The sequence below is a fragment of the Vibrio jasicida CAIM 1864 = LMG 25398 genome (genome assembly GCF_000400365.1).
GTDB classification, from domain to species: Bacteria; Pseudomonadota; Gammaproteobacteria; order Enterobacterales; family Vibrionaceae; genus Vibrio; species Vibrio jasicida.
Genome location: NZ_BAOG01000056.1, coordinates 57,672 through 98,084 on the forward strand (window position 1 = coordinate 57,672; position 40,413 = coordinate 98,084).

Here is a 40,413-nt window from a genome sequence, read left to right on the forward strand (position 1 = left end):
ACACAAGATATGTTCAATACTTTCACGCGTACGCTTACGCGTCATCTCTACTAACCCTAGCTGAGTAAAGCCATTGATGTTAGTTTTCACACGGTCTTTTGACAGAGCACCTTCTAAAGAGGTAAGTACACGCTTACGGTGTTCATCCGATGCCATATCGATAAAGTCGATAATGATGATACCACCAAGATTGCGCAGACGAAGTTGACGTGCGATTGCTTGTGTCGCTTCAACGTTCGTATTGAAGATGGTTTCTTCTAGATTGCGACGACCAACAAACGCGCCAGTATTGATGTCGACAGTAGTCATAGCTTCGGTTTGATCGATGATCAGGTAGCCGCCAGATTTAAGCTCAACTTTGCGTTCCAGAGAGCGTTGGATTTCGTTCTCTGTGTCGTACATATCGAAGATTGGCTTATCACCTTCATACAGCTCAAGCTTATCAGTCAACTCTGGCACATATTCAGACGTAAACTCTTTCAAGTTCTCGTATTCAAGGCGAGAGTCGACCATGATTTTGTCAAGCTCGGTGCCAACAAAATCACGCAAGATGCGTTGCGCTAAACCTAGCTCACCGTACAAGGTAGAACGGGTTTTGTACTTAGAACGACGCTCCATGACTTTCTGCCATAAACGCTTCAAAAATGCCGCATCTTGAGAAAGCTCTTTTTCGTCTGCACCTTCTGCGGCAGTACGAATGATGAAGCCACCATGCTCATCACAGTAGTGATTAACCACTTTCTTCAAACGCTCACGCTCTATTTCACTTTCAATACGCTGAGACACACCAACGTGGCTCGCTCCCGGCATAAAGACAAGGTAACGAGAAGGAAGAGTGATGTCTGTTGTCAGACGTGCGCCTTTGGTACCAAGTGGATCTTTCACCACTTGCACAACAATATCCTGGCCTTGGCGAACCAACTCAGAAATATCACGTACTTGGAATTGTTGTTTTTCGTTCTCTGCGACACATTCCGTGTGAGGAACGATGTCTGACGCGTGCAAAAATGCCGCTTTATCCAGACCAATATCGACAAACGCCGCTTGCATGCCTGGCAATACACGGCTTACTTTGCCTTTGTAAATATTGCCAACAATGCCACGGCGTGATTCTCGTTCTATATGAACTTCTTGTAGTACTCCACCTTCAATCATGGCCACGCGAGTTTCACTCGGGGTCACGTTTAGCAGCAATTCTGCACTCATGTGCACACCTCAAAACAATTATAAAAATTCTTGAATTAGCTGATCGGTTTCGAACAAAGGTAAGCCTACTACGGCGTGATAACTGCCTTCGATTCGGGTGACGAAACGCCCTCCGAGTCCTTGAATACCATAACTTCCAGCTTTATCGCATGGTTCACTTGACTGCCAGTATCGTTCTATTTCTTCATGAGTCAGTGGTTTGAACCACACGTCAGTGATAACGACCACTGAGTGTTGTTGTTCTGATGATACGACGCTCACAGCGGTCATCACTTGATGCTGACGACCCGATAAATTACTGAGCATACGTTTTGAATCTTCAAAACTTTTTGGTTTTTCTAGTACTTGGTTATCGCATACCACTACGGTATCAGAGCCCAATATAACGGAATCAGGCTTAGCCATCGCTAAGCCTGCTTGAGCTTTTTCCAGAGAGAGTCGCAAAACGTAGTCTTGTGCTTGCTCGTGATCTTGTTTGGCTTCCTCTATATCAGGAAGCACAATATCAAAATCATAACCTAACTGAGCAAGCAGCTCTTTTCTTCTCGGAGAACCCGATGCGAGAACGAGGGATAAGCCCTTTTTCACAACGTTACCTTACGTGCCATGCGCGACGGACGCGTCGCATCAGTAAAAACATCCATGGCCAAAGTATACAGTTTATTGCCGCAGTCCACAGAGATAATGGATTAAATACTACGTCCTGGTTCAAATATTCCCCACAGAAGATGAGAAGTTCCAGTAGCACGGTAAAAAAGGCAATCAAAATAGATTGTTGCCACAATGCCATGTTACGGATTACCAAGAAATTGAGCGCCACTAGGTAGATAATGATCGACATCATCATCCCTCGGATCCCAAGCGTCGAACCAATCAAAATATCCCAAAGCAAACCTAAAACCAGAGCGGTACCAACATTGACACGGTGTGGCAATGCCAGCACCCAGTAACAGGTAACGAGGAACAGCCATGATGGACGCAGTAGATCCAAAACACCTGGCCACGGAATGGTTTGCAGGACTAGCGCGACGAAGAAGCTAACGCCGATGACCATTCGGCTTCTAAATACACTATTGGCCATCGGTTACCTCTTGTTCTGAACCTTCTTCTACATTCGACTGCAGTACTTTGTGTTGGCGGTCTTCATTCGGCCAAATCAATAGCAAGTAGCGCAGACGATCAAACTCAACCACAGGTTCCGCTTTGATTGATGCGAACTCTTGGCGAGTATCGTGATCGACATTCGTAACAGTTGCGACAGGGTAGCCTTCTGGATAAATACCACCAAGACCCGATGTCACCAGCAGATCACCCACTTGAATATCGGTACTGGTTGGGATGTGCTCCAATTGGATCTCATCAACCTCACCATTACCTGATGCAATGACTCGAATATCGTTACGAATCACTTGGACTGGAATTGCGTTTTTCGCATCGGTGAGGAGAAGAACACGTGCGTTGTGCGCTGCAACAAACGTCACCTGACCAACAATACCTTTCTCATTGATAACAGGCTGACCGACGTAAACACCATCAATACGACCTTTATCGATCACCACTTGGTGGCGGTATGGCGATGTATCAACAGCCATGACCTCTGTTACAACTTTCTTCTCGTCACGGACGAATGAAGAGCCAAGCAGTTTACGTAAGCGTTGGTTTTCTTCTTTGTATTGATCGAGCAAGATAAGCTCGCTCTTCAGGCGAAGCACTTCTCGCTTCAAATTGCGATTGCCTTCAATCAATGCCTGACGGGTATTAAAACGCTCGAACATTCCATCAAACATGCTACGAGGCATATTGGCCGCGTACTGAATAGGCGCAACCATACTGTTCAATAGGTATCGGACGTTGGAAAACGTATCTAGACGGTTATCAGCCAGCATTAAGCTCGCCGACACGATGACAGCAAAAAACAGACGCAATTGCAGAGATGGTCCTCTGCCAAAAATCGGTTTCATCTTGTTTTTAACCTGATTGCTACCATGAATATAGAGCCTTACTTGGCAACCTGAGAATTCGACTTGAGACGATTCTAGGTATGGAGCAGATTGAAATTACAGAGAGCAGAAATGAAGGTGAAGCTCATGTTGAGCTTCACCACACACTTTATTCTTCAGAGAAGAGATCGCCACCATGCATGTCGATCATTTCTAGTGCTTTACCACCGCCACGAGCCACACACGTTAGTGGGTCTTCAGCGATAACAACTGGAATACCAGTTTCTTCCATTAGTAGACGATCTAGATCTTTCAGTAGTGCACCACCACCTGTCAGAACCATACCGTTCTCAGAGATATCAGACGCCAGTTCAGGTGGGCACTGTTCTAGTGCAACCATCACTGCTGATACGATGCCTGATAGCGGCTCTTGAAGCGCTTCTAGGATCTCGTTTGAGTTCAGGCTAAAGCTGCGTGGCACACCTTCTGCAAGGTTGCGACCACGAACTTCGATCTCTTGAACTTCATCACCTGGGTAAGCCGAACCGATTTCGTGCTTGATCTTTTCAGCCGTTGCTTCACCGATCAAACTACCGTAGTTACGACGCACATAGTTGATCACAGCTTCATCAAAGCGGTCACCACCGATACGTACAGAAGAAGAGTAAACCACACCGTTTAGTGAGATAACGGCAACTTCTGTTGTACCACCACCAATATCGACCACCATTGAGCCTGTTGGCTCAGAAACACGTAGGCCAGCACCAATTGCCGCCGCCATTGGCTCGTCAATTAGGTAAACTTCACGCGCGCCAGCACCGAGTGCAGATTCACGAATCGCACGGCGCTCAACTTGAGTCGAACCACAAGGCACACATACGAGTACACGTGGGCTTGGTTTTAGAATGCTGTTGTCATGCACTTGCTTGATGAAGTGCTGAAGCATTTTTTCTGTTACGTAGAAGTCAGCGATAACGCCGTCTTTCATTGGACGAATAGCTGAGATGTTACCTGGCGTACGACCAAGCATCTGTTTTGCCGCATGGCCTACAGCAGCAACGCTTTTTGCAGAACCTACACGATCTTGACGAATAGCAACTACAGAAGGTTCATCTAGAACGATGCCCTGTCCTTTTACGTAAATTAGAGTGTTGGCAGTACCTAAATCGATAGATAGGTCGTTAGAAAACATGCCACGAAGTTTTTTAAACATATTCTTCGCTCATCCTGCAAAAATTTTAGAAGACAAAAATTGTCCTAAATGTACCAATGCCTCGCTGTCACAGCAAGGCATTGGTACACAAACATGAGCAGAAAGCCTCAATTTCTTGCAGTTTCCTTACTTAACGCAAGAAACCTAACTTGTTACTGTCCGGTTAAGCCCGGTTCTCCACGGTAAATCACGCGATCATTACCACGGTGAATACCAAACGTGACGACCGATGATGGGTTTTCTTCACCAGCTTGACTGTTGTCCCAATTATATTTGAGCCAAGGTAAACCATTTGCAGAGGCATCAAGATCTAACCAGACGCGCGTCTGCTGACGATATGACTCCGCTTCTTTAGCCGTTACCGTTCGAGAGTAACCATCAGAAACTTTACCACCAGCTCCCAATGTAACCGCTTTAGGAGCTGCATCATTACCTGTTGGCCAAATATGCGTTTCAGCAGCAGTGATACCTTTCACATCAGTTTGGCTATCATCAGGGTTGGCGATAAAGCGGCTACCATTCCAGTATTCAACTCGCAAAGGCACTCGGAGTATCGTTCCTTGGTTACCACCAACATCATCTAGGTCTACACGGCCAAAGCGGATGTCTGGTTGAGTCGGCAATACTCCCTCACTCCCATCGATAGATACTGGGTCCGTATTCTCCGCGGCTTTGATTGATATCACCGTATCTTTAACATTCTCTTTAAAGTTAAGCGGACCATCTGGATAACTTGTGCCAGAACCTTTTAATAGCTCTAACCCATCCGTCGTTGAACCAGTAAACCTACCTAAACTTCTTGAAGAGACATAAGCTGCACCATTATTTACCCAAATCCCCGTATAGGTTTTGTTCAAAATAAAACGAGACTGATAAGAGCTAGTATCTTTCAAACCAAACTTTGCTTGTAAGCCACTAGAGAAGAAAGCATAGTTTGTTAAAGCGCCTTTACCCGCATTTAATGCCTCAACATAAAACTCCTCGACTCCAAAGCCTTGTCCCATATAAGCAAAATTTTCTTTATGTGAGTAAGCCCATTGATTTCCTTTCGCTTCATCAACTCGGAAATACTTAGGGTAGAAACGACCAATATTTTCTTCTGCTGGCGTAATGGTGAAAGCTTTACTGCCGAGATACGTTTCAGGTGGTGTAATCGTAAAATCAAAAGCACCAACTTCGGACACAGTTTGCGTCACTGACCCCATACCATTAGTTAGCTTGATATGATCGTATGTAGTCGTCCCTAAAGTGCCAGCAATCGCACTATCAAACTTCGGGTAAGACACTTTATGACTAATCGTCAGACCTGATTGTTGATAGTTTTGTGCAGGCTTCTTGTCATCACCAAATTGATAAGCCGTCACTTTCATCGTGAACTCTTCTCCAGCAGCAACAAGTTTCTGGCTACAAGAGCCTGAACCACACAGACCACCATCAACCGTCAATTTGAGATATGCTGGAAAACTCACAAAGCTATTCTGTCCTAACGAATCCTTTTCATCTTTTATTTTCGCCTTCAGCGCGACTTTACCTGCCTCTGGATACTTCAAATTGAAATAAGCTTTGCCTTGCTTGTTAAAGTAGACATCGGCAACCTCAACAGTATTTGTCCCAACTGTAACCTCGTTACTAAAAGTGCCATCTCGCTTTTTGAAAGCGACATAAGCGGGAACTGATACTGCATTGCTTGTAGGTTCGATTCTTTCAATGGATAGCTGAACATCTCGATTTTCGCCGTCACCGCCCTGTTGGCTTGGTGAGCTACAAAACTCCAAATAAGGCGAACTTTGGTTGCTATATTGTGCCTGTCCTTTGGTATTGAAGAATGGCTTACCAGCAACCTTATCTGGAACCGTTACACCCAATGCCGCAGAGTTAAATACGATATTACAGTTTTGCTCAGATAGTGGACCACCTGCGATACGACACTTCGCACCGTCAAAACCAAACTGCGGAACCGAGCTACTTGCAATACCAAGCTTTGCTGAACCTGATTGGAATGCTTGTAGCTTCAATGAAACAGAATCAGAGAACGTAACACGATCGTCCCCTTCCCATGCGACAAGGGAATCTGATTGCGGTAATAAGGAAACCGTCACAGGATCAACCGTTGCTCCTGGGTTAGAGCTCAGTACTGAAGATGGGTACGTTTTCGAACAAGAAGCATCCATACACGCTCGTAGTGTTACCTCGGACGCCTGACAAATACTGCCAGTACCAGCGTAATCAAATTCGAAGTGGTGAATGCCTTCCGTTATTTTCTGGTATTTGTCAGCACAAACTTGGAAGTTATCCATTTCGTGTGTGTTTGTAAGTGCCCCCGTGGAAGCAGTAACTGAAATACGGAAGTTTTCAGGTGTGTAATTAAAGTTCCCTTCAGTTAATACATCAAAATCACTAATTACTGTATGCCATTGCCCATTAACTCCAACCTTTCGCTGTACGGATAGAGTAATCACTCCCGAATTACGAGAGTTCAAAATAACCTTGTAACGATGAGGAGTGCTCGAACGATTATCTAACGGTTGGTTAAACTGCTTTCCTTTGATGTACTTGTAACCTTTTAGCCATTTACCGTTGTTGTCTTTAATGCCTGCACCACGCACGCCAACACTGTTTGCAGAGCCATGACTAGCAAGGTTTTCCCCACCTTCTCGGTAAAAGTTGCCGTATTCATCGATACCTATACCTAACCATCCACCAGCAAAGCCCTCTACATCATGAGACACCTCACCAGAGTGGTTTTTGTGTAGTTTCATACCATAGCCCAATGGTCCGCCGAAAGCCCCTGTTTGCGGAGGCACATTAGCATCAGAGATAACCAAAGCAACGCCATCTGCACCATTATAGCCACCACCATAAGCAAAGTGATCGAACTCAATTTCTAAGTAGTTCCCATCGGACGGGAACAAGTAGTTGTAAGCAGAAGCTGTCGCTTGACGAGCTCTATTATCATTGAGTCGAAATCGTCCATTAACTACTTGTGGCTTAACGCTGCTGCCATAACCAATAACAGACCAGTTATCAACATTAGATGAACTGAACGTTTCCATTGGAAGTAAATTACATTGCTGGACTGGAGGTTCCACAGGGCACGAATAATCAGGCTTTTGAATCACGACATTTTTCTTCATTGTCAAATGACGCGCTGTTACTGAACCATGCACCGTAATTGGGTTATTGAAATTAACAGTATCAGCTAAGATAAACCCATAGAATTGTTCAGATTTTGTTTGAAAATTCACTAACGCATTTGGTGCATAAATTGTCGCGTAGTAGTTTGTTGTGACATCAATAGGATTAGAGAAAACAACTGAGTTACCACTCACGTTGATTCTGGAGTTGTTATAAAAAGAATACTTAGTGTGCCCAACATGCTCCCAACGCTCAAAAGTGACAGTAGAATCTTGAGGAATAACAATTCTCAAGTCATCTCTAGGACCCGCTTCAGCTCTGAAATTACGAACATTGGTACCGTCGGGTAAAATTACTTTAATTTGATCAAAAGGTGAGTTGTTCTGACCTATCCATAAGCTATCAAGATTCTTTTCGATTTTAATCTCGATTCCACTCTTACCATTTACAGAGTAGCGTGTCGCGCTACACAAGTTAGTATTGTCACACTTATAGCCGATATTATGAGCCTCTAACGACAATGAACGGTCGCCAAAGTCGGTAGGAACACCTGTAGGTTCAGACGCTTTTCTCGCTTCTAGTTGCGTATCATTATTACCGATATCACACCCCGAATCACTTCCACAAATAGGAAAACGATATAATCTATCTCGAGCATCATCTACGTTCGCTTTATCAAAACCAGCCAAGATATACCGAGGCTTATTCGGTTTTTGAGCATTCGGGGAGTAGTAAAATAGATCTTCTTTATTTGTAACTGTATAAAAGCTCTTGTACTCTTCAGACCACCCGAGCGCACGCGCACTCTTGTTTGGTATGTTAAGCGTATTCTCAGTGTAGCCTTTCATCCCTTGAATTGGCTGAGGAAAGTACTGACATACATTATCTGGCAATTCAGGCTCTATCGGAGCGGGAGTATTACCGCTACAGTCAAGTCCACTAGGGCTTCCTTGTTCATAAAGACGTAACTTACCATTTTTCAAGTTAACATGATTTATTGTACTAATTAGTTGCCAGTCACTTTCCCCAGCAAACTTGCGATAATATTTTAACGTTCCAGAATTATGGCTAACCTGATGTTCAAGACGAATTTTATAAGGTTGACCTGCTAATAAATTAGGCTCATCGAAGTAGTAGTTTGCATTACCATATTCATAGCCATTATACCAAAGCACTTCGCGAGGATGGCGTCCACTGTGCTCTAAATACACATAGCTACTTGATGCAGGACCAACCACATTAAAGGTTACAGTAAAATCTTTATTTCCCCACACATCACAAGTAGCAGCTTGAGCAGGAACATTAAGCAGGCAAGCAAGCATTGTAATTATGATTAATATTATTTTTTTCATTATTTTATTTACTCCCTAACCCAAATCTCTTGTTGGCGCTGTACTTGTGCAACCCCGGAACCACAAACTGCTGTGGCTTGCACTCTGAAAAGAGATTCAGCTTCAGAGGTACCTGCGTTAAAGGTACCGATATTTGAACATGTCATAGTATTGATTCGGCAACCCGAGCCTTGTGTAATCTGTGTAGGAGGAGATGTATTACCGCTTTCAATCTTAGAGCAAACATCAGCGATGACGGAGCTATCAGTGTTTAATGGATAAAGCTGAGTTAGTGCCCATTCATTGGCAGATTGAGCAATAAACCAAGCTTTGGTGCCCAAGAATTCTCTCGTTAATGTACTTTGGTTTGACCAACTTACTCTCATCAAAGAAGCAGCTAAGTACCCCATCACAATGATGACAAACAACACGACGATCAGAACACTACCTTGTTGGACATTTCTACGGAACATTGAGCACCTGCACGTCTTGTTGGTAAACACTACGCTCCCCGTTTTGAATGAACTCTAAATTGACGTGTACAAGACCACCACGTTGCAGCGTTGGCTCTAGATAGTGCATATCACTTACAGAAGTATCGACACTATCCGCGACTATAATTCCATTGCGCGTTATTTGCTTATTCTCGAAGCAGTAACGTACTTCAGACTTATCTTGATAGACGTAATGACGACTCGAAATAGAAGAGCCCCCTATCGTACTGGCTGCCCCACTGACAACAAAGACATCACCAGTTTTAGCTAGACCACCAACATCTAAACTTTGCGAAGAAGAAGGTTGCAGATCTTCGTAACGGCTTGGATTAATAACCATCCAAGTGTTAGCGGGCATCGGGTTTAACGCAGCGTCATTGCCCAATAAGAACTCCAAATCGTTATTTGTTAGTGTGTAGAACCCTGAATACTCAATAGGAACAAACTCTAAGCAATTGGTCGTTCCGGTAGGTACATGAAAGCTGTTTGGGACTGCGTGACGAATTTCACGCGACATTTTTTCCAACACAAACTGCGCTTGAGTTTGCATACGTTGTCGGTCAATTGTATCCACATAACCTTTCATACCAAGCTGAACATAACCCGCAATACCGAGCATGATAAAACTACCGATCACAATGGTGACGATCATTTCCATTAAGGTAAAACCACGAGCTTTCATCAGTAGTTCCCTCTTATGGCAGTGAGTGTTAATGGCTGAGTGTTGCTTGCAAAAATAGTAATAGTAATTTTTTTATAGTTAGTGATGCCTGTCGTTTTCGCCGCAGATAAGTTGTCGTACGCAACTCCGACCTCAACACGGAAATTGCGATATTTATCTTCACCGCTCTTTCCTAATACATCAGCAATACTCCCACGCTTCACTCCTTGGCACTGACCTACCGTTGTAGGTGTACTCCAACAGCCAATGTAATCATCCACATCATTAAAAGTACTTGGGTTATTAGAAATTTCGCCATACTTTGTATCAACACCCAATGTCGCCGAACAACCGTTAGACGGGTTATCTGGATGAGGGTTAAGACTAGACTCCCCACAACGAACAACCCCACCATCAAAATCACTCCACTGGTCAAAGCCGCGCGCCAATATTTGCGACATAAAACCCTGCCCTAAGGCTGCTGCACGCATTTGATAATGAGGCATTGCTGAATCACGAATTTGAGGAACCAGAAAAGACGTAAACGCTACCATCGCAATCCCCATAAGAACGATGGCAATGATCATCTCAATAAGCGTCATACCAATGTGCTTTCTCATGAGCATGTTCCCTCCGAAACATAACCCTGAGGGTTAATCAATACTCGGCACCGGCTTTGACCGTTTTTATCTTGAATAAGAATAGAAACACCAGCAGATGAAGCATTGAGAGGATTGCCCAATAGATCAAATTCGATAGGACTAGAGGCACCATTAATAATAGAAAACTGAGCTGAGTTATCGATAACAACATCGCTTCGAGCATCTCGTTTCTTACTAACCAAATTGCACGCCGCACTAGATCCTATACAAGTATTCGTAATCGATAGACAAAAGTTAGTGTAGCTAGAGTCCTCTCCAGCTTTGTAGCTACTGGGTAGGCACCTTTCAGGATAAGACTTGTTTGGGATATTGATATTCGACTGCATGCGATTCACCTGTACTTGGCGAATCACTGAAATAGCCTGCTCTTGAAGCGCAAACGCAGAAACACTGCCCTTACCCATAAAGCGGCTAGCAGCGTAGAGAGAAAGAATGGAAAGGAGGACGATCACTAGGATCAGCTCCATTAATGTAAACCCTAATGTAGAGCTGCGAATTTTCATAACCCAACCTTAGGCTTAGGACAAGCGAAGTAAGTATACGATGAAATTATGAGAATAATGATAGGTTTATAAGTTTTAAATTCGAACTGTGAGCAAGCGTACAAATAACCATCAATAGATTATTTATCCCCTTTTGAGCGCTCCAATTCTTCTTCAATTCGATCGTAAGTTTCTTTGTTGCTTAACGTCTCAGAAACGTGCTCAGCGGTTTGCTTAGTTTGCTCCCACTTTGCTTCGTAAGTTTCTGGCTCGAAGCTGATAAATCTTGGTAATACCACATAACCGACCACACCCAAGATAATCAGCACAACCAAAAATTCTATTGCACTAAGACCCGATGATTTGCGCATATGTACTATTCCGAGATTAATCAAAATAAAGAGTTAAAGGCCAGACTAGCTGGCCTTTGATTTAAGTAGTTAGTCTTTACATGAACCAACTACTTCAGCTTTAGCTGCATTATTTGCATCAGCTTGCGTATAAGTTACGTAACACTTAGTGTAGCCGTCGTAGCCATAAGTGATCGTCGTATCACTTGAAGCACCACCACTAACTTTCTTCCAATCATCCTCTAAGCCTTCAACAACTAGGTTTAGATCTGCTTCAGTAGCTTTAGGGTAACCGTAGTTAAGGTTGATAGTGCTTGAACCAATACTGATTGCGCCATTTTCAATCGATTCTTTACCTTCAATTGCAGCTTTACCGTAAGTAATGCCAGCCGCACCAGCCATCGCGCCTTTTAGGCCTTCAAGAGCTGAATTACGAGCATCGTCTTGCAGGTTAAGGAAACGTGGTGCTGCAGTTACCGCTAGAATACCTAGGATTACAATTACCACTACCAATTCGATAAGGGTGAAACCACCTTGTCTTTTCATTGTTTACTCTCTCTATGTAAGCATGCAGAGTGACTGCAAAGTTTTATCGGTCATGCGACCATTTTGGATAATGTCAAAACGGTGTGGCATCTCAACGATAAACCAAGGTTTATCCATTGAGCCCTTTTTCTACCGCTTGAGCAGAATGACGATTCGCCATTGTTAAGTTAAAGCCGAGATAAAAAGTGAATCACCTTGTGGTTTACTTTTTATTACAACCTTTTGCTTATGGTAATGTTTGCATTATACCGACTTTCATTCCTATTTATAGTACTAAAGTGTCAAAAAAATCACTCCGCCGACATTTCGACGTCTATTTTCAGACGATTAGCGTTCGATATAACAACAACTCTCTGTCCATTTTCATAAGTATAGTCACATGTATAACTATTACTTTTAATTGCTCCACGAATTTCTAACAACTCGCTCGCCATAATTTTACGTTGCGGGTAATGGACCGCCAACCAATAGTCACAATCAAGCGCACCGCTTGATTTGAAAGGTGACACTAAGCCCCCTTCTGTCATATTAAGCTCAAAACCGTCCATTAACAGCAACTTAGGCTCTCCATGAACGAGCCAAGCTTGGTGGTATCGTTGCACACTATCTTGCATCCAAACCTTAGCAAGTTTCGCTCCTGTTTCTTGCGCTTCTTGCTCTATCGGTTTTAACTTTTGCATAAATGCGGCAAGCACAATAATTCCAACGACAGCAGCAAGAATCAGTGTCGCTCGACTTTGATTTTCAACCACCCCGTTAGCCGCCTTTGATGATGTCCAGCATCCCCCACATCGGCAGGAAGATACCCAATGCCAGTACCATCACCATGCCCGCAACAATGACCAAAAGTAACGGTTCTATTCGGGCAGTCAGGGTTTTTAAGTCGTAATCTACTTCACGGTCATAAAAGTCCGAAACTTCCAATAGCAGTTCATCAATTCGACCCGTTTCTTCGCCCACGGCAATCATCTGGATGACCAGAGGCGTAAAAATCTTACTGTTGATTGCCGTGACAGAAATGGTACTACCCGCTTCAATCGCCGATTTCATCTCAAGAATTCGGTTTTCTAAGAACTTGTTGCCAAGCGCTTCACCAGCCAATGCAAGTGATTGGTTTAGAGGCACACCGGATTTCAGCATCAACGAGAAGGTTCTTGAAAATCGAGAAAGCTGGGCACGGTTCACAATGTCGCCGACAATGGGTAATCTCAAGCGCAGTTTATCGAACTTCTCTCGCCCATCTGCAGTTGCAACCCAAGAGCGGAAGATTAAGAACGCACCAACGATGGCAGCAATCAACAAGCCCCAGTAATTAACAAAAAAGTTAGACGTCGCAATCAAGACTCGTGTAGGCAATGGCAGTTCCACACCGAAACGAGTGAACATAGAGGCAAATTCAGGGATAACCAGAATGTTCAAAATAAACATCGCAATGGTAATAAAAACAATCACAAAGGTTGGATAGCGCATTGCAGCTTTGATGCGCTTACGCGTCTCCAGCTCTTGCTCGTAATAGTTAGCTAATTGCAGCAATGCTTCATCAAGACGACCGGTGTTTTCACCTACGTTGATCATCGACACAAACAGCGGACTGAACACTTTGGTGTGAGGTTGCATTGCTGAAGACAAACCACGACCGTTGCTTAACTCGGCAACCACATCTTCAAGCGCTTCTTTCAGTTGCTTGTTTTCGCAGTTTTGTAGCAAACCACGCATAGAACGCAGTAGCGGTACACCCGCTTTGGTCAGACTAAAGAGCTGACGAGAAAATAAGATAATGACTTCAAGCGGAATAGCAGGCACAAACAGTTTGGATAAACTGACTTTGCTCTTTACCCCTTCTTTCTCTAAACGCAGGTTTAAGGGAATAATACCCTTGTTCATCAACGCTTCCGCCGCCGATTCTGAATTTACAGCCTCGACTTTACCACTGGTTGATGAGCCGTCTAAGGTGCGGCCTTGATAACGAAAAGTTGGCATTCACTTACCTACATTAGAATTGGATCGATTTTACCGGAAGCATCGCCTTCACCCAGAGCCATCACTTCATCCAAGCTGACTGAGCCTTGCAATGCGAGTTCCATTGCAGAAGCAAGCAGCGGCTTGTAGTTGCCTGAACGTCGAGCCACTTGAGCAAAACCCACTGCGTCGTTTGCACGTAACTTATCCATCATTTCATGCTCAAGCTCGAGCATTTCAAACACACCGATTCGGCCTCGGTAGCCCGTTAAGTTACAGTTTTGGCAACCGACACCTTTATGGAAAGTCGCACCAACTTGGTTCGGGAATCGACCCGCTAGCCATTGTTGACGAGCACCATCAAGCTGTTCTGTCGTTTTACAATCCGGACAAACTCGGCGCACTAGACGCTGAGCAACCACCGCGCGCACGGCACTTGCCACCAAGTAACCAGGCGCCCCCATGTCGATCATACGAAGAGCGCTATCAACAGCATCGTTAGTGTGCAAGGTACTTAATACCAAGTGACCTGTCAGTGCGGCACGCAAACCGATTTCGACCGTCTCTTGGTCACGCATCTCACCAATAAGAATGATATCCGGGTCCTGACGAAGGAAAGTTCGCAGCACGCGAGAGAACGTCAGGTCAATTTTGCTGTTGATTTGAACCTGAGTAATACGAGGTAATCGGTATTCCACCGGGTCTTCTGCGGTGATGATTTTTTTACCCGGCTCGTTCAATTCACTCAACGCACCGTAAAGCGTGGTGGTTTTACCAGAACCCGTCGGGCCGGTAACCAAGATCATACCGTGAGGGCGAGACAGTTGGCGACGAAGACGCGAAAGCAACTCTGCGGGCAAACCAGAATCCTCAAGCTTACGCAAACCAGAGGATTGGTTGAGTAGACGCATTACCACCGATTCGCCGTACTGAGTCGGCAATGTCGACATACGAATGTCGATCGACTGACCACGTACTTTGATATTAAAGCGACCGTCTTGTGGCAAGCGCTTCTCGGAGATATCTAAATGCGCCATCAATTTAAGACGAAGTACCAAAGCTGAAGCAATATTGACTTCGTTCAGTAACGTTTCATGCAACACACCATCGACGCGCTGACGCAAGCGTAGGACTTTGTCGTCTGGTTCAATATGGATATCCGAAGCGCCCACTTGAACCGCATCTTCAAACATCGAATTAACCAGCTTAACAACCGTAACTTCTTCGCTGTCTGCTCCGTCAATACCGTAATCAAATGCCTCGACATCTTGGTGCTCAGCTTGCAACTGCTCGGCAAACGATGCGATTTCTTTGGTTCGGCGGTAGTAACGGTCAAAGCTTTCAACCAGTTGACGCTCAGGGGCAATGATGAATTCCAGATTGTATTCGCCCAACAAGTTCATTAATGACTCTTGAGTAAACAAATCCGCAGGATCACTCATTGCAACACGCAACGTATCACCATTTTGAGCGACGACCATGGCACGTAAGCGTCGAGCATGAACTTCAGGAAGAATCGGCACCGCCTCTGCATCGACAGGCGCACGACTTAAATCAATCAGCGGTAAACCCAGTTGCTGCGATAAAAACTCGAGCATCTGCTTTTCACTGATAAAACCAAGGTCAATCAATGCATCACCAAGCTTCTGCCCTGTACTATGCTGCGCCGCTAACGCTTGTTGCACTTGGTCTTCAGAAACAATACCTTCTTCAACCAACAGATCGCCAAGGCGTTTTCTCAACTGAATTCTCATTGCGCATTCTCCAGTTGTTTTAAGATGTTCAGACGATCACGAATAAATGCCTGAGATTGATTTGAGATACCCACTTTACCCAGCGCCTGCTGATAAGAAGCAATCGCCGATGTAAAGCTTAAAGTGCGCTCCTGTTGAATCGCGAGGCCTAGCCACCAGCGTGCATTTTCTGGTTCACGCTGCGTCAGTAACTGGTAGCTTTCGAGCGCAATGTCATTTTGCTTCTGCTTTTGAGCCAATGCAGCACGCATCGCAAGATAATCACGAGTCGGTGAATCCGGCAGGTAGGCTAATGGGCTGAGTGCTGCTTCTGGTTGATCTGCTTTGACTAAAAGCTTGGATAACGCTAAACGCAAACCTTGGTTATCTGTATCGAGCTGAATGCCAGCTTGTAGAATTTCATAAGCTTTGCGTGTATCCCCTTTACCAAAGTAAAGCGCCGATAGCTTCTGGCGAGCTTCGACGTTACTTGGTTGATAACGCAATGCTTCGGAGAAAGCAGCCAGTGCTGTCTTCATGTCATTGGCATCCATGGCTTTGTCTGCACGACCTAGCGCTTTCTCCGCCAACTGTTGATGCGTCAATTCCACTTGTTCAATACGCATTGAACTGTCTTGTGCTGCCGTTGATGTTTGTTGCGTACTGCCACTCAAACTCGCTAATAAAATAGGCTGCTCTTGTGCGCTGACGACTTGCTTACGAGGCTCGAAATCGTCGACTTGTGGAACCGCTTTCACCACAGGAACTTGTACCGTTACTTTGGGTCTTTCAATTCTTTGCGCATACACCACATTGTCTAACTCAGGCGTCACCTTACTTGTTGGTGAGTGGCTCACTTCAACCACTTGAGCGGAAGGACGATTAGCCTGACTAACGGACATCACGGTAGTCGTCGCCATGTTTTCAACGGGCGCTGGACCTTGAGACACAGCCCATCCGCCGACGGCTAAGCTCAATGAAAAGCCACCAACGAGCCAAAGCCACGGTTTGCTACGTGAGATACTCGGAATATCGGCCTTGGTTAAATCCGAAGGCGATTCTTTTTCAGCAAGTTCTGATAATGCTTTATTGATGGCACTCAAGGTTAGCTCCATCCCCAAAATCTTGGAGTTTTAAACTTAGGTTTACGTGCATCGAAGGTATCGTGCATCGCAACGTAAACGTGTTGATTTTTCAAAAGCGTACAACGGTCATTAAACGCCGAAAGCAGGGCTTTATGGCTAATTTGGTTAATCAAACGAGGAATTCCCATCGCCGAACGCCAAATGGCTTTCTTCTGCTCTATTGAAAAGATGTGCGCACCATTACCGGCCTTGTCTAAACGGTTATTGATGTACGCCACCCCTTCTTCAATAGAGAGAGGGCGAAGTTGGCAACTGAACGTAATGCGTTGACGAAACTGTCTGAGTTCATGCGTTTCTAAACGCTCATCCAATTCAGGCTGACCAAATAAAACCAATTGGATCAGCTTATCTTGTTCGGTTTCTAAGTTGCCGAATAAACGTAGAGTCTCGAGTGCTTCTGTTGAAAGCGCTTGTGCCTCATCGACAATAAGAACAGTGTTCTTACCTGAAGCGTGTACTTCAATCAGATGCTCTTGAATCAGTGAAACGATTTTTAATGGGTCGGTATCTTCGATGCCAAGCTCTCTTGCGACTGCAAACTGAAGCTGCTCACCGCTCAATACTGGATTAGGCAAATAAACCAATTCCACTTGTGATTCGATTTGCTCAATCAGCTTGCGGCAAACCATCGTTTTACCTGTGCCGACTTCCCCAGTCACCTTGATAACCCCTTCTCCCATTTTGACCGCAGCCATAATAGTTTGAATGGCCTCATAATGAGGGACTAACCCCAGAAACATTTCTGTGTTTGGGGTTAGAGAGAAAGGCTGAACTCGAAATCCAAAATGCGACAAGTACATAGTCGAATCACAAAACCACGTTTAAACGACACTTCCTAACGCTGATTACTCAGCGTCAGGGAACCACTCTTGCAATAAATCACGTGAACGCTCTAGCTCTTTCTGCCACGTGTTCACACCAACAACCGTTGGCTTTAGCAAAATAACCAACTCTGTTTTTTGCGTCACATTGTTGATGTTGCGGAATAAATTACCAAGCGCGGGTACATCACCTAAGAACGGTACTTTCGATACTTGCTCTAGGTTTTGCTGCTTCATCAAACCACCAATAACAACCACATCACCATCTTTTGCGCGAATTACAGAATCAGATTCACGAATCGAGCTTTTCGCTAGTGGAAGTTGGATGTTTTGGAAGTCGCCACCAAGGTTAAGGTTCTTAATCTCTTCTTCCACTTCAATAACTGCAGGATGAACGTGCAGGAACACATTGCCTTTATTATCGATTTGCGGAGTCACATCTAGAGAGATACCAGAGAAGAAAGGTGTAAGCTCCACTTCAGGCACCGCGTTGGAGTTCTCGCCATTACCTGCATTACTTGACAGCTCGGTAACGAAGTACTCGTCGGTACCCACTTTAATGACGGACTTTTGATTGTTTGCTGCGGTGATGCGCGGACTAGAAAGCACGTTCAAATCACCTTGAGTGGCCATGAAGTTCATTACCGCTTCAAAGTTACCATCAGAGAAAGTAACGTTAGTTTGTCCACCGAGTAGCGAGCCAATTGCATCTAAAGGTAGTGTCACTGGGTTTCGGTCAACGACAACACTACCCGAGTTACCAATAGAGGCTGACATATTTGACCAATTGATACCTTGTTGGTAACCGTCACTTAATGTTACTTCTAGAATTTTTGCTTCCAGAATAACCTGACGTTGCATACGTTCTTGAGAGACACCCAAGAACTCACGAACTTCGCGAATCTCATCAGGGAAGGCACGAACGGTTATCACACCAGCTTGTGGGGTAACGACAACACTCTGGCCTTTGCCAGATCCAATAAGATTCGCGACCGCTTGTTGCAGCATCGGCCAAAAATCACTTTCTGTGATAGTTTCAATGCGAGTACCACCTGTCGATGTTGTCGAGCTGTCGCCGTTATCGCTGTTTGAATCTGACGAATCAGAATCATCTGAGCCACCACCTGAATTTGATGTACCCGCAGACGTCACCGACCCAGTCACAATGCTCGTTAATGAACGACCAGAACGCTTGAACTGTAGGTAATCGACAGGAATCGTAACTGTGCGCATACCTGCTGGGTAAATTTGAATCACTTTGCCTGACTTCACAACGTCATAACCATACATGTTTTGTACGACATTAAGCACTTCGTCCAGTGTCACGTCTGATAGGTTAACCGTAATATTGCCTTGTACAGCAGGGTGGATTGCGACACTGTATTCCGTTCCTTTCACTAAGGAAGCAAAGAAGCTGCGCGCTTCAACTGCATTAGCTTGGATACGGAAACGCTTCAGAGTGCCTTGCTGAGAAGAAACACTGCTGTCTAGGTTTGGCATAAGATCGGCTTGCACAGAAGAAGGGATATCTTCAAGTGCACGACTGTTTGCTTCATTGATAGATTCATTCAGTGCTTGCTTCACTTCTACTGGGTCACGGTGACCCATAGAACAACCCATTAAGGAAGCAATCACTATTCCTACAACTAATTTGCGCATATCTGATCAGGCTCTGGTTATTATTTTTTTACGTTCAAACCAAAAAGCTCTAGTTTCCACTGACGGTCACCACGCTTTAAAGTTACAAATTCACTATTGATACTGGCTACTCGATATCCGTTAAGTTTCACGCCAGGCTCGACAATACGGTTATTCAAAATAGCGACACATTCAGTGTTCGGCTTACATACGATGCTGTTGAGCGTTGGTAAGCGGTACTGTTTTGCTTTCGGTTTGGCTTGCGATTCTGTCGCTGTTTTTTGCCAGCCAAGAGGCGCTGTTGGATCTTGGTTGGCCCAACTAGAACCGGCAGCAACCACAAGAACAAGTGAGGTAATGAGTTTCTTAACCACCAATAAACTCCTCTCTAGAACCTAATGTGTACACTTCCAACACCAACTTCGCTTTTGGATACGCTTCAACTTTATAACTGAAGCTGCGCCAGTAGTAACTTGCTGGCAAGCTTTCTAATTTGGTCAAGTAGTTAGCGATGGCAAAGTAATCACCTGTTAACTCCATACGCACTGGGTGCACGTAGTATCCGGAGTATTGAGACGCTTCTTTATCTTCCGTTATCGGCTCCGCAGGCAATGTCTGAAGCGACAATAAATGAATTCCGCTTTGCTGCTCCAATACACTTTCGAGCAAAGCTGCCATCTGTGAAGGTGTAATAAGATGTTCAATGATCTCTGAAAGCTGCATCGACAGATGTTGACTCTCAGTCAGCAATTGGGAAATTGCTTGATCAATCTCTGCGTTAGGATCCTTTTTCAATTGAGCCTGAATACGCAAAATGTCAATTTCGGTTTTTTGATTAGTCTGCTTCAAGTTACTCAAGAGTTTGTCGTTACTCACCACTTCATTGAGCTTTGGTTCCAGTACCAAAGTAAACAGCAGCATCACGACAGTGACCAATCCACATAGTGCGATCAGAACTTTTTCGCGTGCGCTCATTTCATCAAAGCGCTCTTCTAAAGAAAGCCAGAATTCGTTCATTTTTCTTCTTTGCCTCCGCGCGTCTTCAATTCAAAAGTCACGATATTGTCGTCATTACGACCAATCTTCACATCATCAAAGGTACGACCAATTAAACTGATCTCATTCTTGAACTGGCTGACCCAATTGGGAACAGAACTAGGCGTTCTTGCCAGACCTTTTAAATCTAATGTGTTGTGGTCGATACGAATTTCAGACAAAGAAATATTATTGCTGCCAAGCTTAGCGAGCGATTGCATCACGCCCGAATAACCTGTGCGTTGGGAATCATCATATTTACCAACGGCTTTCAGTGAATCACGCTTGGCTTTTACTTCACGCTCCAGACGCGCTTTGGCAGCGAGTTTATTGGTGTCTGGTTGATGCTTGCGTAACTGAGCTTGGTAACGATCTAACTCAGATTTCATGATGTTGCCTTTGCTTTTTACAATGGCGATTTCATCTTCTACGCCATCACTTTGCCAAGTCACATAACCGTAAGAAAGGAAAATAACCGCGGCAGCCACACCCCAAGAAATCGCCACGTTTTTTAGCGTTAGCAGGTTCTTTTTCGGTTTTAAGAAATCTGGATACAGATTAACGCGTCGAATATTAGACGTTGCTGCCGTATCGGCTAAGACATGGCCCGAAGGTTCATGATCTTCAGCCAATAATGCAGAAACCTTCGTGCTTAAACGATAGTTAAGTGACTCAACCAGTTCATTTTCATCTTCATCATCACAACATACTTTCAACTGATGCAATTGCACGTGGCGAAGTTGAGAAGAGAGGTAATCAATCGAGCGTTGCAACTCAAGAGATAGACTGTCCATCTGCAACTCGCTAGACGGCACACCTGTTAGTGGTGGGGTGACACTACGAATAGAGCGGTGGAATGCGATGGTATGCTCGACAAACGCACTGATGCGGAAGTGTCCTCGAGCACTGCGTTGAAGCAATAAAAAGTTGCCAAGTTCACCAGAAGTATCCCCCCAAACGTCATCTTCAGGAATGATCGCTTCCAAAGGCAATTGAGCTCGACTTGCCAACAATACCAACTTATCGAGGATCTTTCGTGATAAGACGTAAGCTTGAACTTTGTTTGAGTTGGGTAACTCAACCGCATCGGCAATGATGTCGATCGCACGTTCAGAGATCAGCTCTTTTAGCAAAAATGGTAGTGCAGCAGGCCACTCATTACGCGGCATCGCTGGCTTATCAATTTGATACATCTGATAGTAGTTGTGAGAAAGCACAACCGCTAAAGAATCGTAAGAGCTTGCAGCAACGCTTAACGCTTGCTCACATGCGCGCTCCCAATTTGATTCTGAGATCTCAAACTTGGATGGTCGACTGCTTCTAAGGGGTGATGATAAATAAACTGCGTCTGGCTGAATAACCAAAAAGCAAGTGCGACCACCGACCGATGATCGCTTGAGCTTGTCGAGTACTGCTTTAAAATCCATGATTATTATCTTTATTTTTTTCGCCAGCGATTTCTTCTTCCCAATTTCACTTGAGATTCAGATTGAGAAAGTTGCATGGATTCAGAGCGAGGAAGGTATTGCTCTTCTGAAGAGAAATAACGTCCTTGCCCACCGTGAACCCCCAATTCAATTAGGGTGTTCAGCTCGTGCTTATTCTCAATTCCCACTGCTATTATTTTTGTTTTACTGTTTGCGGCCGCACCCAACATACTGCGAACAAACAACTGGTTCTCATGTCTCTGGTCGATTTTTGTTACTAAGCTGCGATGTAGCTTGAGATAACGAATGTCCACTTCTTTTAAGTAATGCGTGCTGACGATAGTACGCCCCGCTTGCCCAATCATAAGGTGGCATTCTAAACCGGCCAGCATTTTAGCGACTGGTCGCATAAAGTCTAAGTGTCTTACAAATTGTGCTTCTACAAACTCAAAAATGAGACACTTTCTTTGCTCTCGTGACAACTGTAAGAGTTCATCACGGAACCATTTGAAATATTCTCGATGCCCAAAAGGAATCACATTGAGGTTAAGAACATACGTCTGACTACTATCGAAGTTGTGTTTAAAGTCTTTTAAGAATTTATTAACAACTGCGCGGTCCATTTGCGCTTCATAACCGACTTGTCGCACCGCTGAAATAAAACGAGACGCTTTCACAATTCCATTTTCTGGGTCGCGAATCCGACATGTTAACTCGTCGTGCAAAGGTTTTTTATGCGCCACATCACTTATTAGATAGGCAGATTGTGCGTAGAGTATCACATTTTTAGATGTGAGTGCTGAATCAAATAACGTACGCCATCTCACACTTCCTCGAGCATCTTCATCATGATTCCACTTTTTAAAGCGGCTCCAGTTGTTATTGTTCTGTAACTGGGCACTACGTAACGCCGTCTCAGCCTCATCAATAATTTGGCTGTGACGCTCACCCTCTTTATAAGTCGTGATACCAATGTGGCACCAGTTATCCAACTCTAACGGATATGGCGGGTGAAGCTTTTCCAATTGGCGAATGCATTGAGAAGCTAAGTTAGCCACATCTTTTGCGGATTGATGAGGCAAGAAAAGTGCAAAATCGGCATTGTAGTAGCGAGAAAACACCACGTCAGGGTAACGCTGAACTAAATTGGAAAGTAAGCTACCCACTTCCACAATAAACTCATCACAGGTTTGCTTGTCCTGCTCTTCTTCTGCAAGTTTCCAGTCTTGGATTCGAATCAGTAGTACTGCACCGCGTGCACCACTTTCCAACAAGGCTGATTCCAACTTACTGTCAAACAACACTCGGTTCGCCGTTCCAGTAAGTTTATCGAGGAAAGTTTGAGTACGAATAAAGGTATCGAATCGGCTACGTTCTTGACGCGCATCCTGCAACTCTTCAATCAACACATCGAGCGCTTCACTCGCCGTGTAAGGCCATTCTCGCTCATCTCCCTTTGCATATTGTTCAACGCGGCCAGCCAAAATCATTCTGCCGCGCTCTTCAAGCATTTCGGAACCTGCCAGTTGCTCTTTTAGCCAAGCAACACCGCGCATTAAACAGAAGATGATCAGAACCACAGCAAGCGTGATAGACCAAAGCGCTTGCATTGAGTAGCTGTAACCTAGATAAGGAGGAATAACCTTAAAATAGATAACATAATCTTGGTTGTGAGTAAGTGGGTACTCTTGCTCAAACAACACTGAGCTGTCTATTTTATGGGTGGTGTCTTTGAAGCGGTAAACCACGGCATCATTCGCCGAGAGGGTCATCTCGACAATGTTGCTGGCTTGAAGCATTTTCGGCATCCAGCGCTGCATCGAGTATGCGGCATCAGGATCTTCCATCTCTTTATCAACAACCTCAACGATCCCTTCCAAATAATGGGTGAGATACTCTTGCCCTAGTCGTTTAAAAGAGAGGGTGCCGCCGACAAACAAGATAAACATTGCGCATATAACGATCATAGTGACAAAAGCCACCAGCCGCGTGCTTAGCTTAAGAGTTGGGGTATACCTCATGAATACCAAATTCCTTTTCTATTCATCATATACCTTATTGAAATATTTATACTTGATAAGCGTTCAGTAAACAATCGTATTCGTGTGAATGTGAGAGACTGAGGCGGAAAGAAACAAACCATCATTCGATATTTGAGAGTGAAGGTCTTCGAATTACAATTCGAAATGCTTACAGTCCTTTCAGACAAACCATGAAAATAAAAAAGCCGCGAAATTCGCGGCCTTTTAAATGCAATCTTGAAGACTCTACTTAGAACGGAATGTCGTCGTCGAAGTCCATTGGTGGCTCGTTGTATTGCTGCTGTGGTTGCTGCGGAGCCTGTTGTTGAGGTTGCTGCTGTTGCTGTGGAGCGTTGTACTGCTGCTGAGCTGGTTGTTGAGGCTGACCCCAACCGCCTTGCTGTTGCTGCTGTTGACCACCCATAGGAGCGCCACCTTGAGCACGACCGCCTAGCATTTGCATTACACCGTTGAAGCCCTGAACAACCACTTCAGTAGTGTAACGGTCTTGACCACTTTGATCTTGCCATTTACGAGTTTGAAGTTGGCCTTCAACGTAAACTTGAGAACCTTTACGTAGGTACTCACCTGCTACTTCCGCCAACTTGCCGAATAGTGCAACACGGTGCCACTCTGTTTTTTCGCGCTGTTCGCCAGTCGCTTTATCACGCCATGACTCAGAAGTCGCAATCGTAATGTTTGCAACTGCACCGCCATTAGGCATGTAACGAATTTCAGGGTCGTTACCTAGATTCCCCACCAAAATAACTTTGTTAATTCCACGGCTGGCCATGATGTGCTCCGTTTCACTCTGGATATATATGTAAAATTTTAGCGCATAAGAATACACGCTTTGATGTTTTGATTAAAGCCTAATCCCATTGTGGGTTGTCATTGAAAGTTGTGGAATCGAAATCTCACTTCAACTCCAAGGCGTAGCATTTTTGATTCGTTTTGCAGACATCGTTTCGTGAACCTTTGAATCTCAACGCATTTCTTATTGAACCCTATGGCTCTGATTTATGTTTGATGCCAACGTATTCAGCGTTATGAATTCAAGGAGAAAAGACCGCGTGAAAAAATCGGCTTATGCGAGAAAACTGTTTCTGATCAGCATGGAAGACCATGCAGAGAAAAAAGTTGAAGACTTGGTCAAATACACTGACATTGATATTCCAGTGATCTCCACCGAAGCGCTTATGGAAGCCAATCCCAAACATCGTAATAAGATCTTAATGATCGATTTCAGTGAGCACAAATCCTTGGTTCAGTCGATTAAGAACCTTCCGTTAATATGGAAAAACTTTGAGACCGTCGTATTTAACGTCCCTAAGCGTTTAACCACAGATGAACTATTAGCGTTTGGTCAATTAAAGGGAGTCTTCTACCAAGAGAGCTCACTTGAGCAAATCGGAGAAGGGCTAAAAGGCATCGTAAACGGCCAAAATTGGTTGCCACGAAACGTAACCAGCCAACTTTTACATTACTATCGCAACGTCATAAACACACATACTGCACCCGCTACTGTCGATTTGACTATTCGTGAACTGCAAGTATTACGCTGCCTTCAAGCAGGTGCATCAAATAATCAAATGGCTGAGGAGTTGTTTGTTAGCGAATTCACCATCAAGTCTCACTTGTATCAGATTTTCAAAAAACTGTCGGTTAAAAATCGCGTGCAAGCCATCGCTTGGGCTGATCAAAACTTGATGTCTTAACCAGCAGAGCAGCACAAAAATAATTAAAGGTGTGTTGCTCATGCTTCTTTGCACTTCCTGTCTCACATTTTTTCCTACTTAATTCATGATTCATATGCCGCTCTCATGTTAAAGTGTCGCTCAGATTCTTTATTAAAAAATTGAGAAAGGATATTCCCCCAATGATTAAAAAATGTCTGTTCCCTGCGGCGGGCTATGGTACGCGCTTCCTTCCGGCGACAAAGTCCATGCCAAAAGAGATGATGCCTGTAGTGAACAAGCCGCTAATTGAATACGGCGTTGAAGAAGCGATTCAAGCTGGTATGAATGGCATGTGTATCGTAACAGGTCGTGGCAAACACTCGATCATGGATCACTTCGATAAAAACTATGAGCTTGAGCACCAAATCAGCGGCACTAACAAAGAAGAACTGTTAGTCGACATTCGTGAAATCATTGACTCAGCTAACTTTACTTACATTCGTCAACGTGAAATGAAAGGCCTTGGCCATGCGATCCTAACGGGTCGTGAACTGATTGGTGACGAACCATTTGCCGTTGTACTTGCGGACGATCTTTGTGTGAATGAGCAAGAAGGCGTACTGGCTCAGATGGTGGCGTTGTTCAAACAGTTCCGCTGCTCAATCGTTGCGGTTCAAGAAGTACCAGAAGAAGAAACACACAAATACGGCGTTATCTCAGGTGAGATGATCAAAGATGATATCTACCGCGTAGACGACATGGTTGAGAAACCAGAGCAAGGTACAGCGCCAAGTAACCTAGCGATCATCGGTCGTTACATCCTGACGCCAGATATCTTCGAGCTAATCGAGAACACAGAACCAGGTAAAGGTGGTGAAATCCAAATTACTGACGCTCTGCTTAAACAAGCAAAAGCAGGCTGTGTATTGGCGTATAAGTTCAAAGGTCAACGTTTTGACTGTGGTAGCGTAGAAGGCTACATCGAAGCCACTAACTACTGCTTCGAAAACCTTTATCTAAAGGATGAGAAAAAATCAGAGCTAGGTAAGCACGCAACTAAGAAAGAAGCGTAATCATACCCAAACTATTGATTATAAAGCCTGACTAACCGTCGGGCTTTTTCTTACTGTTTTTTTGTCCAGTATTCCCTTTGCACATTTCTCACACTATGTAATACTTGCGTGACTTGGTTATACATAGAGCAAAAACGATGGATAAAATAGAAGTTCGCGGTGCCCGCACCCATAACCTCAAAGACATCAACCTTACGATCCCCCGCGATAAACTGACTGTTATCACTGGTTTAAGTGGTTCTGGTAAATCTTCTCTCGCTTTCGATACCTTGTATGCGGAAGGCCAGAGACGTTACGTTGAGTCATTATCCGCTTACGCTCGTCAGTTTTTATCTCTTATGGAAAAGCCAGATGTCGATCATATCGAAGGCTTGTCTCCAGCTATCTCTATCGAGCAAAAATCGACGTCACACAACCCTCGCTCAACCGTCGGTACCATTACGGAAGTCTACGACTATCTGCGCCTGCTTTACGCTCGTGTTGGTGAACCTCGCTGCCCGACTCATCATACGCCGCTTGCCGCTCAAACCGTCAGCCAAATGGTCGACAAGGTTTTAGAGTTGCCAGAGGGCAGTAAAATGATGCTCCTTGCTCCTATCGTAAAAGAGCGAAAGGGTGAGCATGTTAAAACGCTAGAGAACCTCGCAGCACAAGGGTTTATTCGCGCACGCATCGACGGTGAAACTTGTGATCTTTCCGATCCACCGCCACTAGAGCTACATAAAAAACACACGATTGAGGTGGTTGTAGATCGCTTTAAAGTGCGTCCAGATTTGCAGCAACGTTTGGCAGAATCATTCGAAACCACATTAGAGCTTTCTGGTGGTATCGCAGTTGTTGCGCCAATGGATGGCGACGGTGAGGAAGTAATTTTCTCAGCAAACTTTGCCTGCCCACTTTGTGGTTACAGTATGCAAGAGCTTGAGCCTCGTTTGTTCTCATTCAACAACCCAGCTGGTGCTTGTGGCACTTGTGATGGTTTAGGTGTACAGCAATATTTCGATCCTAGTCGAGTGATTCAAGATGACTCGCTCAGCTTAGCGCAAGGGGCAATTCGAGGTTGGGATCAGAAAAATTACTACTACTTCCAAATGCTAACAGCCTTGGCGGATCATTATGGCTTTGACCTTCACGTTCCGTTTAACTCCTTACCGAAGAAGACCCAAGACATTATTCTTAAAGGTTCTGGGCGTACCGAGGTTGAGTTCAAGTACATTAACGATCGTGGTGATATCCGCGTTAAACGCCATCCATTCGAAGGAATCCTAAACACCCTTGAGCGTCGTTACCGCGATACCGAATCAAACTCAGTACGCGAAGAGCTTGCAAAATACATCTCAACCAAATCTTGCTCAAGCTGTGGTGGCACTCGTTTACGCCTTGAAGCTCGCAATGTTTTTATTGCCGATACAACATTGCCAGAGATCGTTGAACTCAGCATTGCGGATGCATTGGATTTCTTCCATACACTGAAGCTAGAAGGTCAACGCGCTCAAATCGCTGAAAAAGTGATGAAAGAAATCAATGACCGTCTGCAGTTCTTGGTTAACGTTGGTTTGAACTATCTAAACTTGTCACGCAGTGCAGAAACCCTCTCAGGTGGTGAGGCGCAACGTATTCGTCTAGCGAGCCAAATTGGTGCTGGTTTAGTGGGGGTAATGTACGTTCTGGATGAGCCATCAATAGGCCTCCACCAGCGCGATAATGAACGCCTATTGAAGACCTTGACCCATCTACGAGATTTAGGCAATACGGTATTAGTTGTTGAACACGATGAAGATGCTATTCGTTGTGCTGACCACGTAATCGATATTGGTCCCGGCGCAGGAGTGCACGGCGGTAACGTGGTCGCGGAAGGTACGATGGAAGACATCATCGCTAACCCGAACTCGCTAACGGGTCAATACTTAAGTGGCGCAAAAGAGATTGCTATCCCAACCAAGCGCACACCACGAGATCCAAAGAAAACGGTTGAGTTACTGGGCGCTACTGGTAATAATCTTAAGAATGTCGACCTTTCGATTCCAGTTGGTTTGTTTAGCTGTATTACGGGCGTATCAGGCTCAGGTAAGTCGACTCTGATCAACGATACCTTCTTTAAGATTGCTCATACTCAATTGAACGGTGCAACAACGGCGCACCCTTCACCTTATAAATCGGTCAAAGGTTTGGAGCATTTCGATAAAGTTATCGACATCGACCAGAGCCCAATAGGTCGAACGCCACGTTCAAACCCAGCGACTTACACGGGTATCTTTACCCCGATTCGAGAGTTGTTTGCAGGCACACAAGAATCGCGCTCTCGTGGCTACAAGCCGGGCCGTTTTAGCTTTAACGTGCGTGGCGGTCGCTGTGAAGCATGTCAGGGTGATGGTGTAATCAAAGTAGAAATGCACTTCCTACCTGACGTCTACGTTCCTTGTGACGTATGTAAGGGTAAGCGCTACAACCGTGAAACACTTGAAGTGCGTTACAAAGGCAAGACCATTGATGAAGTACTGGAAATGACTGTAGAAGATGCACGTACCTTCTTCGACCCTGTCCCAGCCATTGCTCGAAAACTGCAAACGCTAATGGATGTAGGTTTGTCTTACATTCGCTTAGGTCAGGCAGCAACCACGCTCTCTGGTGGTGAAGCACAACGTGTGAAACTAGCACGAGAACTCTCTAAGCGTGACACGGGTAAGACCTTGTACATTCTGGATGAGCCAACAACGGGCCTGCACTTCCACGACATTCAACAATTGCTGACCGTTTTACACCGCCTGCGTGACCACGGAAATACAGTCGTAGTTATTGAACATAACCTTGATGTCATTAAGACAGCAGACTGGATTATCGACTTAGGACCAGAAGGCGGCCAAGGTGGTGGTGAGATAATTGCACAAGGAACACCAGAAGATGTGTCTCAGATCGAAGGTTCACACACAGCTCGCTTCCTTAAGCCTATGTTGAAGTAGAAAAAACAGGTAAAGTACAAAGACCAGCCATTGCTGGTCTTTTTTCATTCAAAACAACACAATAACTATGGCTACTATACACGTCAGTGGAACCAAGCTTTCTCCAGGTAAAGTGCAAGTTCCTCTTAATCGCAAGTTCCTCATCGCGCTAGCAGCACTCTTTTTGCTGGCGATGCACTTTTTTATGCCAAATCCGGGCGGTTCAGGGCTCGCATTGTCTTTTAACGCAACCACGTGGATGGCGTTCAGCTTTGCGCTCGGGATCGGCTGCTACCAACTTGCGACCAACCGTGTATTACGCTATTCCAAATTAACGATTGGTCTGTTGATTAGCTGCATCATCATGACATTGCCTATCTTTTATCCAAATGCGGATAGCGCACTGGCAGCGAATAAATTAATTGGCCTGTGGTGCGGCATGCTGTTTTTTATTGTGTTGCAGCAATTCCATTTCAGTAACAAACATCGCCAACGTTTACTGTGGTTTATCGTTCTTGCGGCTGTGATAGAGGCTCTATTTGGCCTCACTCAATACCTTTACCTCAAGCCAGGTAACGTATTTGGGTACGACACTGTTGCTAATCGTCCTTATGGTATATTCCAACAGCCCAATGTCATGGCGAGTTTTCTTGCGACAGGCTTAGTGATCGCAAGTTATCTGCTTGTCCGTCAACCTTATAAATACTCGCGTAAGCTTAGCGATATCTATCTGCTTTATGCTGTGCCAGTACTTACCCTGCCGCTGATTGTCGCATTGGCATCTCGAACAGGGTGGCTTGCTTCTATCATCGCGATCCTATTAGTCATTCCGTACATGTACCGCTTCGCAACTAAAGCTAGGTTCGTACGTTGGGTAGTTGCAATGGCAACAGGTTTGGCTTTATCTATTGTGATCATGCAGATCGCTTTTCCTGATGGTAGCGGATTAGCCAGTGAAAAAGTGAACATGGAATCTCCGAGAGCTTACACCTTCCCACAAACGCTCGATATGGTGATTGAAAAACCATTTACTGGTTACGGTTATGGTAAATTTGAATCGGAATACATGCTCTATACGGCTCGCCAACACGCTCTAAATGAGAGTTACCCTGCGGGTTTACCATCGATGGATCACCCACATAACGAACTCTTATATTGGTCTGTAGAAGGCGGGTTGTTACCAATCTTGGGGATTTTCCTCGCGATGGCGTTAGTGCTACACCGAATCTATCAGGCCAAACGAGGGACACGTCTAGCCTTACTCGCCCTCTTCATCCCTATCATCCTCCATTCACAGCTAGAGTATCCGTTTTACCACTCGCTGGTGCATTGGATCATCTTCATAATCCTACTGTACTGGGTTGACCAGCGAGTCTCTCGCTACCGTCAGGCACCTTTTAGCCGAGTGACTAAGAGTTTACTTCGTGTTTGCAGCTTAGTAATTCCAGTCGTATTCAGCTTTTATATGGTGAGTGCTCTGCATACCAACTACGTATTAACTAAGTTTGAGACCACGCGCCCAACCAATCCGGACATCCTGAACCAGGTGACAAACCCTGTAGTTTGGAAAGATCGTTTCGACTGGGATGTATACAGTACTTTCTTGAATATTGGATTGTACAAGCAAGATCCAAGCTTGATTCAGCCTTACATTGATTGGTCTTTGGAGATAATTAAAGATAAGCCCCGTCCAGCGTTCTACAACAACCTAATCCTTGCATATCAAGGACTGAATGATACGAGCAAGGCAGAACAAATCCGTGCAGAGGCACAATTCTTGTTTCCTAAGGTTGATTTCAGTGGCGTCAATTATCAACCGCCTTCTCAAGCCGTATCAGCTTCACCAACGCCAACTTCTGGTGCTGATCAATAAACATAAAAAAGCGAAGGGATGACCTTCGCTTTTCTTTATCTCGTTGTCGAATCATTTTACTCAGTCAGCGATTCTTCTAAAGCACGCAAACACAAAGCAACATTTTCAGGTCGAGCACCATAGCCCATCAAACCAATTCGCCATGCTTCGCCGGCAAGCGCTCCCAAGCCCGCACCAATCTCAAGGTTGTAGGTTTCAAGGAGATGATGACGCACTTTAGCTTCATCAATGCCCTCTGGAACATAAATCGCGTTAAGTTGTGGTAAGCGGTACTCTTCTTCTACCACAAATTCAAAACCCAACTTCTGTAATCCTGCTTTTAGCTTCTCATGCATCAATTGATGGCGTGCCCACGCATTTTCTAAGCCTTCGTTCTTCAGGATAAGTAGTGCCTCATGAAGTGCATATAAGCTGTTCACTGGTGCTGTATGGTGATAGCTGCGTTTGCCCTCTCCACTCCAGTAACCTAATACTAAGCTTTGATCCAAGAACCAGCTTTGAACCGGTGTCTTTCTGGCTTGAATCTTCTCTATGGCAGCAGGAGAAAGCGTCACAGGTGATAACCCCGGTACACACGACAAACACTTCTGACTTCCTGAGTACACAGCATCCAACTGCCACTCATCAACCTTAAGAGGCACACCACCGAGTGATGTCACCGCATCCACAATCGATAATAAACCGTATTGTTTGGCTAGCTTACTCAGCGTTTGAGCATCACTTACTGCCCCTGTCGATGTTTCTGCATGAACAAAAGCAAGGATCTTCGCATCAGGGTTCTGCTTTAACGCTTCTGCAACTTTATTAACCGATACTGGCGTGCCCCACTCATCATCCACAACAACGGCTTCACCACCAGCACGGATTACGTTTTCACGCATGCGCTCACCGAAAACACCATTGCGACAGACGATAACTTTGTCACCCTTTTCAATCAGGTTGACGAAACACGTTTCCATGCCCGCACTGCCCGGAGCAGAAACGGCGATGGTGAATTCGTTCTCAGTTTGGAAGGCGTATTTGAGCAGTTGTTTTAGCTCATCCATCATCGCAATAAAAAGCGGGTCTAGATGGCCAACCGTTGGGCGGCTCAAGGCTTGCAAAACTTGAGGTGAAATATCAGATGGACCAGGTCCCATCAGAATACGATGCGGGGGAATAAAGCTTTGGATCGGCATGTCAGCTCCTTGATTGCAGTCATTCATCCTGAGCGTTATAAAAATTCTATTTAAAAGGTTGGCTCAGGTATCGAACTTTTCACCCTAATAGATTTTTTCTCTATCGGCAATTAGCCCTAAGTATAGAGGTCAAACCACTGTCACAAATTCGTTAATAAAAACTTTCATTCTGGTTGGAGATATTGGTTGACATTGTGACAACAAAACCGTTCAATGTTTGAGCTTTATGCAGAAGAGGAGCACTGCCCAGGCAGGTGATTTGTGGAGCCGCAATTCCAATACCAATCACTCAGGGGGAGTAGTGCCGAGGTAAGTCAAAGTTGCAGGATTTGGCTTATCGGTTGACTTGGGTTGAGTCCCATCAACTGTCATCAGCGCAGTCTGATGAAGGGCTTCTGAGGGTAAATTTTCAAATTACATTCTAAATACCTCTCTATTTGCTCTGTTCCTTTCCTCACCAAAAACATTGGATGTATTGGCAACCAATTGATGTTGTTATTTTTTAGGAAGTCGTGGGAGAACGCAGTGAGCGCATTTAACGTAGCAAAATTCGGTGGAACCAGTGTTGCCAACTTTGAGGCAATGAGCCGTTGTGCCACCATTATAGAAAACAATCCAAATACCCGCCTTGTCGTGAGTAGTGCTTGTTCTGGCGTGACCAACCTTTTGGTCGAACTAGCAAACGGTGTTCAGGACCAAGAACATCGCGCTAAAGTGCTGCAAAAATTAGCCGACATTCATGAATCAATTTTATCTCGATTAGAAGATGCTACTAAAGCGGCTGCCGAGGTTTACGAGATTCTAGATACAGTCACAAGCCTTGCAGAAGCGGCCTCTATTCAAGCAAGCACCAAACTGACTGACCATTTAGTGGCATGTGGCGAGCTGATGTCGACTCATATTCTTGCTCAGTTAATGCGTGAAAGAGGCATCAACGCCGCTCGTTTTGATATTCGAGATATTTTAAAAACAGATGGCAACTTTGGCCGCGCAGAACCACAACTAGCAAGTATTTCAATGCTAGCGCAAGAACAGCTGGTTCCTCTTTGCCAAAAACATGTCGTCATTACACAGGGCTTTATTGGCTCAGATGAAGAAGGCAACACCACAACATTAGGTCGCGGTGGTAGTGACTACAGCGCAGCTTTGATTGCTGAAGGTGTTAAAGCGGCAGGCCTAGAAATCTGGACTGACGTTCCGGGCATTTACACTACCGACCCACGGATTGCCCCCAAAGCGTCACCAATTCCTGAGATCAGCTTTAGCGAAGCATCAGAGATGGCAAACTTCGGCGCGAAGATCCTTCACCCTTCTACTCTGGTACCAGCACTCCGTCACGATATTCCGGTCTTCGTTGGCTCTTCTAAAGAGCCAGAAAAAGGTGGTACGTGGATTCGACACCAAGTAGAGAGCTCACCGCTATTCCGAGCACTTGCTCTTCGCTGCAATCAAACTATGGTCACTCTGCGCAGCGTGAACATGTTCCATGCTTACGGATTCTTAGCGAAAGTGTTCGAGATCCTAGCTAAACACAAAATCTCAGTGGACTTGATCACCACATCTGAAATCAGTGTGTCACTCACTCTCGATCAAACAGACACATCAGGTGGTGCTCCACAGCTACCACAGGCAGTACGCGAAGAGCTCGAAGAATTGTGTACAGTAGAAGTTGAGCACGACCTCTGTTTAGTCGCTCTGATTGGTAACAACATGAGCGAGAGCAAAGGCTACGCTAAGCAAGTCTTCGGAACACTAGAGGACTTCAACTTACGTATGATTTGTTACGGTGCAAGCCCACATAACTTATGTTTCCTTGTTCATGAGTCTGTATCACGACAAGCTATTCAGAAACTGCACACAGAGCTATTCGAGCAATAATCGCTACTAAATACTCTGGACGAATAAAACAAAGGGCTGCACGTAGCAGCCCTTTTCTTTTGCGTGTGGATCGATTTAACCGTTAATGTTTGGACCGAGCCACTTTTCAGCCTCGATCCTATCCCAGCCCTTGCGATCAGCGTAACTTAGCATCTGATCCTCTTGGATCTGAGCGATCGCAAAATAACGTGAGTCTGGATGGGAGAAGTACCAGCCAGAAACAGAGGCTCCTGGATACATCGCATAGCTCGAGGTCAAAGACATACCAATATTCTCTTCAACATTCATCAATTCCCAAAGAGGTCCTTTCTCGGTATGTTCAGGGCATGCTGGATAACCCGGAGCAGGTCGAATACCTTGGTACTTTTCACGAATTAGGTCTTCATTAGAGAGTGCTTCTTTTGCCGCATAGCCCCAAATTTCTTTGCGTACTCGTTCATGCAGACACTCAGCAAATGCTTCTGCCAGACGATCCGCAACCGCTTGAATCATAATAGCGTTGTAATCATCGCCTTGTGCTTTGTATTCATCTGCGAGTTCACGCTCACCAATTCCACCAGTCACTGCAAATGCGCCAATCCAATCTTTTTTACCCGACTCTTTCGGAGCAACATAATCAGAAAGGCAATAGTTGAACCCTTTTGGTTTCTCGGTCTGCTGACGTAAATTGAGCAAAACTTTCGCTACTTCGGTACGTGATTCATCTGTGTAGACTTCGATATCATCACCAACACTCGCCGCGGGGAACAAACCACACATACCACGAGCCTTAAGCAATCCTTCACGTTCAACTCGATCCAGCAAATCATTTGCATCTTTAAACAAACGCTTCGCCTCTTCGCCAACCTCTGAGTGTTTAAAAATGGTCGGGTACTTACCAACGAGAGACCACGTCATAAAGAAAGGCGTCCAATCGATATACTGACGCAATGTCGCAATATCGAAGTCGTCAAAAACATGGATACCTGGCTTAACGGGTGCTGGCGGTGTGTAAACGTCCCAATCAATAGCAACCTTATTGGCACGAGCTTCTTCTAAAGTGACCGGCTTGGTTCTTGGCTTTTTGCGGTTGTGTTGATCACGGACACGAACGTAATCCTCATCCAGCTTCTCCACAAACGCAGGACGAAGTTCATCAGACAACAATGATGTACATACTCCAACCGCCCGCGAAGCATTATTCACATACACCACTGGGTTCTTGTAGTTTTGTTCAATCTTAACCGCAGTATGCGCTTTTGACGTCGTTGCACCGCCAATCAAGAGTGGCAAATCAAAATCAAGACGCTCCATCTCTTTTGCTACGTGAACCATTTCATCAAGAGAAGGGGTGATAAGGCCTGATAAACCAATAATGTCGACATTCTCTTCTTTCGCTACTTTGAGGATCTTTTCGCACGGTACCATGACACCAAGGTCAATGATTTCGTAGTTGTTACACTGCAAAACTACACCAACGATATTCTTGCCGATATCGTGAACGTCACCTTTCACCGTCGCGAGCAAGATTTTGCCATTCGATGAGCCCGCTTGCTTTTCTTTGTTAATGAAAGGCTCAAGGTGGGCAACCGCTTGTTTCATTACACGAGCAGACTTAACAACTTGCGGAAGGAACATCTTACCTTCCCCAAACAAGTCACCAACCACGTTCATGCCATCCATGAGAGGGCCTTCAATCACTTCTAATGGCTTGGAGGCATTTAAACGGGCCTCTTCTGTGTCTTCGACAATAAACTCCGTGATGCCCTTTACCAGCGCATGCTCTAAACGTTTTTCTACTGGCCAAGTACGCCACTCTAGAGCAGAAGCATCTTCTTCTTTGCCAACACCCTTTCCTGCGTATTCAGCGGCGATATCAAGTAGTCGCTCAGTTGAATCATCACGACGGTTGAGAACCACATCTTCTACCGCTTCACGCAACTTGTCAGGAACGTTATCGTAGATTTCTAGCTGACCCGCGTTAACGATACCCATGTCCATGCCATTTTTAAAACAGTGGTACAGGAATACCGCATGAATCGCTTCACGAACATAGTTATTACCGCGGAATGAAAAGGAAACGTTAGAGACACCACCAGAGATCATCGCATGAGGTAAGTCGCGTTTGATATCAGCCACCGCTTCGATGAAGTCCACTGCGTAATTGTTGTGTTCTTCAATACCCGTCGCGACAGCAAAAATGTTTGGATCAAAGATAATGTCTTCTGGCGGGAAGCCAACTTCATCAACAAGGACTCGATACGCATTGGTACAAATTTCAAGTTTACGTTCCCGTGTTTCCGCCTGACCAAGTTCATCAAATGCCATCACAATAACGGCCGCACCATAACGACGGATCAACTTCGCTTGTTCAACAAACTTCTCCTTCCCTTCTTTCAAAGAGATAGAGTTAACAATGCCTTTGCCTTGAATACACTTCAAGCCAGCCTCGATAACCTCCCACTTAGAAGAGTCAACCATGATTGGTACTTTTGATATCTCTGGCTCAGATGCACATAGATTAAGGAAGCGAACCATACAGGCTTCAGCATCCAACATACCTTCATCCATGTTGATATCGATAATCTGAGCCCCGTTCTCTACTTGTTGACGAGCTACTTCAAGTGCTTCATCGTAGAGCTCTTCTTTGATCAGGCGTTTAAAACGAGCAGAGCCAGTTACGTTCGTGCGCTCACCCACGTTGATAAACAAGGTTTCTTTTTCAATAGTTAGTGGCTCAAGACCTGACAAGCGGCAAGCAACGGTAAGATCAGGTAACTCTCGAGGCTTCACCCCCTCAACTGCCATTGCCATGTGACGGATGTGTTCTGGTGTCGTACCACAACAACCACCAATTAAATTTAAGAAACCACTCTCTGCCCACTCTTTAACATGTTCAGCCATATCTTCAGGTGAAAGGTCATATTCACCAAATGCGTTCGGCAAACCCGCATTTGGATGAGTAGAGATAAAGGATTCAGATATACGTGATAATTCTTCTACATACGGGCGCAATTCGTCAGGCCCAAGTGCACAGTTCAAACCAAACGAAAGAGGGTTAACATGGCGTAACGAATTATAGAAAGCTTCGGTTGTTTGCCCAGATAGTGTTCGGCCAGACGCGTCCGTAATCGTGCCTGAAATCATAACTGGAAGTTTAAATCCCAGCTCTTCAAAGACGGAATCAACTGCAAAAGCACAAGCTTTGGCATTCAACGTATCAAAGATCGTCTCGATCAGAATAAGGTCAGAACCACCTTTAATTAAGGCGTGAGTTGACTCGGAATAAGCTTCAACTAGCTCATCAAACGAAACATTACGATAACCTGGGTCATTTACGTCAGGAGAGATAGAACAAGTACGGTTGGTTGGGCCAAGTACACCGGCAACATAACGCGGACGGTCAGGAGTCTTTGCCGTCCATTCATCAGCGGCTTCACGGGCCAGCTTAGCAGCCGCGAAGTTAATCTCTTCACTGAGACCTTCCATATCATAATCCGCCATCGCGATGGTCGTGGCGTTGAAGGTATTGGTCTCTAAAATATCAGCACCTGCTTCTAAATAAGCAGTGTGTATCTCTTTTATCAATTGAGGCTGACTAAGCACCAACAAATCGTTGTTGCCTTTTAGATCGCAATGCCAATCGGCAAAGCGCTCTCCTCGATAATCTTGCTCTTCAAGTTTGTAACCCTGAATCATGGTGCCCATACCACCATCGATCAGAAGAATACGTTGCTTTAACTGAGCTTCAATCTGTTGTCTTACATTACTTCCCACAGTACAGCCTCATTCCTTTTGTTATTTCTCCATCCTATCACACAAGCAACAGGAGTCTAGACGTCTAAAATAGGAATTGTAATTATTTTGTATTGTCTCGAGTTACAAAATAATCACGAAAAAATGTTTGCTATTTAGACAACATCGGCCGAGAATTCCATTCATAAAATGTTACAAATAGAGAGCTCTATGTCGGTCTATCATACTTTATGTTTTCTATCCGCGGCAGCAATGGTTATCGCCTTTGTAAACAGCAAGATAGGAAAGATGCAAACGACCATCGCCATTACCGCTGGTTCGATGATCCTTTCACTTCTCATTCTAATCGCAGGTCAAAACGATTGGTTTCATCTTACTGAGATTGCCACAGAAACCGTCACTAGCATAAATTTCGAAGATTTTCTTCTGAAAGGCATACTAGGCTTCCTGCTTTTTGCCGGTGGTTTGGGTATCAAACTTCCCAACCTTAAAGATCAAAAGTGGGAAATTACGGTACTCGCTTTAGGTGCAACACTCTTCTCCACATTCTTCATTGGTTTTGTTCTTTACGGTTTTTGCCAAGTTATTGGTATTCAGTTTGACCTTGTCTACTGCTTACTGTTTGGCGCACTTATCTCTCCAACCGACCCGATTGCAGTTCTCGCTATTGTGAAGAAATTGGACGCTCCAAGACGCATTTCAACACAAATTGAAGGCGAGTCTCTGTTTAACGATGGTTTCGGTCTAGTTATCTTCGTCACTCTATTCACGATCGCATTTGGTACAGAAGCCCCGACGGTTGGTAGCGTAACCCTTCTATTCATCCAAGAAGCAATTGGCGGTATTGTTTACGGCTTCGTATTAGGGTTAATTTTCCACTACTTGATTAGTGCGACCGATGACCACTCCATGGAACTATTATTAACGATTGGCGTTCCTACAGCAGGTTATGCTCTAGCTGAATATCTCCATGTTTCAGGACCACTTGCAATGGTAGTCTCTGGCATCATGATTGGTAACTGGACTCGCTTTATCGGCTTCTCAAAAGAAAGTGAAGACCACCTAGACCATTTCTGGGAGTTGGTCGACGAATTCTTGAATGGTGTACTATTCCTTCTAATCGGTATGTCGATGTTGCTATTCGAATTCCATAAAGAAGACTGGATTATGATGGCGATATCTGTGCCACTAGTACTTGGTGCTCGCTACCTAAGTGTCTTTATTCCTTATATTGGCTTTAAACGCTACAGAAAGTACAACCCATGGTCCGTGAAGATTCTAACTTGGGGTGGATTACGTGGAGGTCTAGCTTTAGCAATGGCACTATCAATTCCATCAGGTATTTTAGTCATCCCAGAAAAACTGATTGATGTGAAAGAGATCATCATGGTGATGACCTACTCTGTTGTAGTTTTCTCGATCCTTATTCAAGGATCAACGATAACGCCAATGATTGAGAAAGCGAAGCAAGCAGAGAAAGAAATGGAAGCCGAAGCTTCTGTTGCTAAGCATGAAACTAAAGTCTCTCAAGAATAAACTCTCTTATAATTGAAAAATTAGGCAGCCGATTGGCTGCCTTTTTTATGCCTGAACCAAGCAGCTATTAATAGAATAGACTGGCTGATTTCCCTCAAACATCGCCACGCTCTGATATCCTTCCAATATCAACAAACTCCAGTCAATACTAAAAACTCAAATTAAAACAATCCTCAAGATTCCTAGCTACACTAAGGTTGAATCGGTCGATGCTTAGTTTCAAGACTAAGTAAGATTTGGGCACAAAATACAACAGCTCGTTTACAGGCGGAATATGGCACAACATTGAACCCGATAGAGTAAGGCTATGAAAATATCATGTAGCAAACCAGAGCATTACGAACTACACCAATATTGCAGACGAGGTGTGATATGCATGGAGTTAACTCTTGGAAAGTGATGATGGAGTGACAAATATGTGCAAAAGATAATGAATTAACCTGGCCAGTAATCTGACAGATTGGTATGGCACTAGCAGCCCACAACAAACAACGAAGAAATTTGTGGATACAAGAATTGTTATTTCTAGCAAGCCTTTCAAATAAGTGACGGAGCGACTGGGCTTGCACTCAATTGGACTCGTTGGTTGTAGACTAAAGTAATATCGCAAATACGAAAAAGCCCCAGCATTTCTGCTGGGGCTAATTATATGGTCCGCCTCACTCTCAAGCCCTACGCTTAGAGTAGGCTCTCAGAACGAGGTGAACCATATGTCTACCATTC

General features: G+C 44.7%; 31 protein-coding genes and 1 riboswitch (1 of these 32 cut by a window edge). Of the genes, 6 read left to right on the forward strand and 25 right to left on the reverse strand.

Annotated elements, in window-relative coordinates:
* The 23 genes from rng to VJL_RS17080 all read right to left on the reverse strand — a co-directional run.
* A protein-coding gene (gene rng / locus VJL_RS16970) for a ribonuclease G (RefSeq protein WP_038879706.1) crosses the window boundary here: on the reverse strand, positions 1–1,206 show its 5' portion. 264 nt of this gene lie to the left of the window's left edge; 1,206 of the gene's 1,470 nt are visible here — the first part of the coding sequence; the start codon lies at positions 1,204–1,206; its stop codon lies off the left edge, out of view.
* Positions 1,207–1,224: 18 nt separating this feature from the next.
* Positions 1,225–1,794 (reverse strand): Maf family protein, encoded by a 570-nt coding sequence (locus VJL_RS16975; RefSeq protein ID WP_038879709.1) that lies wholly within the window; start codon positions 1,792–1,794, stop codon positions 1,225–1,227.
* 4 nt (positions 1,795–1,798) lie between these two features.
* Positions 1,799–2,287 (reverse strand): rod shape-determining protein MreD, encoded by a 489-nt coding sequence (mreD, locus tag VJL_RS16980; protein WP_038864551.1) that lies wholly within the window; start codon positions 2,285–2,287, stop codon positions 1,799–1,801.
* Positions 2,277–3,167, reverse strand: a complete 891-nt coding sequence (gene mreC / locus VJL_RS16985) for a rod shape-determining protein MreC (RefSeq protein WP_038864553.1) — start codon at positions 3,165–3,167, stop codon at positions 2,277–2,279. Before mreC ends, mreD begins: the two co-directional genes overlap by 11 nt.
* 148 nt (positions 3,168–3,315) lie before the next feature.
* Complete coding sequence (locus VJL_RS16990) at positions 3,316–4,359, reverse strand: rod shape-determining protein (RefSeq protein ID WP_005381144.1); 1,044 nt, start codon at positions 4,357–4,359, stop codon at positions 3,316–3,318.
* Positions 4,360–4,511: 152 nt separating this feature from the next.
* Positions 4,512–8,846 (reverse strand): DUF6701 domain-containing protein, encoded by a 4,335-nt coding sequence (locus VJL_RS16995; protein ID WP_038879712.1) that lies wholly within the window; start codon positions 8,844–8,846, stop codon positions 4,512–4,514.
* 8 nt (positions 8,847–8,854) lie between these two features.
* Positions 8,855–9,298 (reverse strand): MSHA biogenesis protein MshP, encoded by a 444-nt coding sequence (locus VJL_RS17000; RefSeq protein WP_038879715.1) that lies wholly within the window; start codon positions 9,296–9,298, stop codon positions 8,855–8,857.
* The gene (locus VJL_RS17005; protein ID WP_038879718.1) at positions 9,288–10,001 is read right to left on the reverse strand and encodes a PilW family protein; all 714 of its coding nucleotides are present in this window, start codon (positions 9,999–10,001) and stop codon (positions 9,288–9,290) included. Before VJL_RS17005 ends, VJL_RS17000 begins: the two co-directional genes overlap by 11 nt.
* Positions 10,001–10,600, reverse strand: a complete 600-nt coding sequence (locus tag VJL_RS17010; protein ID WP_038879721.1) for a type IV pilus modification PilV family protein — start codon at positions 10,598–10,600, stop codon at positions 10,001–10,003. The genes VJL_RS17005 and VJL_RS17010 overlap by 1 nt, the downstream gene beginning before the upstream one ends.
* Entirely contained in the window at positions 10,597–11,145 is a 549-nt protein-coding gene (locus VJL_RS17015) for a type II secretion system protein (protein WP_038879722.1), read from the reverse strand. The genes VJL_RS17010 and VJL_RS17015 overlap by 4 nt, the downstream gene beginning before the upstream one ends.
* Before the next feature lie 119 nt (positions 11,146–11,264).
* On the reverse strand, positions 11,265–11,495 hold the full coding sequence (locus VJL_RS17020) for a type II secretion system protein (protein ID WP_038879725.1): 231 nt from the start codon (positions 11,493–11,495) through the stop codon (positions 11,265–11,267).
* Positions 11,496–11,564: 69 nt separating this feature from the next.
* The gene (locus VJL_RS17025) at positions 11,565–12,020 is read right to left on the reverse strand and encodes a type II secretion system protein (protein WP_038879728.1); all 456 of its coding nucleotides are present in this window, start codon (positions 12,018–12,020) and stop codon (positions 11,565–11,567) included.
* Positions 12,021–12,310: 290 nt separating this feature from the next.
* A complete protein-coding gene (locus tag VJL_RS17030) occupies positions 12,311–12,772 on the reverse strand; it encodes a hypothetical protein (protein WP_038864562.1) in 462 nt (153 codons plus the stop codon).
* Positions 12,773–12,776: 4 nt separating this feature from the next.
* Positions 12,777–14,000, reverse strand: a complete 1,224-nt coding sequence (locus VJL_RS17035; RefSeq protein WP_038879730.1) for a type II secretion system F family protein — start codon at positions 13,998–14,000, stop codon at positions 12,777–12,779.
* Between the two features lie 8 nt (positions 14,001–14,008).
* A complete protein-coding gene (mshE, locus tag VJL_RS17040) occupies positions 14,009–15,733 on the reverse strand; it encodes an MSHA fimbrial ATPase MshE (protein ID WP_038879733.1) in 1,725 nt (574 codons plus the stop codon).
* The gene (locus tag VJL_RS17045; protein ID WP_038879734.1) at positions 15,730–16,827 is read right to left on the reverse strand and encodes a tetratricopeptide repeat protein; all 1,098 of its coding nucleotides are present in this window, start codon (positions 16,825–16,827) and stop codon (positions 15,730–15,732) included. Before VJL_RS17045 ends, mshE begins: the two co-directional genes overlap by 4 nt.
* Complete coding sequence (locus VJL_RS17050; protein WP_038864571.1) at positions 16,818–17,657, reverse strand: ExeA family protein; 840 nt, start codon at positions 17,655–17,657, stop codon at positions 16,818–16,820. The genes VJL_RS17045 and VJL_RS17050 overlap by 10 nt, the downstream gene beginning before the upstream one ends.
* Positions 17,658–17,702: 45 nt before the next feature.
* On the reverse strand, positions 17,703–19,337 hold the full coding sequence (gene mshL / locus VJL_RS17055; RefSeq protein WP_038879737.1) for a pilus (MSHA type) biogenesis protein MshL: 1,635 nt from the start codon (positions 19,335–19,337) through the stop codon (positions 17,703–17,705).
* Positions 19,338–19,357: 20 nt separating this feature from the next.
* Entirely contained in the window at positions 19,358–19,690 is a 333-nt protein-coding gene (locus VJL_RS17060) for a hypothetical protein (RefSeq protein ID WP_038864575.1), read from the reverse strand.
* Entirely contained in the window at positions 19,683–20,333 is a 651-nt protein-coding gene (locus VJL_RS17065; protein WP_038864576.1) for a type II secretion system protein GspM, read from the reverse strand. Before VJL_RS17065 ends, VJL_RS17060 begins: the two co-directional genes overlap by 8 nt.
* Positions 20,330–21,778 (reverse strand): PilN domain-containing protein, encoded by a 1,449-nt coding sequence (locus VJL_RS17070; RefSeq protein WP_038879740.1) that lies wholly within the window; start codon positions 21,776–21,778, stop codon positions 20,330–20,332. Before VJL_RS17070 ends, VJL_RS17065 begins: the two co-directional genes overlap by 4 nt.
* Before the next feature lie 11 nt (positions 21,779–21,789).
* A complete protein-coding gene (gene csrD / locus VJL_RS17075) occupies positions 21,790–23,799 on the reverse strand; it encodes an RNase E specificity factor CsrD (RefSeq protein ID WP_038879743.1) in 2,010 nt (669 codons plus the stop codon).
* Between the two features lie 250 nt (positions 23,800–24,049).
* Positions 24,050–24,592: a single-stranded DNA-binding protein gene (locus tag VJL_RS17080; protein WP_038864580.1), complete on the reverse strand. Its 543-nt coding sequence runs from the start codon at positions 24,590–24,592 to the stop codon at positions 24,050–24,052.
* A 280-nt stretch (positions 24,593–24,872) separates the two neighbouring features.
* Here VJL_RS17080 and VJL_RS17085 point away from each other — a divergent pair, with 280 nt between their 5' ends.
* From VJL_RS17085 to VJL_RS17100, 4 genes are all read left to right on the forward strand, one after another.
* Positions 24,873–25,517 (forward strand): LuxR C-terminal-related transcriptional regulator, encoded by a 645-nt coding sequence (locus VJL_RS17085; RefSeq protein WP_038864583.1) that lies wholly within the window; start codon positions 24,873–24,875, stop codon positions 25,515–25,517.
* A 161-nt stretch (positions 25,518–25,678) separates the two neighbouring features.
* Positions 25,679–26,551: a UTP--glucose-1-phosphate uridylyltransferase GalU gene (gene galU, locus VJL_RS17090; protein ID WP_038864585.1), complete on the forward strand. Its 873-nt coding sequence runs from the start codon at positions 25,679–25,681 to the stop codon at positions 26,549–26,551.
* Positions 26,552–26,688: 137 nt separating this feature from the next.
* A complete protein-coding gene (gene uvrA, locus VJL_RS17095; RefSeq protein ID WP_038864588.1) occupies positions 26,689–29,511 on the forward strand; it encodes an excinuclease ABC subunit UvrA in 2,823 nt (940 codons plus the stop codon).
* A 67-nt stretch (positions 29,512–29,578) separates the two neighbouring features.
* Positions 29,579–31,363 carry a PglL family O-oligosaccharyltransferase gene (locus tag VJL_RS17100; protein WP_038879745.1) on the forward strand — a complete coding sequence of 595 codons (1,785 nt, stop codon included), beginning with the start codon at positions 29,579–29,581 and terminating at the stop codon, positions 31,361–31,363.
* Between the two features lie 56 nt (positions 31,364–31,419).
* Here VJL_RS17100 and VJL_RS17105 read toward each other — a convergent pair whose 3' ends face one another.
* A complete protein-coding gene (locus VJL_RS17105) occupies positions 31,420–32,541 on the reverse strand; it encodes a pyridoxal-phosphate-dependent aminotransferase family protein (RefSeq protein ID WP_038879748.1) in 1,122 nt (373 codons plus the stop codon).
* Between the two features lie 224 nt (positions 32,542–32,765).
* Positions 32,766–32,944, forward strand: a riboswitch (Lysine riboswitch).
* A 122-nt stretch (positions 32,945–33,066) separates the two neighbouring features.
* Between VJL_RS17105 and lysC the strand changes: the two genes are divergently transcribed.
* Positions 33,067–34,419, forward strand: coding sequence for a lysine-sensitive aspartokinase 3 (gene lysC / locus VJL_RS17110; protein ID WP_038879751.1), 1,353 nt, complete (start codon positions 33,067–33,069; stop codon positions 34,417–34,419).
* 75 nt (positions 34,420–34,494) lie between these two features.
* On the opposite strand, the gene metH is transcribed toward lysC, so the two are convergent.
* A complete protein-coding gene (metH, locus tag VJL_RS17115) occupies positions 34,495–38,175 on the reverse strand; it encodes a methionine synthase (protein WP_038879753.1) in 3,681 nt (1,226 codons plus the stop codon).
* Positions 38,176–38,364: 189 nt separating this feature from the next.
* Between metH and VJL_RS17120 the strand changes: the two genes are divergently transcribed.
* The gene (locus VJL_RS17120; RefSeq protein ID WP_038879754.1) at positions 38,365–39,690 is read left to right on the forward strand and encodes a cation:proton antiporter; all 1,326 of its coding nucleotides are present in this window, start codon (positions 38,365–38,367) and stop codon (positions 39,688–39,690) included.
* Positions 39,691–40,413 lie beyond the last annotated feature (723 nt).

Bases quoted from the DNA above. Each gene is read 5' to 3' on its own strand.
- mreD (WP_038864551.1), bottom strand. From the start codon at position 2,287: ATGGCCAATAGTGTATTTAGAAGCCGAATGGTCATCGGCGTTAGCTTC.
- mreC (WP_038864553.1), bottom strand. From the start codon at position 3,167: ATGAAACCGATTTTTGGCAGAGGACCATCTCTGCAATTGCGTCTGTTT.
- VJL_RS16990 (WP_005381144.1), bottom strand. From the start codon at position 4,359: ATGTTTAAAAAACTTCGTGGCATGTTTTCTAACGACCTATCTATCGAT.
- VJL_RS16995 (WP_038879712.1), bottom strand. From the start codon at position 8,846: ATGAAAAAAATAATATTAATCATAATTACAATGCTTGCTTGCCTGCTT.
- VJL_RS17000 (WP_038879715.1), bottom strand. From the start codon at position 9,298: ATGTTCCGTAGAAATGTCCAACAAGGTAGTGTTCTGATCGTCGTGTTG.
- VJL_RS17005 (WP_038879718.1), bottom strand. From the start codon at position 10,001: ATGAAAGCTCGTGGTTTTACCTTAATGGAAATGATCGTCACCATTGTG.
- VJL_RS17010 (WP_038879721.1), bottom strand. From the start codon at position 10,600: ATGAGAAAGCACATTGGTATGACGCTTATTGAGATGATCATTGCCATC.
- VJL_RS17015 (WP_038879722.1), bottom strand. From the start codon at position 11,145: ATGAAAATTCGCAGCTCTACATTAGGGTTTACATTAATGGAGCTGATC.
- VJL_RS17020 (WP_038879725.1), bottom strand. From the start codon at position 11,495: ATGCGCAAATCATCGGGTCTTAGTGCAATAGAATTTTTGGTTGTGCTG.
- VJL_RS17025 (WP_038879728.1), bottom strand. From the start codon at position 12,020: ATGAAAAGACAAGGTGGTTTCACCCTTATCGAATTGGTAGTGGTAATT.
- VJL_RS17035 (WP_038879730.1), bottom strand. From the start codon at position 14,000: ATGCCAACTTTTCGTTATCAAGGCCGCACCTTAGACGGCTCATCAACC.
- mshE (WP_038879733.1), bottom strand. From the start codon at position 15,733: ATGAGAATTCAGTTGAGAAAACGCCTTGGCGATCTGTTGGTTGAAGAA.
- VJL_RS17045 (WP_038879734.1), bottom strand. From the start codon at position 16,827: ATGGAGCTAACCTTGAGTGCCATCAATAAAGCATTATCAGAACTTGCT.
- VJL_RS17050 (WP_038864571.1), bottom strand. From the start codon at position 17,657: ATGTACTTGTCGCATTTTGGATTTCGAGTTCAGCCTTTCTCTCTAACC.
- mshL (WP_038879737.1), bottom strand. From the start codon at position 19,337: ATGCGCAAATTAGTTGTAGGAATAGTGATTGCTTCCTTAATGGGTTGT.
- VJL_RS17065 (WP_038864576.1), bottom strand. From the start codon at position 20,333: ATGAACGAATTCTGGCTTTCTTTAGAAGAGCGCTTTGATGAAATGAGC.
- VJL_RS17070 (WP_038879740.1), bottom strand. From the start codon at position 21,778: ATGGATTTTAAAGCAGTACTCGACAAGCTCAAGCGATCATCGGTCGGT.
- csrD (WP_038879743.1), bottom strand. From the start codon at position 23,799: ATGAGGTATACCCCAACTCTTAAGCTAAGCACGCGGCTGGTGGCTTTT.
- VJL_RS17080 (WP_038864580.1), bottom strand. From the start codon at position 24,592: ATGGCCAGCCGTGGAATTAACAAAGTTATTTTGGTGGGGAATCTAGGT.
- galU (WP_038864585.1), top strand. From the start codon at position 25,679: ATGATTAAAAAATGTCTGTTCCCTGCGGCGGGCTATGGTACGCGCTTC.
- uvrA (WP_038864588.1), top strand. From the start codon at position 26,689: ATGGATAAAATAGAAGTTCGCGGTGCCCGCACCCATAACCTCAAAGAC.
- VJL_RS17100 (WP_038879745.1), top strand. From the start codon at position 29,579: ATGGCTACTATACACGTCAGTGGAACCAAGCTTTCTCCAGGTAAAGTG.
- VJL_RS17105 (WP_038879748.1), bottom strand. From the start codon at position 32,541: ATGCCGATCCAAAGCTTTATTCCCCCGCATCGTATTCTGATGGGACCT.
- VJL_RS17120 (WP_038879754.1), top strand. From the start codon at position 38,365: ATGTCGGTCTATCATACTTTATGTTTTCTATCCGCGGCAGCAATGGTT.